The sequence below is a fragment of the bacterium genome, from assembly GCA_035295165.1.
Classification (GTDB): Bacteria; Sysuimicrobiota; Sysuimicrobiia; order Sysuimicrobiales; family Segetimicrobiaceae; genus JAJPIA01.
On the sequence record DATGJN010000115.1, the window covers coordinates 1 to 57,671 of the forward strand.

At 68.2% G+C, this 57,671-nt stretch carries 51 protein-coding genes, 2 tRNA genes and 2 pseudogenes (1 of these 55 running past the window's edge); 44 read left to right on the forward strand and 11 right to left on the reverse strand.

Translation table 11 applies throughout. The features are described from left to right. Positions 1-176: 176 nt before the first annotated feature. Positions 177-773: a hypothetical protein gene (locus VKZ50_20305; protein ID HLJ62073.1), complete on the reverse strand. Its 597-nt coding sequence runs from the start codon at positions 771-773 to the stop codon at positions 177-179. Between the two features lie 390 nt (positions 774-1,163). Here VKZ50_20305 and VKZ50_20310 point away from each other — a divergent pair, with 390 nt between their 5' ends. From VKZ50_20310 to VKZ50_20340, 7 genes are all read left to right on the forward strand, one after another. Then, positions 1,164-2,240: a VOC family protein gene (locus VKZ50_20310; GenBank protein ID HLJ62074.1), complete on the forward strand. Its 1,077-nt coding sequence runs from the start codon at positions 1,164-1,166 to the stop codon at positions 2,238-2,240. Between the two features lie 51 nt (positions 2,241-2,291). After that, entirely contained in the window at positions 2,292-2,906 is a 615-nt protein-coding gene (locus tag VKZ50_20315; protein ID HLJ62075.1) for a phospholipase, read from the forward strand. Between the two features lie 245 nt (positions 2,907-3,151). After that, positions 3,152-3,227: transfer RNA gene (locus tag VKZ50_20320), tRNA-Arg, on the forward strand. An 803-nt stretch (positions 3,228-4,030) separates the two neighbouring features. After that, a complete protein-coding gene (locus tag VKZ50_20325; GenBank protein ID HLJ62076.1) occupies positions 4,031-4,426 on the forward strand; it encodes an STAS domain-containing protein in 396 nt (131 codons plus the stop codon). A gap of 5 nt (positions 4,427-4,431) precedes the next feature. Next, positions 4,432-4,680: a winged helix-turn-helix domain-containing protein gene (locus VKZ50_20330; protein HLJ62077.1), complete on the forward strand. Its 249-nt coding sequence runs from the start codon at positions 4,432-4,434 to the stop codon at positions 4,678-4,680. Positions 4,681-4,889: 209 nt separating this feature from the next. Next, a complete protein-coding gene (locus tag VKZ50_20335; GenBank protein HLJ62078.1) occupies positions 4,890-5,528 on the forward strand; it encodes an anti-sigma factor antagonist in 639 nt (212 codons plus the stop codon). A gap of 500 nt (positions 5,529-6,028) precedes the next feature. After that, entirely contained in the window at positions 6,029-6,319 is a 291-nt protein-coding gene (locus VKZ50_20340) for a hypothetical protein (GenBank protein HLJ62079.1), read from the forward strand. Between the two features lie 837 nt (positions 6,320-7,156). Here the strand turns inward: VKZ50_20340 and mgtA are convergent. Further along, on the reverse strand, positions 7,157-9,823 hold the full coding sequence (gene mgtA, locus VKZ50_20345) for a magnesium-translocating P-type ATPase (protein HLJ62080.1): 2,667 nt from the start codon (positions 9,821-9,823) through the stop codon (positions 7,157-7,159). A 187-nt stretch (positions 9,824-10,010) separates the two neighbouring features. On the opposite strand from mgtA, the gene VKZ50_20350 reads away from it, so the two are divergent. The 4 genes from VKZ50_20350 to VKZ50_20365 all read left to right on the forward strand — a co-directional run bounded on the left by VKZ50_20350 (position 10,011) and on the right by VKZ50_20365 (position 13,150). Continuing rightward, positions 10,011-10,445, forward strand: coding sequence for a universal stress protein (locus tag VKZ50_20350; protein ID HLJ62081.1), 435 nt, complete (start codon positions 10,011-10,013; stop codon positions 10,443-10,445). Positions 10,446-11,272: 827 nt separating this feature from the next. Next, on the forward strand, positions 11,273-11,956 hold the full coding sequence (locus tag VKZ50_20355) for a class I SAM-dependent methyltransferase (protein HLJ62082.1): 684 nt from the start codon (positions 11,273-11,275) through the stop codon (positions 11,954-11,956). A 163-nt stretch (positions 11,957-12,119) separates the two neighbouring features. Further along, a complete protein-coding gene (locus VKZ50_20360) occupies positions 12,120-12,551 on the forward strand; it encodes an NUDIX domain-containing protein (GenBank protein HLJ62083.1) in 432 nt (143 codons plus the stop codon). Positions 12,552-12,742: 191 nt separating this feature from the next. Next, the gene (locus VKZ50_20365; GenBank protein ID HLJ62084.1) at positions 12,743-13,150 is read left to right on the forward strand and encodes a DUF1801 domain-containing protein; all 408 of its coding nucleotides are present in this window, start codon (positions 12,743-12,745) and stop codon (positions 13,148-13,150) included. Between the two features lie 290 nt (positions 13,151-13,440). On the opposite strand, the gene VKZ50_20370 is transcribed toward VKZ50_20365, so the two are convergent. Next, positions 13,441-13,740, reverse strand: a complete 300-nt coding sequence (locus tag VKZ50_20370) for a hypothetical protein (protein HLJ62085.1) — start codon at positions 13,738-13,740, stop codon at positions 13,441-13,443. A 356-nt stretch (positions 13,741-14,096) separates the two neighbouring features. On the opposite strand from VKZ50_20370, the gene VKZ50_20375 reads away from it, so the two are divergent. Further along, entirely contained in the window at positions 14,097-15,137 is a 1,041-nt protein-coding gene (locus tag VKZ50_20375; protein ID HLJ62086.1) for a rod shape-determining protein, read from the forward strand. A gap of 384 nt (positions 15,138-15,521) precedes the next feature. Further along, positions 15,522-16,019, forward strand: coding sequence for an ImmA/IrrE family metallo-endopeptidase (locus tag VKZ50_20380; GenBank protein HLJ62087.1), 498 nt, complete (start codon positions 15,522-15,524; stop codon positions 16,017-16,019). A gap of 54 nt (positions 16,020-16,073) precedes the next feature. Here VKZ50_20380 and VKZ50_20385 read toward each other — a convergent pair whose 3' ends face one another. Then, on the reverse strand, positions 16,074-17,327 hold the full coding sequence (locus tag VKZ50_20385) for an RNA polymerase sigma factor (GenBank protein HLJ62088.1): 1,254 nt from the start codon (positions 17,325-17,327) through the stop codon (positions 16,074-16,076). A 16-nt stretch (positions 17,328-17,343) separates the two neighbouring features. Then, on the reverse strand, positions 17,344-17,700 hold the full coding sequence (locus tag VKZ50_20390; GenBank protein HLJ62089.1) for a YciI family protein: 357 nt from the start codon (positions 17,698-17,700) through the stop codon (positions 17,344-17,346). 484 nt (positions 17,701-18,184) lie between these two features. Here VKZ50_20390 and VKZ50_20395 point away from each other — a divergent pair. The 12 genes and pseudogenes from VKZ50_20395 to VKZ50_20450 all read left to right on the forward strand — a co-directional run bounded on the left by VKZ50_20395 (position 18,185) and on the right by VKZ50_20450 (position 27,939). Next, a pseudogene (locus VKZ50_20395) lies at positions 18,185-18,587 on the forward strand (VOC family protein). A 1-nt stretch (position 18,588) separates the two neighbouring features. Then, positions 18,589-19,076, forward strand: a pseudogene (locus VKZ50_20400) (VOC family protein). Positions 19,077-19,192: 116 nt separating this feature from the next. Further along, positions 19,193-19,621 (forward strand): YciI family protein, encoded by a 429-nt coding sequence (locus tag VKZ50_20405; GenBank protein ID HLJ62090.1) that lies wholly within the window; start codon positions 19,193-19,195, stop codon positions 19,619-19,621. A gap of 132 nt (positions 19,622-19,753) precedes the next feature. Further along, positions 19,754-20,869: an exo-alpha-sialidase gene (locus VKZ50_20410; GenBank protein HLJ62091.1), complete on the forward strand. Its 1,116-nt coding sequence runs from the start codon at positions 19,754-19,756 to the stop codon at positions 20,867-20,869. Then, positions 20,866-21,162 (forward strand): MoaD/ThiS family protein, encoded by a 297-nt coding sequence (locus VKZ50_20415; GenBank protein HLJ62092.1) that lies wholly within the window; start codon positions 20,866-20,868, stop codon positions 21,160-21,162. The genes VKZ50_20410 and VKZ50_20415 overlap by 4 nt, the downstream gene beginning before the upstream one ends. Before the next feature lie 23 nt (positions 21,163-21,185). Next, positions 21,186-21,542, forward strand: coding sequence for a YciI family protein (locus tag VKZ50_20420; protein ID HLJ62093.1), 357 nt, complete (start codon positions 21,186-21,188; stop codon positions 21,540-21,542). 264 nt (positions 21,543-21,806) lie between these two features. Further along, a complete protein-coding gene (locus VKZ50_20425) occupies positions 21,807-23,507 on the forward strand; it encodes a LuxR C-terminal-related transcriptional regulator (protein HLJ62094.1) in 1,701 nt (566 codons plus the stop codon). Positions 23,508-23,689: 182 nt separating this feature from the next. Then, entirely contained in the window at positions 23,690-23,839 is a 150-nt protein-coding gene (locus VKZ50_20430) for a DUF1059 domain-containing protein (GenBank protein HLJ62095.1), read from the forward strand. Positions 23,840-23,843: 4 nt separating this feature from the next. Then, positions 23,844-24,647: a class I SAM-dependent methyltransferase gene (locus VKZ50_20435; protein ID HLJ62096.1), complete on the forward strand. Its 804-nt coding sequence runs from the start codon at positions 23,844-23,846 to the stop codon at positions 24,645-24,647. Positions 24,648-24,766: 119 nt separating this feature from the next. Further along, positions 24,767-25,786 carry a GNAT family N-acetyltransferase gene (locus VKZ50_20440; GenBank protein HLJ62097.1) on the forward strand — a complete coding sequence of 340 codons (1,020 nt, stop codon included), beginning with the start codon at positions 24,767-24,769 and terminating at the stop codon, positions 25,784-25,786. Positions 25,787-25,970: 184 nt separating this feature from the next. After that, positions 25,971-27,335, forward strand: coding sequence for an FAD-binding oxidoreductase (locus VKZ50_20445; GenBank protein HLJ62098.1), 1,365 nt, complete (start codon positions 25,971-25,973; stop codon positions 27,333-27,335). Positions 27,336-27,639: 304 nt separating this feature from the next. Next, positions 27,640-27,939 (forward strand): helix-turn-helix transcriptional regulator, encoded by a 300-nt coding sequence (locus tag VKZ50_20450; protein ID HLJ62099.1) that lies wholly within the window; start codon positions 27,640-27,642, stop codon positions 27,937-27,939. A 981-nt stretch (positions 27,940-28,920) separates the two neighbouring features. On the opposite strand, the gene VKZ50_20455 is transcribed toward VKZ50_20450, so the two are convergent. Beyond that, the gene (locus VKZ50_20455) at positions 28,921-30,282 is read right to left on the reverse strand and encodes a hypothetical protein (GenBank protein HLJ62100.1); all 1,362 of its coding nucleotides are present in this window, start codon (positions 30,280-30,282) and stop codon (positions 28,921-28,923) included. Between the two features lie 101 nt (positions 30,283-30,383). Between VKZ50_20455 and VKZ50_20460 the strand changes: the two genes are divergently transcribed. From VKZ50_20460 to VKZ50_20475, 4 genes are all read left to right on the forward strand, one after another. Next, on the forward strand, positions 30,384-31,076 hold the full coding sequence (locus tag VKZ50_20460) for a hypothetical protein (GenBank protein ID HLJ62101.1): 693 nt from the start codon (positions 30,384-30,386) through the stop codon (positions 31,074-31,076). A gap of 355 nt (positions 31,077-31,431) precedes the next feature. Then, a complete protein-coding gene (locus VKZ50_20465; protein HLJ62102.1) occupies positions 31,432-32,343 on the forward strand; it encodes an ROK family protein in 912 nt (303 codons plus the stop codon). 144 nt (positions 32,344-32,487) lie between these two features. Beyond that, a complete protein-coding gene (locus VKZ50_20470) occupies positions 32,488-32,835 on the forward strand; it encodes a hypothetical protein (protein HLJ62103.1) in 348 nt (115 codons plus the stop codon). 209 nt (positions 32,836-33,044) lie between these two features. Further along, positions 33,045-34,187: a Xaa-Pro peptidase family protein gene (locus VKZ50_20475; GenBank protein ID HLJ62104.1), complete on the forward strand. Its 1,143-nt coding sequence runs from the start codon at positions 33,045-33,047 to the stop codon at positions 34,185-34,187. A gap of 170 nt (positions 34,188-34,357) precedes the next feature. On the opposite strand, the gene VKZ50_20480 is transcribed toward VKZ50_20475, so the two are convergent. Continuing rightward, positions 34,358-35,608 carry a four-carbon acid sugar kinase family protein gene (locus VKZ50_20480; protein HLJ62105.1) on the reverse strand — a complete coding sequence of 417 codons (1,251 nt, stop codon included), beginning with the start codon at positions 35,606-35,608 and terminating at the stop codon, positions 34,358-34,360. Between the two features lie 117 nt (positions 35,609-35,725). On the opposite strand from VKZ50_20480, the gene VKZ50_20485 reads away from it, so the two are divergent. Further along, positions 35,726-35,998 (forward strand): hypothetical protein, encoded by a 273-nt coding sequence (locus VKZ50_20485; GenBank protein ID HLJ62106.1) that lies wholly within the window; start codon positions 35,726-35,728, stop codon positions 35,996-35,998. An 11-nt stretch (positions 35,999-36,009) separates the two neighbouring features. On the opposite strand, the gene VKZ50_20490 is transcribed toward VKZ50_20485, so the two are convergent. Next, on the reverse strand, positions 36,010-37,014 hold the full coding sequence (locus VKZ50_20490) for a Gfo/Idh/MocA family oxidoreductase (protein HLJ62107.1): 1,005 nt from the start codon (positions 37,012-37,014) through the stop codon (positions 36,010-36,012). Positions 37,015-37,096: 82 nt separating this feature from the next. Between VKZ50_20490 and VKZ50_20495 the strand changes: the two genes are divergently transcribed. From VKZ50_20495 to tcuB, 4 genes are all read left to right on the forward strand, one after another. Then, entirely contained in the window at positions 37,097-38,233 is a 1,137-nt protein-coding gene (locus tag VKZ50_20495; protein ID HLJ62108.1) for a GGDEF domain-containing protein, read from the forward strand. 176 nt (positions 38,234-38,409) lie between these two features. Further along, a complete protein-coding gene (locus tag VKZ50_20500; protein HLJ62109.1) occupies positions 38,410-38,838 on the forward strand; it encodes a cupin domain-containing protein in 429 nt (142 codons plus the stop codon). A gap of 123 nt (positions 38,839-38,961) precedes the next feature. After that, positions 38,962-40,389 carry an FAD-dependent tricarballylate dehydrogenase TcuA gene (tcuA, locus tag VKZ50_20505; GenBank protein ID HLJ62110.1) on the forward strand — a complete coding sequence of 476 codons (1,428 nt, stop codon included), beginning with the start codon at positions 38,962-38,964 and terminating at the stop codon, positions 40,387-40,389. Continuing rightward, positions 40,376-41,473, forward strand: coding sequence for a tricarballylate utilization 4Fe-4S protein TcuB (gene tcuB / locus VKZ50_20510; protein HLJ62111.1), 1,098 nt, complete (start codon positions 40,376-40,378; stop codon positions 41,471-41,473). The genes tcuA and tcuB overlap by 14 nt, the downstream gene beginning before the upstream one ends. A 64-nt stretch (positions 41,474-41,537) precedes the next feature. Here the strand turns inward: tcuB and VKZ50_20515 are convergent, their stop codons facing one another. Together VKZ50_20515 and VKZ50_20520 are read right to left on the reverse strand one after the other, a co-directional pair. Beyond that, positions 41,538-41,888 (reverse strand): hypothetical protein, encoded by a 351-nt coding sequence (locus VKZ50_20515; GenBank protein ID HLJ62112.1) that lies wholly within the window; start codon positions 41,886-41,888, stop codon positions 41,538-41,540. Between the two features lie 431 nt (positions 41,889-42,319). Beyond that, entirely contained in the window at positions 42,320-42,661 is a 342-nt protein-coding gene (locus tag VKZ50_20520; protein ID HLJ62113.1) for a 4a-hydroxytetrahydrobiopterin dehydratase, read from the reverse strand. Between the two features lie 321 nt (positions 42,662-42,982). Here VKZ50_20520 and VKZ50_20525 point away from each other — a divergent pair, with 321 nt between their 5' ends. From VKZ50_20525 to VKZ50_20550, 6 genes are all read left to right on the forward strand, one after another. Continuing rightward, positions 42,983-43,936 carry a VOC family protein gene (locus tag VKZ50_20525; GenBank protein HLJ62114.1) on the forward strand — a complete coding sequence of 318 codons (954 nt, stop codon included), beginning with the start codon at positions 42,983-42,985 and terminating at the stop codon, positions 43,934-43,936. Positions 43,937-44,307: 371 nt separating this feature from the next. Then, positions 44,308-47,238 (forward strand): FAD-linked oxidase C-terminal domain-containing protein, encoded by a 2,931-nt coding sequence (locus VKZ50_20530; protein HLJ62115.1) that lies wholly within the window; start codon positions 44,308-44,310, stop codon positions 47,236-47,238. 73 nt (positions 47,239-47,311) lie between these two features. Then, positions 47,312-49,051 carry a gamma-glutamyltransferase family protein gene (locus VKZ50_20535; GenBank protein ID HLJ62116.1) on the forward strand — a complete coding sequence of 580 codons (1,740 nt, stop codon included), beginning with the start codon at positions 47,312-47,314 and terminating at the stop codon, positions 49,049-49,051. A 10-nt stretch (positions 49,052-49,061) separates the two neighbouring features. Next, the gene (locus tag VKZ50_20540) at positions 49,062-50,270 is read left to right on the forward strand and encodes an FAD-binding oxidoreductase (protein ID HLJ62117.1); all 1,209 of its coding nucleotides are present in this window, start codon (positions 49,062-49,064) and stop codon (positions 50,268-50,270) included. Between the two features lie 106 nt (positions 50,271-50,376). Then, a complete protein-coding gene (locus VKZ50_20545; GenBank protein HLJ62118.1) occupies positions 50,377-52,059 on the forward strand; it encodes a thiamine pyrophosphate-binding protein in 1,683 nt (560 codons plus the stop codon). Positions 52,060-52,148: 89 nt separating this feature from the next. Beyond that, a tRNA-His gene (locus VKZ50_20550) sits at positions 52,149-52,223 on the forward strand. Between the two features lie 101 nt (positions 52,224-52,324). On the opposite strand, the gene VKZ50_20555 is transcribed toward VKZ50_20550, so the two are convergent. Further along, positions 52,325-53,194 (reverse strand): EamA family transporter, encoded by an 870-nt coding sequence (locus VKZ50_20555; protein ID HLJ62119.1) that lies wholly within the window; start codon positions 53,192-53,194, stop codon positions 52,325-52,327. Positions 53,195-53,737: 543 nt separating this feature from the next. On the opposite strand from VKZ50_20555, the gene VKZ50_20560 reads away from it, so the two are divergent. The 4 genes in view from VKZ50_20560 to larC are tightly spaced (each overlapping or abutting the next) and all read left to right on the forward strand, a layout consistent with a single transcriptional unit that may run on beyond the window. Beyond that, positions 53,738-55,084, forward strand: a complete 1,347-nt coding sequence (locus VKZ50_20560) for a hypothetical protein (protein ID HLJ62120.1) — start codon at positions 53,738-53,740, stop codon at positions 55,082-55,084. Further along, entirely contained in the window at positions 55,074-56,036 is a 963-nt protein-coding gene (gene larE, locus VKZ50_20565; GenBank protein ID HLJ62121.1) for an ATP-dependent sacrificial sulfur transferase LarE, read from the forward strand. Before VKZ50_20560 ends, larE begins: the two co-directional genes overlap by 11 nt. Further along, positions 56,033-56,821 (forward strand): nickel pincer cofactor biosynthesis protein LarB, encoded by a 789-nt coding sequence (gene larB, locus VKZ50_20570; GenBank protein HLJ62122.1) that lies wholly within the window; start codon positions 56,033-56,035, stop codon positions 56,819-56,821. Before larE ends, larB begins: the two co-directional genes overlap by 4 nt. Next, on the forward strand, positions 56,802-57,671 hold the 5' portion of the coding sequence (gene larC, locus VKZ50_20575; protein HLJ62123.1) for a nickel pincer cofactor biosynthesis protein LarC. Its footprint extends 381 nt past the window's final position; 870 of the gene's 1,251 nt are visible here — the first part of the coding sequence; the start codon lies at positions 56,802-56,804; its stop codon lies beyond the right edge, outside the window. Before larB ends, larC begins: the two co-directional genes overlap by 20 nt.

The window sequence follows — 57,671 nt, forward strand, 5'->3', positions numbered from 1 at the left end:
GCGTTGCATGAGCATGAGCCGATGATGGCGAACGCTGTCCTCGAGGGTCACGTCCGTCTCCCTCCTTCCGAAACCCGCCAGGTCTCGGTTGGAGTATTCGGAGGTTGGACTGTGACCCTCTTGCTGTCACGGGAGGTACCCCTCCAAGTGTCAACACTACATCCAATCAGTACAGTCTAGTGACCTCGGACGAGCCTCGTCTTGACCTGCTCAAACTCCGCGTCCGTCAACACGCCCTCGTCTCGGACCCGTGCGAGCTCGGCGAGCTGCGCCGCAAGGTCGCCGGGCGGCTCGGGACCCGGCGCGACCTGGGTACCACGTACCTTGTCCACGATGATCGCCGCGACGCGCTGCATGTAGGGCTTCCGCCGTGGGCCGAAGCTGACCCCGTTCTCGTCGTTGTTGAACTTGAACGATGTCGCATCGGCGGGACGCGGCAGTCCGGTGGTGACCACCTTGAGGTGCCCGCCGAGCAACGCGAGCCGCAGGTCCACGGCCGCGATGCGCGAGTACGGGATCGACCGCGCGCGCACGCCGAACAGTCCGGCGCCGGTGACGAACCCGGCTTTGAGGATGAGGACGCGGCGGTCGGTTACGACCAGGGCCTCCCCCGTGGACGTGCGGGCGGCCGTCTCGACGAGCTCGCCGTCCTGAAGGGTGCCCGCAAGCCCCTTGCCGAGATTGCCTGGCAGCGGTTCGACGAGCTCATCCGGCGGGTGCTCGGCGGGCACGGTCGCGGCGCGCTCGGATCCCTGCTGGTCGTCCGCGGACATCGACGCGATGCACCTCGTATGGTCGAAGACGGTCGAGATACAAACGGCGACACACTCTGGCACTGGGGGGCATTCGACGCGACACCAAGGGGTCCTACGATCGGGAAACGACGGCGGCTGCCGTCGGTCCGGAGGTCGAGCGCCGCGCCTTGTTTTGCGAACGCTTCCACGCTATCATGGCCACAACGCGTCCGAGGCACGCTTCCTCTCGGGCCTGCGTTGCTGGGGCTGGCGCGTTGGCCGCAGCGTCCGTGCCGCGGGCGATCCCCGGTCGAGACCGAATCACCGGGTTCACCGAGGGAGCCGCGCTCGGGGCGACCCCGCACACGCAGGACGACGCTCGGCCACCCCGTACCGGCGTCGAGGCACTCACTCGGGGAGGATGCGACGATGAGCATTGAGGGCCTGCACCACATCACGCTCATTTGTTCCGACGCCCAGCGCACCGTGGATTTCTACACCCGGGTGCTCGGGCTCCGCTTCATCAAGAAGACGGTGAATTTCGATGATCCGCGGAGCTACCATCTGTATTTCGGCGATGGACGGGGGCGGCCGGGCTCTGTCGTGACGTTCTTTGTATGGCAGGGAGCCTCCAGGGGGGCTCCGGGGATTGGAGGAACGCATCACTTCGCGCTCACGGTTGCGGACTATGACGGCTTGTTGCGATGGAAGCGGCGGTTGACCGATCTCGGGCTCTCGGTCAAGGGCCCACTCGACCGTCGGTATTTCACATCGATCTATTTCAACGACCCGGACGGAACGATCATTGAGATCGCCACCCTCGGGCCCGGCTGGACCGTGGACGAGGCAGCAGATCGCCTCGGGACCGACCATCGTGACCCACCGGCGGAGCTCATCGCAAGCAACCGGGACGCCGCGCGCATCCTGGCCGAAACCTGGGCCGAGCCCGTGCCCGAGATCACGGCGGACATGGCGCTTCGGCGAGGCATGCATCATATCACCGCGATCGGCACGAACATCGAGCGCACCCACGCGTTCTTTGGCGAACAGCTCGGAATGCGGCGCGTCAAGATGACGGCGAACTTCGACGATCCTCGCTCGGCCCACTGGTACTGGGGAGTCGGAGACGGTCGGCCGGGCACTGTGGTCACCTATTTTGAGCGAGACCCGCGCCTCGAACGACGGGCGCAGATGGGGGCCGGCCAGACTCACCACTTTGCGCTCACCGTCGCCGACGACGCGACCCAAGCCGCGTGGCGCGAGACACTCATCGGGGCGGGGTTGCGTGTCTCGCCCGTAATGGATCGGATTTACTTCAAGAGCATCTACACGAACGACCCAGACGGGCACATCGTCGAGCTCGCGACAGCCGGTCCCGGGTTCGAGGTCGACGAAGCGCCGGCCGATCTGGGGCACCGGCTGACGCTGCCACCATGGCTGGAGGCGAATCGACGGGAGCTCGAGCGGACGCTGGCCCCGCTTACGACCCCTCGATGGGACGGTTGACGAGTGTCGAATTCACCGAGGCGGCCTCAGGACCCTCACCACAGGTCTCCGGTGTTCGCTGCCGGTGAATCACTCAGCGCCGCGCGGGCGGCCATGGTGATGGTGCACGGGCGGGGCGCGACGGCGGAGAGCATCCTCACGCTCGCCGATGCCCTCAACCAGGACGGGTTTGCCTACATGGCGCCGCAGGCAGCCGGGGGGACGTGGTACCCCAACAGTTTCCTCGCCCCCATCGCGAGCAACGAGCCGTGGCTCACCTCGGCGCTGGCGGTGGTGGGGAACGTGTGTGATCGCGTCACCGCATCCGGTCTAACGCCGGAGCGCACGATCCTCTTGGGCTTCTCGCAGGGCGCCTGCCTTGTGCTGGAGTTCGCGGCGCGCCGCGCGCGACGGTACGGCGGGGTCGTTGGGTTGAGCGGTGGACTGATCGGCCCCGACGGCACACCGCGTGACTATCCGGGTTCGCTCGATGGCACCCCGGTGTTTCTCGGGTGCAGCGATGCCGATGCTCACATTCCCAAAGCGCGGGTCCTGCACACTGCCGCCGTCCTTCGGCGACTCGGAGGGAGCGTGGCGGACAGACTCTACCCAGGGATGGGGCACACCGTGAACGAGGATGAGCTCGAGGTTGCTCGCGGAATGATGAGGGCGCTGCGCGTCACGTAGGGGACGTCATCCACGGTTCGTCGTTCAAACACCAGCACGCCGCGCCTCATCTTGCCTCCCACGTGATCGCCTCTTCGACGAAGCGTCGGCGGCGTTGCACTGCCGACGCGGCGGTTCGGGAGTCGTCGCCCTTGGACAAGGGGAGGGTCTGTGGTACATTCTGCTATGGGAACCTGCGGGGTATGTTGACGCCAGGTAAGGAACCTACGCTGGCCCCAGGACCGTTCACTTCGGCGATTTTTTGCGCGCCCGTAGCTCAGGGGATAGAGCGGCTGCCTTCTAAGCAGCGGGTCGGGAGTTCAAATCTCCCCGGGCGCTCCAAACCTTATACAGTAAGCCCTAGCGATGAGGCGAGGGTGATGAGAGAGGCGGAAAAAGCAGCCGGACTCAGTATCGTAGTCAGCCGAAGTCGAATGGCTCCTCCGATTACGCGGCGGCACCGGCTACCACGTGATTCGCACCGTCGTGGAACTCGACGCGGTGTTTGCGGAATCCGCCGCGCCGTCCTCAGTGTCCCTGTACGTGAGAGAAGACCTTCTCGATGAAACGCGGCATCGCTGGGAGGCGATGACACACAAGCGCAAGCACTAGTTCGCGCTGAAGAGATGCGATGACCAGTTATCTGATGGGGCGCCCGCGCCGGACTCCTTGGGCTCGCTTCGCAAACGCCCCGCCAGAGAGATGGATGCGCTTTAGCCGCGCCACCTCCCTGCGCAACGCACTCTCTGCAAAGTCTGATAGCATCAGTCTATCTGGCGGTCCCGACAGCGCAACGACCACGTCTCGCACTTCGTTGATCAGTTCTGCCGAAAGATGAAAGGTCACTCTGACTTTCTGCCCACGGCGCTCATCTGATGGTATGAGTCGCCCGGATGCCGTGACTACTTCCTTGGTGTTCGCCGTACGCTTCCTACCCCGGGCCAAGAAGTATCACCACCCCGACGCCTCTGTTCCGTACATATCCCCAAATCTATAACATAGAGCCCCCTTGACAAAAATCGGGTCACGAAGGTATTCTTTATTTGCTTTATTTGCTTTATTTGCTTTATTTGCTTTACTTGCTTTCGGCTGCACGCCGAAGCGGGTCACCTCGCTAGGGGGGAGAACTCTAGGGGGGGAGGCCGATGAGTCCGGGGCAAGAGGCCACGGGCGACAACAATACAGATGCGCGCAATATCCTCGATTGCCGCCTCGAAGAACGCCACGGCGCAACAGTCGTGCATGTCTCCGGTGAGGCCGACCTGGGCGCACACGATGTCCTGGGTGACGCGTTGGCCGTTGCCTTTGACTTGGGCAAGCCCGTTATCCTACACTTCCACGACTTAACCTACGTCGACAGTAAGGGCATCAGCCTCTTGCTTCGGTGCCAACAACGCGCCGTCACGGCGAGCCTCCGTTTGGTCATCGCGAATCCGTCACGCATCGTGCGTCGCGTTCTGGACACCCTAGAACTCGATGAGGTGCTCCCCGTCTTTTCGAGTGTCGAAGTTGCGTTGCAAGTGGTGGACGGGAGGCGCTGAATACTATGGGGCCGACCAAGGGTGCGCCCGCTGCATCGCCAGAGACAATGACCGTGCATGCCATCGGCGCGGCGGCGGGCAAGATTTGGCACGTTCTGCACCAGCACGGCGGGCACGTTCGTCTGACGAACGTGCGGCGTGAGGTAGCGATGCCCGAATCTCTTGTCTATATGGCTCTAGGTTGGCTCGCGCGAGAAGGAAAGTTGGACCTGCGGCAGCAGGGCCGCGTGATCTACGTCGGACTCAAACCGTAGACGCTTCGAGATCGGAAGAAGGTGCGCGATGGTCCGAATGCTCCTTGAGAACTGGGACCGGTTTGGGAGGAACGCCAGATGGATTGACCCGGACACGGGACAGCGGTACGTGCGCCTCCACATTGGCAATAGCGAGACGTGGGAAGAGGTGGAAATCATCCGGCCTGACCGGCGCGTTGCGTTGCCACCTTCACTCGGGGAGGTGAACCGTGGGCTACGCACTCTATCGTAAGGGACGGATCGTCGAGGAGCATGAGGCCTGTACGCGCTGCAAGGGCGTTGGCGCGGTACGCGGCGGCACCGGCCCGGCGGGAGTGATGCTTTGTCCACAATGCGGCGGCACCGGCATGGAACCCGCCCCGCTGATGGATTCGGCCCTGTGGCCCCAGGAGGATACGATGGCGGTCCGGGCCGATGATCGTCTCGACGGCAAGTCCGACGCGTTCCTTCAATGCCGATACACTCGACGCAACGGGGCGAGCATCGTCCGAGCATCCGGAGAGATCGACCTGAATAACGTTCACCTCGTCGAAGAGATGCTGGGCCGCGCTCTCAGCGATAGCCGGACCGTCGTCGTGGACCTTGCGGAGACCTCCTACATGGACAGCACCGGCCTCAACATGCTAGTGCGGGTACACGAACAGGCGGCGCGGCGTCACACGACGATGGCCGTGGTCGTTACGTCGCGGAGCTTGTCGCGAATTTTCTCAGTCTTGTCCCTGCAAAACGTGTTTCGCATCTTCCAGTCAGTAGATGCGGCGTTGCAGGCATTGTCGCACCCGGCTGGCCCGACGCGTTCATCCCCTCGTGGACCGGAGGCCGACATCTCCATCGGGGGCCGAGACTAGACCTTGTAGCGGTTCGGAGCCTACCCTCCTTTGCGAACGAGGCGAGTCCGCGGCAAGGGGGGGATCGTGACACAGACTAGGGACTACCCCGCATGAAAGGTGCGTTTTGCACGCCTGCGTGCGCCCCTTCGTAACAGGGCCGTACCCCCGGTCTTGTGGAGACTTGCTGACAACACGGGAGTGACAGGACCAGGGAAGAGGCGACACGGTGAATCGGGGCCAAGATCACCTGCCCCTCCGGGTGAACTCACGCCGCGAGCAGGATAGGTTATTCGCCCGATGGCGGAGGAAGAGTCTCGCAGGTTATCATTAATTTTAAGATAAATTTCCGGCAGCTTCAGTATCACCTTCGGGAGACGAAGCGGAGCTGCTCTGCTAGGCAAGGCCGGGCCATCGCGACGCGTACCCGGTGAGTGTAGCGCAGAAACGGGCTGGTTTGGCATGGGAAACGACTTCGCCGGACCGACCCAGATGACGGGCGTGGTTGGTAGGTGATGGCCATGGCTACGTTGGTGCCGCATCAAGTGCTTCGGGAAGTGACATTCACGCTGGACCGGCGGCACGCCGACAATGTTAGGTCGGTTGTGCTCGTTGGATCGTTCAACCGCTGGGACTCGTCGGTGCATCGGTTGCGACGCGACCCCGACGGTGCATGGAGTATCTCCGTGGCCCTCGCGCAGGGGCGATACCGGTACGTTTTTGTCGTCGATGGCATCCCGCGCAACGATCCTACGGAGGATGATCGGGAACTAGCCGACGGAGAATCGTATTCCGTGCGCATTGTCCGGTAATGGAAGACCCGGGGTTTGCATCGGGACGCCGCCATCTCACAAGCCTAAAACCGAAGCCGGGAAGATGGCGGGCGGCTTCGGCAGTATCGCGTTCATCGGTGCCCGCGTTTACTATCTGCAACGTGCAACGCGATCTCGGTCGGGGTAATTGGATTCTTCAAAGCACTGTTGTGGTGTGCAATGGTGATGTACTGGATGCTTGACCTTCTGAAGATGTGACAAGAGAGGCTCCACCAACTGCTAGTGCGGCGGCTGAAACAGCGAACCCGGGAGTCGCGTCGGTCCTGAAGCATGAACTCTAAGACGCCAGAGTGAATGTTGCTGGCCTTGCCGTGCGCGGATACCGACGACTCCGGTATCTAGGCCCCTGCGACTGTAGCATCATTGACCCAAGGCATAGTAGCAAGACGAGGTTTGTGTTTGTGAAGTGTAGCCGCGTCGCGATAAGTGAGTACCAAAGCAAGCTCCTATGCAAGCGTCATAAAGAGGCCTTGCAACGGTGCCGCCCGGCACCCTGCCCGGCGCTCACACTCCGGGCGGCCCTCATGCCGGCCGCGGCTAAGTAATCCGGGCTCCTTCGCGCAGGGCCCTTGAGGCCGCAATGGCTGGGATGATGAACAGTGCTGATCGCTCAACGATCACTCAGCGCCCCGAGAGGTAGTCAGCGTCTTCTGTCTCTTCGTCCGTGGTCGTAAACGGACCCACTTCCTACTTCCCCGGGAAGCGTGTCGCCCGACCGGTAGGGGACAATCGGTCTATCTTACTCCCAGAGGACCGGAAGCAACTGTCCGCGTCGGAGTCATCCCGTCGGCTTGGGCGCCGATACCCTCGCGGCGTTCAGCGAAGGGGGATTATCCCTACGGCCCGATAGGGATGGCGCCAACGTGCCAGCACGCGCCGCACCCGCCGGTGCTCGCGAGGGGGAGCGACCGGTCCGGTCGTGGGGCGTGGCTCGATTGTACGAAAGAACCATGTCTTCGCAGCGTCGACGAGCACGATGTAGACGATCATCAACCCGGCGAGCACGCCGAAAAACGCCGGGGGCAACGGAGCAAACCCTAGTGGCACGCCAATCGGCAGGAACGGCAGGCCGGCGCCGACGATCGCGACCCCGATCGTCGTGACCGCCAGTTGCCAGCTGGGCCGGCTGCGAAGGAACGGCACCCGGCGCGTGCGGAGCGCGAAGATGATCAGCGTCTGCGTGACGAAGGTTTCGACGAAGTACCCGGATCGGAACAGCGTCGGGCCGGCGTGAAACACGAGCAGCATGACGGCGAAGATCAAGTAGTCGAAGAGGGAGTTGATGGGACCGAACACCGACATGAAGCGCCGGATCAGCCGCATGTCCCAATGGGCGGGTCGGCGCAGCTGTTCCTCATCGACGTTATCGGTCGGGATCGTCATCTCACTTCCGTCGTAGAGCAAGTTACCTAGCAACACCTGCGACGGCAGCAGCGGCAGAAACGGCAGGAACAGCGAGCCGCCGGCCGTGCTGAGCATGTTGCCGAAGTTCGAGGACGTCCCCATCACGAGGTACTTGATCGTGTTGGCGAAGATGCGCCGGCCCTCGGCGACGCCGTCGGCGAGCAGCCCGAGATCCTTCGTCACCAGGACGATGTCCGCGGCATCCTTGGCCACGTCCGTCGCGGATTCCACGGAGATCCCGACGTCCGCGTCATGGAGGGCGACCGCGTCGTTGACGCCGTCGCCGAGGAATCCCACGTCGACACCGGTCTTGCGCTGTAGGCGGATGAGCTTCGCCTTCTGCTCGGGGGAGACACGTGCAAAGATGGATGTCGTCGCCAGCGCGGCGGTGAGTTGCAGATCGCTCATCTGCGCCAGCGCCGTCCCGGTCAGGGTTCCGCCAATCGCGATCCCCAGGTCGTCGCAGATCTTTTTGGCGACGAGCTCGTTGTCGCCCGTGACGATCTTGACCGTGATGCCGAGCCGTTGGAGGCGGTCGATCGACGCGGCGGCATCCGTTTTCGGCGGGTCGGCGAACACGAGGAGGCCTGCCGGGGTCAGATCGCGTTCGTCGGCCGGGGTGATCGCTTGGAGCTCAGGAGCCTCGCGGGTCGCGACCGCGACGACGCGCGCACCGGCGGCGAACTGCGCCGTGAGCAGCGCCTCGAGCGCGGGCGGCCGCTCGGCACACCGCGTGAGCACCGACTCCGGCGCGCCCTTCGTAATGAGCCGGCGACGGGTCCCGTCGTCCACCAACACGGACATAAGGCGGCGCTCGTAGTCGAACGGTGCGTCGGCGATGCGCCGCCACCGGCCGAAGTCCAGATCCCGGGCCGCCGGTGACGCCCAGAGCGCCGCGTCGAGCACGCTGGTCGCGCCACCCGCCACGACGCCATCCCCGGCCGCGGACGCGGTGGAGCAGAGCAACCCCAGCCGCAGCACTTCGGGGGACGGAGCGCCGCTGGGGTCGAGGGCCGCCGCGAATGTCGTGTGGCCCTCGGTCAGGGTCCCCGTCTTGTCGGTGAACAGTACCACCATATTGCCGAGATCCTCGATGCTCACGAGGCGCTTGACGAGGACCGAGCGCGCAGCCATGCGGCGCGCCCCGGTCGCCAGGCTCACGGTGACGATCGCCGGCAGCAGTTGGGGCGTCAGACTGACCGCGATGGCCAACGCAAACAGGATTGACTCGACCACCGAATGATGCACGAGCGCGTTGACGACGAAAACGACGCTTGTCACGACCGTGGTGATCCAAACCAACAATCCCGAGAAGGTACGCAAGCCGTGTTGAAACGCAGTCTCCGGCACCTGCTCGCCGAGGCGCGTCGCAATCTGGCCGAGCTGGGTCGCGGGTCCGGTCCGCACCACGACGCCGCGGCCGGTCCCGGCACGGATCACCGTTCCCATCAGCGCGCACGATGACGGACTGAACGATGCACCAACCGCGGCGGCTGTCGCCGTCTTTTCGACCGGCCCCGACTCACCCGTCAGCACCGCCTCATCGCACTCCAAGACCTGCGTGTCGAGCAATCGCAGGTCCGCAGGAACGATGTCACCGACGTCGAGCACGACGACGTCACCCGGGACCAGCATCCTCACATCGAGGGCGGTCAGGCGGCCGTCACGCCAGGTTCGCGCCGTGTGGAGCACCCGTGCGTGGAGATCTGCGATCGCCCGAACGGATCGGTACTCGCTGACAAACCCGAGCCCCACGCTCAGAACGACGATCCCCAGGATGATGAGCGCATCAGTCTGGTCCTTGAGAACCAGTGAGGTTACGGCGGTCGCAGCGAGCAGCAGCAAGAAGGGGTTCTTCAGCTGGCTGCCCAGCACGCCGAGAGGCCCGACGACGTGGCCGCGCAGAGCGTTCGGGCCAACCAGCGCCAGCCGGCGCACGGCCTCGCTCGATGTCAGACCGATTCGCGCCGTACTCAGGCCTGCGAGAACGTCCTCGGCCGGGAGGCGGGCCACCGCGGCAAGGTCAGGGCTCCCCCCGCTGGGCGACCAGTCCGCGGATATCTTCCCGACGGTCGGCATCACCCTAGATGTTGCTCCTCATCAGGGTGGTTGTCCAGTGTAGTGGTCTGACAGGTACCAAGGTCAGAGGCGTAAAGGGTGATCGACGTTCGGATGGGGAAAAGGGGTAGCCGATCCGAGTTCCGTGGACCGCCGCCGGCGCCGCCGTCTGATGCGCCCGCAGCGGGATACAAGGAGGAGGAGACCTATGAAACTTGTCGTCGCAACGGACGGCTCGCCGCACGCGATTCTTGCCGCCGCATACGCTGTCCGCCTCGCGCGGGAGATCCGGAAGGCTGAGATCACGATCGTCAACGTAGGGCACATCCCGACGGTCGCGCTGGGCGGCCCTGGGACCGGTGCGATGGTGAACTTCGGGGAGCTGGAGCAGGCGCTCGAGCAGGCCGGCCAGGCCATCCTGGAGCAGACGAAGCGGCAGTTCGAAAGCGGCAACGCACCGGTCGCCGCCGTGTACCGCACGGGCGACCCGGCGGCTGAGATTATCAAAGTCGCGCAAGAGACCAAGGCCGATCTGATCATCATCGGTAGCCGCGGGCTCGGCCAGATCGGCGGGCTCATCCTCGGGAGCGTCAGCGAGCGCGTCTTGCACGCGGCGCCCGTGCCCGTCTTGGTCGTGCGGTGACGCGGTGCCAGGCGCGTCCCTCGCTGGGAGCTGCTCAGCCGGTTGCAGGCGCAGGGCAGTCAATGGCCCCGGGGAGGATCAGGCGCCCGCCTGATAGCCTGGCATGGCGCTCACAGTTATCTTGGCGGTGTATCGCGCATTCGTATCGTGGTTGGGGCTGCGGTCCACTGATGTTTTGGGGGGTGGGTGAAGTGGCCACGAACGTGACGCAGCGGCAGGAGTCGCTTCGCCGACGCCTGCGACAAGCGCGAGCGCGCTTGCAAACGGATCTCCGATTCGCCGTCGAGGCGTCGAGCGATTGGGGACAGACAGCTCGCAACGAGCCAGAACGCGAAGAGAATGGGGCGCTGTCGTACGAGCGTGACACCAGCCTGGCAGTGGCCAGTCAGGTCCGAGGTGAGTTGGCAGATATCGAGGCGGCGCTGGCGCGCTTAGACGCCGGTACCTTTGGCATCTGCGAGCGGTGCAGGCGCCCGATCGAGGCAGAGCGGCTGCAGGCAATACCGGAGGCCCTCTACTGCTTGCCGTGCGCTCGCGACCTCGCGTTGTTCCTTCGTGTTGGCCGACGCCGCTAGCACCGCACCGGCAGGCGTTGGACGGGGCGAGGGATGGGTCCCGGGTGCCGGCGACAGCGAGTATCTGGTAGCTGGGGGAGTTCCTCCGATGGCGAAGCGGAAGCGACGGGTAGAGTGCACCATCGAGCCACAGAGCCGACCGGGTTCGACAGATGACATAGCGGCGTGCCGCAACATCTGCCGCACCAGGTCAAGGTTGCCCGTGCCGTGTGTAGACTAAACGATCCGGGATATGTTCGCGAGGAGTATCGCGTGGAGACGGGGCTCGCCGCGCGCGCGGCGATCTACCGCTATGTCGAGCCGGGCGCATTGGACCCGCGTCGGGTTGCTTTTCACGCCGTGACCGCCGTCGCGCCACAGCGAGTCCTCGACGTAGGTTGCGGTACCGGCGAGTTCGCGGGCTGGCTCGCGCACGAGACTTCCAGCAACGTGGTCGGGCTCGACCTCTCCGAACGGATGGTCGAACTTACACGGCAGCGGGACGTCGATGCGGTGGTAGGCGACGTGCAGTATCTACCGTTCCACAACGGCGCGTTCGACTGTGTGACCGCGTTGTGGATGCTCTTCCATGTGCCCGATCTGAATCGCGCCCTTGTTGAGATCGCACGCGCGCTGCGGCCAGGCGGTTCGTTGGTGGCCGTCACGAACGGAGTAGAACATCTCCACGAACTATTCCGTCTCCTCGACGTGGAACCCGGCGAACCGCCATTCAGTCGCGAGAATGGGGAGAGAGCGCTAAGGCAGTATTTCTCGCGTGTCGAACGGCGCGACATCAACGATTGGCTCATCTTCCCGGACCGCGAGTCGGTGATGGCCTACACTGGCGCATCACTGAGACTGCGTCACATCGCGTATAAGATGCCAGCGGACTTGCCGCTGCCATTTCGGGCTCGGCGCGCCGTCTCGATCTTCACTGCGGAGACCTCGCCTGCCTAGGCGCGCGGATTTGGAGCGCTGCGGCGACTTGATCTTCCAGTTCTTCGCCCCATTTGCACGAGAGGTAGCGGCGGGTGCGCGATGCTACGTCTGTCTTGTGAGAAGATCGCAGTGGACTACGTTCACGTTGTGCCGATGATGCGGTTACGTGGATGAGCGGAGTATGCGTGCCGACGTGAGAATGACCTGCATCATGCGCCAAGAAGTACAGGTACTCTTTTACCGATGCGGTGCCGACGGGTACGACGTGTTGGCGTTTCGTCGCGCGCCTCGTCACGGAGGATATTGGCATACTGTGGCGGGTGTCGTTGAGCACGGCGAAACGGCGGTGCAAGCGGCGATTCGAGAAGTGCGGGAAGAGACGGGACTTGATGCACATGGCGGGCTTGTCGCCCTTGAGCACAGGTACGAATACCCTGTGGAGTCGGTGTTCGTGGAATCCTTCGCGATCGAAGTGCCGTGGGAGTGGAAGCCGTACCTGAATGAAGAACCCGATGCCTATGAATGGTGGCAGGTTGAAGGAGCCGGGCGTGGGTTGTATTGGGAAGGAACTCGGGAGGCCGTCGAGGTCCTGTTACGTTGCCTGAAATCATAGGCTCGGGTATACTGACCCTCCGCTAGAAGCCCGTCAGAGCCCCTGGATTGCCCCGTACGGCTGGTGTGTGAACCGATTCCACCGAGGAGGGGGCAGGCGACAAACGGGATATCTCAGTGGTTTGGCAACAAGGTCGATTTCAGGCCGGTTCGTTCGACTAGGTAGTGAAGTCGAGCGAAAGGAGTGAAACGATGCGCACCAAGCGAGAGCACGTTGCCACGACCGAGTTCAAGTCCGTGAACAAGTACATTGCGGCGCAACCCGAGGCCGTGCGGGCCATACTCAGGCGCGTGCGGAGCACAATCCGTACGGCCGTGCCGGGAGCCGAGGAAGTGATCTTGTACAAAATCCCCGCGTACAAACTGCACAGTGACCCGGTGCTCTATTTCGCTGCGTGGAAGCGGCACTACTCACTCTACCCCGCGAGCGCGAGGGTCGTCGCGGTGTTCAAGGACGAGCTTGCATCGTACGAGGTCAACAAGGGCACAATCCGCTTCTTGTTCTCCCAGCCTGTGCCCGTGAAGTTGATCGGACGCATCGCGAAGTTCCGCGCGAAGGAAGTCGCGGAGCGCAAGAAAGCCAAGGCGGCGTTCAAATGAGCAATTCGCGGCACGACCGCGAACAAGCGAATGCGACCCCGAGCGTATGGCCAACGAGCGTAACGAAACCGGCGCAGCGCGCGCTTGCGGACGTGGGCTATTGGCGCCCATAGCAACGCGCTCAGGCGACCGAGGTCGGCCCCCGCCCTCTATGGGATGGAATCGAATGCGCTCACAAGTTTGCGCGCCGCGCTCAACGCGGCGCGACGAGGAGTCGAGGGAACGTGATTTGGTCGCGCCGCGCGCGAGGTGCGTCTCGCGCGAGCCGCCGAGGCGGCCCGATCCCGGCATCACACCTTGTGCAAGCGGAGCGGTTTGGTTTTCTCTCTCGCAATGATCGCTTTCGCCTCCAGATCCAGTTGCACGGTCTTCATCCACCAGCCGGCCTTCGCGCCTTCCGGAAAGAGCGCCTCGGGTAGATGGGCCATCACTCGTTCTTGAATCTCAGCGACCGTTAGCCCTGGCCTTGCCTTCGGCAGAATCTTCAGGATGGCCCGTTTCATCGCTTCGTGCGCGGCCGCGTCGCCGCGCGTGACGCGCCCGGGATGGTTCACATTTTCTATCTCGACCTGCGCACTCTTGTTCGCCATGTCGCTTCTCCTCTTCACGTCTTAGTGCATAGTCGAACGCAGTCGCCGGAGATCGACACATTCCAGGTTGGGGCTTCTGGCCATGCGATGCCGTGCCGGCGTTTCATGCAGCGACACCAATGCGGATGGCCTCCGGTGTAGGCGAAAGGGACTGACGAGACATTCGTGTTCTCCTGAGACCCCCTAAGCCTCGCGGGAACGCCACGCATGGGCAGCCCCCCGCGCGCCGCGGCCCTCGCTCGCCGGGCATGGGGGATGGCGCGTCAGCGGGTCGAATATGGGGTACCGGGGGTGTCTGGGAGGAACGACCAGTGTCTACGCAAGGGAAACCCCGACTCCATGCACCTACGCGCGTGATGGCCACCGTCCGGGGGGTTCTCGCGCGTCTGACCCGGGAATTGGGCATCGATCTCGGCACCGCCAACACCCTCGTCTACCTGCGTGGAGAAGGTATCGTCGTGCGCGAGCCGTCCGTGATCGCGCACCGTACGGACCGCCGGGGCGTGCTGGCCGTCGGGGACGAGGCGAAGCGGATGATCGGCCGCACGCCGGCTGAGATCGTCGCGACGCGGCCGCTCAGGCACGGCGTCATCGCCGATTTCGAGATCACCGCCTCCATGCTCTCGTACTTCATCCGGCGTGGGCTCACGGGGCGGTCATCCCGACGGCCTCGAGTGATCGTCGGCGTCCCTCACGGGGTGACGGAGGTCGAGAAGCGTGCCGTGCTCGACGCGACCCTACACGCCGGCGCGCGGGAAGCGTACCTGATCGAGCAACCGCTCGCGGCGGCGATCGGAGCGGGCGCGCCGATCTCAGACCCGGTTGGGAGCATGATCGTGGACATTGGCGGCGGAACGACCGAGGTCGCGACCATCGCCCTTGGCGGGATCGTCACCGCCCGCAGCATCCGCGTGGCGGGTGATGAGATGGACGAGGCAATCATTCAGTACGTCCGACGGGCGTACAATCTCCTGATTGGCGAGCGCACGGCAGAGGAGATCAAGATCGCGATTGGGTCCGCCTACCCCGAGCACGAGGAGCAGACGATTAAGGCGCGGGGGCGCGATCTCGTGTCGGGGTTACCGCGGACGCTTGTACTCACGAGCGGGGAGATCCGCGACGCGATCGCGCAGCCGGTGCAAACGATCCTCGAGACCGTTCGTACGACGCTGGAGCGAACCCCGCCCGAGCTTGCCGCCGACATCATGGAACGCGGGGTGTTGCTCACCGGCGGCGGTTCGCTCCTCCGCGGCCTTGCCACGTTGCTCGCCGACCATCTGGAGATCCCCGTCCGGCCGACGCGCGATCCGCTGAGCGACGTGGTCGTCGGGACCGGCAAGGCGCTCGAACAGATGGAGACGCTCCGAAGGGTGCTCGTGACGAGCAAAGAGCTCTGACATGGGCGGCCCGGCGGTCGCCCTCTTTCGCACTCGGCCTTGCCTTGACGGGGTCTTGCGTGCGGGGCTGCGTCAAGAAGGTTTACGCTCACGCGCATCGGAGGGAGTTCCTCGGCATCATCGGCCTCGCGCGCCCAGCAGGGACGCGCCGTGGCGATCAGGAATGCGACAGAGGACGTCATTCGACCACACACCGAAGCTCGGGCGGAGTCGCATGCTCCCCCAATCGACGCTGACTGGATGCCAACGTTCTTGGCCGTCAGGGACATCGTCGTGGCGGGGAGGGTTTGCGTGCACACGTCTACGGCACCAGGAAGGCCTCGGTATGTGCTTGCCCGCAATCGTGCCGGCGTGTTGCTGGCGCTCACCGGGCGGCGCCCGCCCGTGAACATCGCCGCGTTGATCGAGCGCACTGGCATCGCGGTCGTCGACCGAGTGCTACCCGACGGCGTCCGAGGCACGATCGGCGACATCGCGGGCCGGCGCGCCATCATTCTGAATCGGCACTGGCGCTTCGCTTCGGAGAACGAGAGGCGGTGGGTGCTGGCGGAGGAGCTCGGCCACATCCTCCTCGAGCATCAGCTCGTCGCAAGTACCCAGCCCGGAGTGCCCGAGCCCGGGCTCTTTGAAGCACGTCGTCTCATTGATGAACGAGAAGCTCGGGCCTTTGCCGCCGAGCTGCTGATGCCGCTGGTCGAGGTGCGCGCCCGCTGGTGCGCGGCCGTGAACCGGCGGTTCGGGCCATCGAGAGAGGCATCCACCGACGACCTTGTTCGCGCCCTGGCCCAGGAATTTGGGGTGACGCCGGGCGCGATGCGAATCCGGCTTCAAGAGTTGCGCCTCGTCGGGCGTGCGGCGTCAGTCATGCCTTCCGGACGCTGACGCGATGCGCTCAACACCCGATGCAGGCCCGCGGTGACGGCAGCGCTGGCCGCTTCAGGCTGGTAGCGCGCCCAACCGTCGCTCGAGAAACCGTCGCTCCTGCTCCTGCCGCGCGAGGCCGAGGGCCCGCGTGTAGGAGACACGGGCTTCCGCGGTTCTCCCCAGTCGCCGGCACAGGTCCGCCCGCGCCGAGTGCGCCAGATGGTAGTCTTCCAGGTCCCCACGCGCGAGGATGGCGTCAATGAGCGCCAGCCCCGCCGCCGGGCCGTCGCGCATCGCCACCGCCACAGCGCGATTGAGTTCGACGACAGGCGACGGTTCCGACCGCATCAGGACGTCGTACAGTCCGACGATCTGGGCCCAGTCCGTTGCGCCGGCGGTGGGCGCCGAGGCGTGCACTGCGGCGATCGCCGCTTGGAGCGTGTAGGGGCCGATCCGACGCGACGACAGCGCTCGTTCCACCAGTGCCGATCCCTCCGCGATCTGGTCGCGGTTCCACAGCGAGCGGTCCTGGTCGTCCAGCAGGACCAACTCGCCGGCCGGGGACGTGCGCGCCGCGCGCCGCGATTCTTGCAGCAACATCAGCGCCAGGAGTCCCAGCGCCTCGGGCTCTGACAGCAACTCGATGAGCAGCCGCCCCAGGCGGATCGCCTCGCCGGACAGATCGGCCCGTGTCAGGGAGGTGCCCGATGACGCGGCATACCCTTCGTTGAACACCAGGTAGACCACGCGGAGCACCGTATCCAGCCGGTCCGCAAGATCGGCCCGCGACGGCACGCGATACGGAATGCGCGCGTCGCGGATCTTCCGCTTCGCGCGCACGATCCGCTGAGCCACCGTGGGCGCCGCGGTGAGGAAGGCACGCGCGATCTCCTCGGTTGTGAGGCCGCATACCTCGCGTAAGGTCAGCGCCACCTGAGCGTCGGGCGGCAAGGCGGGGTGGCAGCAGGTGAAGACCAGCCGCAGCCGGTCGTCCTCGATGCCCTCGGTGTTCCCTTCCGCGGCATCACTGGTGTTGGCATCGAGTTGCTCGGCGAGTTCTGCCAGGGACGCGTCGAACCGGGCGCGCCGGCGCATGGTGTCGATGGCCTTGAAGCGACCGGTCGACACGAGCCAGGCCCGAGGGTTGCCAGGCACGCCATCCCGCGGCCATTGCTCAATCGCCGCGGCGAAGGCGTCGTGCAGCGCCTCCTCCGCGAGGTCGAAGTCGCCGAGCAGGCGAATCAGGGTGGCCAGGACGCGGCGCGACTCGGAACGGTAGGCGGCGTCCACCGCGTCGCGCACCTGTTGCCCGGTGTTGTCGCTCATCAGCGTCGGGCCTCTCTTACTGGTGCTCGGGCTCCCGGATCGGCCGCACTTCGATGCTCCCGAGACGCGCTCCTGGGTTCTTCGCGGCCACCTGGATGGCCTCGTTCAGGTCCTTCGCGTTGATCAGGTAGAATCCGCCTAACTGCTCCTTGGTCTCGGCGAAGGGACCGTCGGTCGTGGATAGCGTGCCGCTGCGGACCCGCACGATCGTGGCCGCCCGAGCGGATTGGAGGGCCTCCGCGAGAACAAAGTAGCCTCTCTTCCTGAGCTCCCCCTCGTAGGCGAGGACTTCGCTTTCCAACGTGTCCCACTCGCTCTTGGACATTGCGCCGAGTTTCGTCTCCTCAGTATAGATCAGGCATAGGTACCTCATTGGTTCCTCCTCAATGGTGACGGGCCCGACCCACCCAAGAGGTAGTCGACGGCGGAGGCCCAGAATCGACAAGGGGCGTATCTGTAACGAACATTCAGGCGTCTTCGCCGCCCGGTCCGGCCAAAGGCCCAGGCGGCCCCACACGCGATCAGCGCGCGGCAACGCCACTCGGCGAAACGCGTCCGGCCTGACCGAAGGTCAACGGGGGTGGCGTCACGTGCCGGCGGGACGACAGGGTGGGGCTCCCGTTCGCGCCGGCGCCGTCGCTTCCGCACCCCTGGACGCCGGTCCCGACTTCTTGTTCGCCGGCCATGTCGATGTCGGGCCACTCCGTTCGACTAGATAGCGAGACGGGGAACACCGATCTCCCGCGCACGGCGAACGGCGGGCGACGACCGAGACCGACACGGAGGCGACGCGAGGGGGTCGAACGCTCTCGCGCGAACCGGACTTCTCAGTCACGACGTGGCAAAGGAGGCGCACCGTGCAACTGAATCCTTACCTGTTGTTCAGCGGCCAATGCGAGGCGGCATTCAAGTTCTATGAACGATGTCTGGGCGGCAAGATCGTCGCGATGATGACCCATGAAGGTACGCCGGCGGCGGAACATGTGCCGGCTGAGTGGCGCAAGACGATCCTGCACGGCCGCCTCGTTGTGGGCGACGGGGTGTTGATGGGGTCTGACGCTCCGCCTGATCGCTATGAGGTACCCAAAGGCTTCTCCGTCTCCCTGCAGATCAACGACCCGGCAGATGCCGAACGCGTATTTCACGCGTTCGGCGGAGAACGGGACGGTGCGGATGCCGATCCAAAAGACATTTTGGGCCGCCCGTTTCGGCATGCTTGTCGACCAATTCGACATCCCGTGGATGGTGAACTGTGAGTAGGCTGACGCACAACTCCACGCAAAAGATCACGCCGGTCTTGTGGTTCGACGGCAACGCGGAGGAGGCGGCGACTTTCTACGTTTCGATCTTTCAGAATTCAAAGGTGCTGAGCGTCACTCGATATGGCGAGGCGGGGCCGGGGCCGAAGGGAACCGTCATGATCGCGGTCTTCCAACTCGATGGGCAAAGATTCTTTGCCCTCAACGGCGGCCCCCAGTTCACCTTTTCGCCGGCTATCTCGTTCCTGGTGAACTGTGAGACGCAGGAAGAAGTCGATGAATTGTGGGAGAAGCTGTCTGAAGGCGGGGAAAAGAATCAACGCGGCTGGCTAAAAGACAAATATGGGCTGTCATGGCAAATCGTTCCCTCGATCCTTGGCAAGCTGATGCAAGACAACGACGCCGAGAAATCCAAACGCGTCATGAAGGCCATGCGCAAATGGACAAACTTGACATACAGCGCCTCAAGCAGGCTTACGATCACGGATAGCTCGGCCGCACGGGTCGTCTGATCTCGCGTGGTTGCGGTACGGGATCGCGGGGTTCGCGCCGATCGAGGGTCGGACGCGCCGCTCCGAACCCGGAACTCACAAGGAGGTATGACGAATGCGGTTCATGATGCTGATGATCCCGAAGGGGTACGAGAAGGCCGAGCCGGGTGCCACGCCCGACGCCAAGGCTGTGGCGGTCATGATGAAGTACAACGAATCTCTCCAGAAGGCCGGGGTGCTGCTCGCGCTCGATGGGCTCCATCCCCCGTCGGCGGGTGCGCGCGTCTCGTTCTCGGGCGGGAAGCCGATCGTCACCGACGGGCCCTTCACCGAGACGAAAGAGGCACTCGGCGGATACTGGATGATTCAAGTGAAGTCGAAGCAAGAGGCGATCGAATGGGCATCGCGGTGCCCCGCGTCGAACAACGAGGTCATCGAGGTTCGTCAGGTATTCGAGATGTCCGACTTCCCTGCCGATGTCCAGCAGGCCGCCGCCACGTTTCCCGAGGTGCAGGCACGCTCCGAACAGCGCAGAGGATCGTAATACCGAAGTCGCGCACCTCCGCGGCGGCGGAGTGGGTCAGGTGGTCGATCTGACAGGCTCGTTCGACACGGCTCCTGGTGGACGCGAGGTTCGCGGGTGGGTATCGCTCGAAGCGCAGAAGGGGGTAGAACGATGAGCGGGGTACGGGTCCTGGTCGGTACACGCAAGGGCGCGTTCATCCTGACGGCCGATGGAAAGCGAGACCGGTGGAGCGTGAGCGGTCCGCATTTCGCGGGTTGGGAGATCTACCACGTCAAGGGCTCGCCGGTGAACCCCAACCTGCTGTATGCGTCGCAGTCGAGCGGGTGGTTCGGGCAGCTGATCCAGCGCTCGAACGACGGCGGCAAGACGTGGGAGCCGGTGGGCAACGAGTTCGCATACGATGGGATCCCCGGTTCGCACCAATGGTACGACGGCACGCAGCACCCTTGGAAGTTTGCGCGCGTCTGGCATCTCGAGCCCTCGCTGACCGATCCGGACACCGTTTGCGCCGGGGTGGAGGACGCCGCTTTGTTCCGTTCGGTGGACGCCGGCCGGACGTGGCAGGAACTCCCCGGGCTGCGCGGGCACGGCTCCGGGCCGTCCTGGCAGCCGGGCGCCGGCGGGATGTGCCTGCACACGATCGTGCAGGACCCGAGCGACCCCAAGCGGATCTTCGTCGCCATCTCGGCCGCGGGCGCGTTCCGGACCGACGACGGCGGTACGACTTGGCGTCCGGTGAACCGCGGCCTGCGGTCCGAAGGCATTCCCGACCCGAACGCGGAGGTCGGCCACTGCGTCCACCGCATCGCGATGCACCCGTCGCGTCCGGGCGTCCTGTTCATGCAGAAGCATTGGGACGTGATGCGCAGCGACAACGCCGGGGACTCGTGGCAAGAGGTGAGCGGCAATCTGCCGACCGACTTCGGATTCCCGATCGACGTGCACGCGCACGAGCCGAATACCATCTACGTCGTTCCGATCAAGAGCGACTCCGAGCATTTCCCGCCCGACGGGAAGCTGCGAGTCTACCGCAGCCGCACGGGCGGCAACGAATGGGAGGCACTCACGAAGGGGCTGCCGCAGCGGGACTGCTACGTGAACGTGCTGCGCGATGCGATGGCCGTCGACGCGCTCGATGCGTGCGGCGTGTACTTCGGCACCACCGGCGGGCAGGTGTACGGGTCGGCCGACGCCGGGGATAGCTGGTCGCCCATCGTCCGCGATCTTCCGGCCGTGCTGTCCGTCGAGGTCCAAACGCTCGGATGATCAGGGTCGGGCTGCCGGTGCATCTGAGGACGCTCGCGCACGTCGACGGCGAGGTGACGCTCCACGTCGAGGGTCGGGCCACGCAACGCTCGGTGCTCGACGCGCTCGAAGCCTCCTATCCGATGCTGCGCGGGACGATCCGCGACCACGTCACGCAACAGCGCAGACCGTTCGTGCGGTTCTTCGCGTGCGAGCAGGATCTCTCCCACGAACCGCCCGACGCTCCGCTACCGGACGCGGTCGCGGTGGGGGCGGAGCCCTTTCTTGTCGTCGGGGCCATGGCCGGCGGTTAACCAGGGCGAACTGGAGGTGCCAGATGAGATACATGCTGCTGGTCTACGGTGATGAGCAGGCCTCGGATGAGGCCGAGAAGGAGCAGTGTCGCGACGAGTCCGCGCAGCTGGTGCACCAGATGAGGTCGCAGGGGCAGCATCTCGCCGCCGCGCCGCTGCAACCGGTTTCGACGGCGACCAGCGTCCGGGTACGCGATGGCAAGCGGTTCGTCACCGACGGTCCGTTCGCGGAGACGCGTGAGCAACTCGGTGGCTACTTCCTGGTGGATGCTAAGGATCTCGACGAGGCGATCGACATCGCGGGACGGATTCCCGGCGCGCGCTTGGGGACCGTCGAAATCCGGCCGCTCATCGAGATCGTTGGCCTCCCTGCGTACTAGCGCGGCCAAGCACTAGCCGGCGACACGGATGGTGGGTCGACACAGCCCTCCACGCACTCAGGAGGGACACTCGTCCGTGACATGCAGTGGCGACGGGGACCTCGCGACTCGATGTCAACGGCGGTGCCCGACGCGACGACAGCTGCGGAACGCCGCGGAGCGCAGAGATCGGCCAATCGAGGACTGTGCAGGGCGCGTAGGAACGGCTGGTCCGCCCCTGGAACCTTCACTGCAGCCTTGACCACCAGGAGCTTTGCCGGCCGGATGGACCGCAACGAGCAAGCCCTCGCATCGCTGAAGCCTGACGGCCCGCTGTCCGACGGTGTCGCCGAGGGTTGGAACGCGCTGAACCGCGGGGAGTGGGCGGACGCCCGCGCCCGATTCGAGACGGCGTTGGCCGCCGAGGAGACGGGCGAGGGCTGGGAAGGCCTCGCGTGGGCGGCCTGGTGGCTCGACGACACCACCGTGATGATGGACGCCCGCGAACGGGCGTACCGGCTCTACCGCGAGCGGGGCGACGCTCGTGGGGCCGCGCGCAGCGCGATGTGGCTCGCCATCGACTACGTGGACCTCCGCAACGATACGGCCGTCGCGAACGGCTGGATGCAGCGTGCGCACCGCTTGCTGGAACAGCACACGCAATCTCCCGAGTACGCGTGGCTGGCCGCGTGCGACGCGCACCATGCGCTCATGGCCGACAAGAATCCGGTGACGGCCCAGCGGTTGGCCACGGAGGCGGTGAGCGTCAGCGAAGCGCTCGGCATCATCGACGTGGAAATGGTGGGGCGGGCTCTGGAAGGACTCGCGCTGGTCAGCCAGGGTCAGGTGCGCGACGGGATGCAGCGCCTGGACGAGGCTGCGGCCGCCGCCGTGGCCGGGGAGTTGGCGGACCGCCAGGCGATCAGCCTGACGTGCTGCTACATGATCTTCGCGTGCGAGCGGGTACGCGACTATCCGCGCGCCGCGCAGTGGTGCGACCGGGTGAAAGAGTTCTGCCGCCGGTGGCGGTTCAACATGTTGTTCGCCGTGTGCCGGACGCAGTACGCGGGCGTGTTGATCTGGCGGGGCGAGTGGGCGCAGGCCGAAACGGAGCTCACCGCTGCGGCCAGGGAGTTGACCGTGATCCGCCCGGCATTCGCGTTCTCGGCGATGTTCCGGCTGGCGGAGCTCCGTCGCCGCCAGGGGCGTTGGGACGAAGCCGCGGCCCTGTTCCAACGGGCGGAGACATCGACCGCGGCCCTGCTCGGTCGTGCCGAACTGGCGCTCGATCAGGGGAGTCCCGCCGTCGCGGTCGAATGCGCGGAGCGCTACTTGCGCCGCTACGCACCCGAGAGCCGCACCGAGCGGGCCCCCGGCCTGGAGGTGTTGGCGCGGGCGTTCGCCGCGCTCGGAGATCTCGAGCGAGGGCGTGCCGTGCTCGCCGAGCTCGAGGCGACGACGCAGGCCGTCGCGGCCGAGCCCCTGAAGGCGTTCGCCTGCGTCGCGCGGGGGACACTGGCGACGTGCGCAGGGGACTACGCGCAGGCCCGGACGGCGTTTGAGGATGCCGCCGACCTGTTCGCCAGGTTTGGGGCGCCGTTCGAACTCGGGCGCGCCCGGATGGAGCTCGGGCGCGCGCTGGCCGCGCTGGACCGTCGGGACGCGGCCGCTGCAGAGCTCCGAACCGCCGTCGCGGTGCTGCAACACCTCGGAGCGGCTCACGAGGCCGAGCGTGCCGCGTCGCTGCTCCGCGATGTCACCGCCAAGTCGACGAAGCGAACGGCCGGTTCGCCCGTCCGGCTGACCGGCAAGGAGCTTGAGGTCCTCCGCCTGGCCGCCCAAGGCTTGACCGATAAGGAGATCGCGGCCCGGTTGCGTCGCAGCGAGCACACGATCCACCGCCACGTCGCGAACATCCTGGTCAAGCTCGATCTGCCGTCCCGCACCGCCGCGGTCGCCTACGCCGTGCGCGAAGGGTTGCTGTAGGCCGCTCGCCACCGCTTCCCGATCTTGTTCCCGATGGCCGGTTCCGGCCATGCCTCGACCCATCCCGACAATAGCGCGAAAAAGCGAAGCTCCGACACCCGCGCGGGTGTAGACTGACCCCGCAGGCTCGGGCATCGCGACGGAGTCGCCCCGGGCCCAGCACGATCGCGGGAGGGATCTCGATGAAGAAAGTCGTCTGCCCACCGTGCGGCACGGAGATCAGCGCCCAGACCGATGACGACCTCGTGCGGAAGGTTCAGGAGCACGCAAAGAAAGAACACGGGCAAGACCTCACGCGCGAGCACATCCTGGCGGTCGCGAAGGAGGCGTAAGGTCGTGGCTTCCGCGCAGTCCGCATGCGGATCGGCCTCCGTCCACGGGGCGCTGTGGGGAGCCCGGGGGCGCGACTGGGCCGAGGTGCAGGAGCGTTTCTCGCGCCCGCTCCACGAGGCGGTCTTCGCGAAGACCCGCGTGGGGGTCGGGACGGCCGTGCTCGACATCGGGTGCGGGGCGGGGCTCTTTTGCGCGATGGCCTCGGAGCGGGGCGCTCGGGTCTGCGGGCTCGATGCCTCCGATGCGCTGGTCGCGATCGCGCGGAGACGGGTTCCGCTGGCAGCGTTTCAGGTCGGGGAGATGGAGACGCTGCCGCACGCGGACCGCACCTTCGACGTGGTAACCGGGTTGAACGCGTTCCAGTTCGGCGTCCGCCCGGTGGCCGCGCTGGCCGAGGCACGCCGTGTGGCGCGGCCACACGCCCGCGTCGTGGTCGCGACCTGGGGGAAGCCCGAGCGCGTCGAGGCCGCTCAGTATCTGGCTGCCGTGTGCTCCCTGTTGCCGCCGGCGCCGCCGAGAGCGCCTGGTCCGTTTGCACTGTCGGCCGATGGGGCGCTGGAAGCGTTCGCTAAGGACGCCGGGCTGACCCCCCGGAGCGTCGATGAGGTCGAGTGTCCGTTCGAGTACCCGGACCTCGACACGGCGCTTCGGGGGCTCCTCTCTGAGGGTCCGGCGATCCGCGCGATGCAGGAGTCCGGAGAGGATCGGGTTCGGCGCGCCGTCGAGCCGGCGCTCGCGCCATATCGCCTCATGTCTGGCGGCTACCGGCTCGAGAACAGCGTGCTGGTGATGGTCGCCACCGCGTAGCCCGGACGCGTACCACATCTGGGACGACCAGACAGGTGGTGGTCGCGGTAGGGATCGCGGCACGCGTCGCGCGCGGCGGCCCCGACGCGACCACATCAACGACAGGGGAGGCAACGCGGATGACGCATGCGGGTAACGCTGGCAGCGGGTCCCAATCGCGAACTCCGACGCGCGACAGACACCCGCAGCCCGGCATCACGGGGCTTGTGATTCGTCCGCTCCACGAGCACGATCTGTCGGCGGCGGACCGTATCCTGCGCCTCGCGTTCGGCACCTTTGTTGGCCATCCCGATCCGCCGAAGCTCTGGCCGGGCAAGGACTACATTCGCACGCGATGGCTCGCCGATCCCTCGGCGGCGTTTGGGGCCGAACTCGATGGCGAGCTGGTTGGGTCTAACTTTGCGGCCCGATGGGGCAGCGTCGGATCCTTCGGGCCGTTGACCGTGCACCCCGACCGGTGGGATCAGGGCGTTGCCAGGCGCCTCCTCGACCCCGTCGTCGCGCTGTTTGCCAGATGGGGAACCGCGCACGCGGGTCTCTTCACCTTTCCCCACAGCCCGAAACACATCCATCTCTACCAGAAGTTCGACTTCTGGCCTCGGTACCTTACCGCGATCATGTCGAAGTCGGTGACGCGTCTCGCGCCCGTTCGCGGATCGGTGCGATATTCTGAACTCTCGGAGCACGAGCGGGGAGGGCAGCTCGCTGCCTGTCGCGAACTGGCGGACGCGATCTACCCGGGGCTCGACCTGGAGCGAGAGATCTGCGCGGTGCAGGCTCAAGGGCTCGGCGACACGCTGCTGGCCCGTGACGACGCGGGGCTGCTGGGGTTTGCGGTCTGCCACTGCGGGGTCGGCACTGAGGCTGGGGACGGTGCCTGCTATGTCAAGTTCGCGGCGACGCGGCCGGGGCCGACCGCTGCGCAACGCTTCGACGGGCTGCTCGAGGCGTGTGAGACGTTCGCTGCCGCGCGGAACCTGACGCGACTCGTGGGCGGCGTCAATCTCGCCCGTCACGAGGCGTATCGTCGGATGATCGCCCGCGGGTTCCGTACGGATTTCCAGGGCGTGACGATGCACCTGCCCAACGATCCTGGGTACGATCGACCGGACGTGTTCCTGATCGACGATTGGCGCTAGCTCGACCGCGGCACGCGGAATCGGGGAGGCCTGTCGCCCGATCGGTGCCCGGCCGCGCCCGGTGCGGCGGCGTGTGCTGCGCCACGGCGTCACCACACATTGGGGGGATCATATGACAGACACATCCAAGCCGAACGTTGCCGCATCCGTGGGAGAGGCTGCTCTTCAGGAATTAAGGGGGCAGATGCGCGGCGAGGTAATCGCCCCGGGGGACAGCGCGTACGACGCCGCCCGCTCGGTGTGGAACGGCATGATCGACAAGCGTCCGGCGGCCGTTGCTCGATGCATGGGCGTGTCCGACGTGCTTGCCGCTGTCCGGTTTGCGCGGGCCCGCGACGTCCTGACCGCGGTGCGCGGCGGGGGACACAACGTTGCCGGGTTCGGCACGTGCGACGGCGGGTTGGTCATCGACCTGTCTGCGCTGAAGGGCGTCCGGGTGGACCCGGTGGCGCACACGGCTCGCGCGCAGCCCGGTCTCACCTGGGGCGAGTTCGATCGCGAGACTCAGGCGTTCGGCCTCGCCACGACGGGGGGCTTGGTCACGACGACCGGGATCGCCGGGTTCACGCTCGGGGGCGGCATCGGGTGGCTGATGCGAAAGCACGGCCTCACGATCGATAATCTTGTGTCGGCCGACGTGGTCACGGCCGACGGGACGCTCGTTACCGCGAGCCCCGCCAGTCACCCCGATCTGTTTTGGGGGCTCCGCGGGGGCGGAGGAAACTTCGGGATCGTGACCTCGTTCGAGTACCGCCTCCATCCGGTCGGGCCCGTCGTGCTTGGCGGCGCCGTCCTGCACCCGGCCGAGAACGCGCGGGAACTGCTGCGATTCTACAACCGGTGGGTCACCACACTGCCGGACGAGATGACGTCCATGGTCGCCTTCATCACGGCGCCGCCGCTGCCGTTCATTCCTCAGTCGCTGCACGGAACGCCGATGGTCGCGGTGGCCGTGTGCTACGCTGGGGCGGTGACCGACGGGGAGCGCGTGGTGCAACCGCTGACGTCGTTCGGGCCGCCCGCGGTCGCGCACGTCGGGCCGGTCCCGTACACGGTCCTCCAGGGGATGTTTGACGCGAGCGCGCCGCGCGGGATTCACAGCTACTGGAAGACCCACTACGTGCCGGACTTCTCCGACGCCGCCATTGACGCACTCGTCGCGCAGACGGCGCGCATGCGAGCGCTGTCCCCGTTCACGACGTTGCACCTCCACCATTTGGAGGGCGCGGTCAGCCGCGTGGATCCGGAGGCGACCGCGTTCCGGCATCGAACGCCGCGTTACGCCATGAACATCGTGGGGCTTTGGACGGCCGCGGAACAGCCCGACCCTCACATCGCTTGGGTGCGCCGGACGTACGACGCGATGCATCCGTTTTCGACGGGGGCGCCGTACCTCAACTTCCTCGGCGACGAAGGCGGCGATCGGGTCAGGGCGGCCTACGGGGCCGCCACATACGACCGGCTGGTCGAGGTGAAGACCCGATATGATCCGACGAACTTCTTCCGGGTCAATCAGAACATCCGTCCCGCTGGGAAGGAGGACGCGTAAGAGCGACCGGTGCCGGGGTGGGACTCCCTCCGTCGCGCCGGGTCCGAGTGCCACGTGAGGGCAGGGACGTCCCGTCTCGTTGACGACGCACGGCTTTCGGCATGGGCCCGGTGGCCCGAGGCGTGTAGGATAGGCGCCTCGGGCCCTTCCCTGTCTTGCGACGTCTTGCGACCGAAGCTGCGCATCTTTATGCCCTATTTTCTCACGGTCTTCGGAACTCCCTAACGTTGCGAAAACGCTCCTATTATTCGCGACCTCCAGAATAGACGCGCGGGTGGGAATGAGGGAGCGGAGGCTGTTGAGCATGGCTGAGCGTCACGCGGCGGCGCGGGCTGCTAGGGGCCTTGCCGGGATGGATACGAAACCGACCGTACCGGTCCTGTCCCCAGGCGCGGCGCCCGGCGCAGGGGCCCAGCAGTCATCTCTGTTCGGGCTTCGAACATCGGTGAGGGCGTGGTGCGCCGAGCAGCGTGTGAGCCAGTCGGCGTTGGCAATGAGGGCGGGCATCAGCGCGTCGCATCTGAACCAGATCATCCGGGGTCGTTCGCGTCCGAGTCCGGCGCTGGCGCAGCGCATTCGCGGGTTGATCGGGGGCGCCCCCTAGCCGGTTCGCCACGGGCGCGAGTGTGCCAGCGAAGTTCGGCCATCGACGCCGCCTGCGGTAGGACGAGCGGTCCACCTACACACGCGGCTTGTTCCAGCGAGGCGCTCAATGTCGAGTGCCGGGACCTGTCGCCGTACGTCGTCTCGTCGACGGGTCTCACACCGTATCGGCCCGCGCCGAAGCACCGGGCCGCGCTCATCGCTGCCCTGAACGGAAGGAAACGCAGCCGATCGGTTCCTTCCTGCAGGCCAAACGGGCTGCCCCGATCGCACGACACCCCAAGAGTCCTCTCTTTGGATGAGATAAGCGGACACGAAGCGCGGGTACATCGTATCGACAGCGACGGTGTCTCATCTCCGTTGACCGCCTGCCGTCATGATGGGCCCGGGTTCTTGATCGCCAGGGCGGCCCGTACGCGTACCGGAGAGTTCGCCGGGCTGGGGAGGGCTGAACCGTGGCCAAACGAACGGTCCTGTGGGTCGTCGCGCTCGCTAGCGTCGTCGGGATATTCAGCACGTTGGCCTCGTCCGGGGCAACGCAGTGGCCAAGTACACGATCCCTGCCTGCGGTGTCAGCGTCCACCGTCGGCACGTCACACGCCAGATTCTTACCGCCCGTGTCTCCGGGCGACCGCAGCGCGCGGTCCGTGTTGATCACACCGGATGCGGTCCCCGCGACGGTGCTCGCGTACCAATCGCTGTCGTACACCAACGATCGTGCGCCAGCGCCTCGGTCCTACCTGGCACAACGGGTTCCTTCGATCGTCCCGCAAACGGTGCCGCGCGACGGGTTGCCACGGCCGAAGTCGGTGCCGCCGGTAGCGCCTCAATGGGGTCCCGAGAATGTGACCCAACCCGCCGTCCCCGCAGAGCCGACGCTATCAGCGGGTCTCCTCCAATCCGTGGATTGCCGGCTCGGGCGTGTGGTCGTCCGCGAGAAGCACGGAGCCATGGCGTTTTCCGCGAGCCGTGGCACCGCGATCTATGCCGGGGCGGAGACGCTCACGGAGGTCTGCGCGCTGACCCACTTTGTGGGAGCGCAGGCGGTCGTCTGGTGGACCGCGAGCGGTCCAGAGCGGGTCGCGAGCCGGATCGACGTGGTGGCGCTGTCCACCCGGACGCCGGCCACGTCCGGTCCTGACCACCAGGGCGCCGACGCCGCGCGGGGCGAGACCCCCGTGCCGCTCACCGCGCCGACCATGAGCGGCGATCCGCCAACGGTCGCCGCTGATCCCCCGGGCGATCCGCAGGGATCGGCCCCGGTCGCGACCGATGCGACCCTCGACGGCGTCGTCACGGCCCGCACATCGAAGGCGCTGCTCGTGGACACGAACGCGGGAGCCCGGCCCGTCGTGTTTGGTCCGGGCGTCGGCGTGAGCGGCATCCGAACCACGCCGAACGCGATCGCCCCCTTGGACGTGGTAGCCGTCCGCGGGGTCGCGACGACCGCCGGGACGCTCGTCGCAACTCGGATCGACGTCGTGGGCAGAGTTAGCAAAGAGGTGACGGGGTACGTGACCGCCATCGGACGCGGGGTCATCGTGCTGAACGGTTCGCTCGTAATTCCGATCCGCAACGCAATCGTGATCAACAACGGATTGGTGCCGTTCTCGTCGGTGACTGTAGGACAGACCGTGGCGATCGGGCTGAGGACGGGTAGTGTTGCGGCGGGCGCGGCCGGTCCGGCGGACGACGGGACGAGTGTCGGAGCGTCTGGCGCAGCCGCGCCCTCGAGTGCGGGTGTGTCCGGGGGCGCGACTGTGTCCGGCAACGCGGTCGGCGTTTCCGGTAACGCGGGCGTGGGGGCGAACGCCAACGCCTCGGGAGGAGGCGCCGTCTCAGGCAACATCGGTGCGGCGGCAAACGTCGGTTCGTCGGGGAACGGGAGTGCAGCGGGCAGCGCGTCGGCGAACGCCGGCGCGGCGGCAAACGTCGGTTCATCGGGGAACAGTAGTACAGCGGGCAGCGCGAACGCGTCGGCGAACGCCGGCGCGGGGGCAAACGTCGGTTCGTCGGGGAACGGGAGCGCAGCGGGCAGCGCGTCGGCGAACGCCGGCGCGGCGGCAAACGTCGGTTCGTCAGGGAACGGTAGCGCAGCGGGCAACGCAAACGCGTCGGTGAATGCGAGCGCCTCGGGGAGCGCGACGGCTGGGTCGGCGAACGCGAGCGCCTCGGCCGGCGCCAGCACGTCGGCAAGCACGGGTGCCCGCGGCGGCGCGTCGGTGGGCGCGGGGGCTTCGACCAGCGTCGGTACGGGAAGCGGTGGCCCGTCGCTCAATCTCGGTGTGACAGGGAGCGTCGGCGTCTCAGGAGGAGGCGTATCCGGAAACGCGGGGGCTTCCATCGGTCACGATCCGAGCACCCAAAAGTGAGATGGGGACGCACGCAAGCGCACCGGTCAGGACATCGACGACGCGGCGTTGGTGTCAACGATGGGCCGCGGCCGTGCTGTTTGCGTGCCTGATCGCCGCAGGCGCACCGCAGGCGAACGCGGTGCCCGGCGTCTCTGTGACGTATCTGCTCCGCGCCATCACGACGCAGCTGACGTTTCGAAATCGCGACAGCGGTGCGTCCACCCGCTGCCTCGGTTTCGTCGTGACGGTGAGGGGCCCCGATGCGTACGTAGCGGCGGCGAGATCCTGTCTCGAGCCCCTTCTGAGTACTCGGTTTGCGACCGGCGTGTCCTTTGCAAAGTTGGGTGTCGACATCACCGTCGTGTACGCGGACGGGAGCGAGGGCACGGTCGGGGATCTCGCCTGGATGGACGATATCCTCTCCCTCGTCGCGTCGTTCGTGACGCGGCCGGAGTCGTACAACAAACTGTGTCCGTCCTGCTCCATGTACGAGGATTTTGGCTCTGAGCAGACGATCCCCGTCGCCTTTGCACCGGACGTGCCGACGCGCGCGACCGTGTCGCACGGCACGGTGGTCTCGGACGTCCACGGGAACTACGGGTTCCGGCTCGCCGGTGCGTCGGTTCTCCGCGGTTCCGCAGTCATCGACTCGCGTAACGGCGATTTGGTCGGGGTGCTGACGGCTCTCGGCCCAGGCGACGCCGGTCAAGAAGAAGGGCGCCTGGTGGCCGGCAAGGCCGTCAACGACCTTACGGGCTACACAGTGGCGATGTTCGAGCGGTAACGCGCCCGCCCGAGCCCCGAACGCCGCTCCGTGTGCGCGGGCCCGCGGCGCCGCGTCCTGCCAACGTTCCGCAACCGCCCGGGCCGAGTCGGTGCCCGTTGCTGGGTGCATCTCGCGGTGCCGCTGACTCGTGCGTCGGTCGGAGGGATTGGTGGACAGCGCGCGAACTGCGCTCGTGGACTGACCGAATGCACCATCGAGCGTTCGACCACCGGGAGGCACGGGCCGTCGCCGGGTCGACGATTTCGTTTCCGATTCCCGCCTTCGTGTCGCGCATGCGCCACCACCGTCTGCGAGGCCTCGCGGGCCCACCCAGCGGGATACACGCATCTCCCGTCACCAGGAGGGCGCGTCGTTGAACATCGTCGGCATCGACATCGGTGCCTCCAACCTGCGCATCGTCCTGTCCGACCGAAGCGGCAGGCTCCGAGAGGTTTCCTCGGAGAAGACGAACGCCGCGGAGCTCATGGAGCAGATCTTCGCTGGGCTGCGCCGGCTCTCCGGCTTCGACGCGATCGGCATCGCCGCGGTGGGACCGCTCGACGTGAAAGAGGGCGTCATCCTGAACCCGCCCAACGTCCGGGTCAGGAACCTCGAGATCGTGCGGCTGGTTCGAACGCGATTCAAGCGGCCGTGCTACCTCGTGAACGACTGCGTCGCCGCCGTGCTCGGGGAGAAAATGTTCGGGGCGGGGCGAGGTGTCCCGAACCTCGTCTACGTCACGTTGAGCACCGGCGTCGGGTGCGGGGTGATCGTGGATGGTCGCGTGCTGCAAGGCAAGGACGGCAACGCCCACGAGATAGGGCACTGCACCGTGGACGTCTCGGGCGCGCTCCGATGCGGCTGTGGAAGCTATGGGCATTGGGAAGCGTACTGTGGCGGAGCGCACATTCCGGCGTTCGCACGACTCCTGCTTCGGACGGAGTACCGCCACGCGGCGAGCGCGCTGCGCGGGGCGCGACGGACGCTCAGTCCTGAAGCACTGTTCCGCGCGGCCCGGTCTGACCGGGTGGCCGCCCAGATCGTGGAACGGATCGGCATGTTCAACGGCGTGGGCGTCGCGAACGCGATCAACGCCTACGATCCCGAGCTGGTGACGATCGGCGGGCCGATCGCCCTGCGGCACGCCCGGGAGGTGATGACGCCAATTCGGCGCCACGCGCGGCGGTATGCGATCAATCGGGTGCCGCGCATCGTACTGACCCCGTTGAAGGACCTGGTCGTCGTGTACGGCGCCGTGGCCAGCGTGCTCTCCCGCCACGCCTGACACGAGCTCGGCGCACCGAGGGGCTCCCGTAGCCGCGCGCGTCTTGGCTCGGAACGTCCTGGGTATGGTGAAGGCAGTGGATCACAGCGCGGCGCATCCGGCCGCGCGACGCCTTCAACATGCAGGGCGAGGGAGGGAGGAGCGGTGAAGCAGCTCGCGATCGGCGTGGCGATCGGACTCGTCTTGGGCCTGACGGTATCGGCGGTGGCCACCAATGCGTTCGAGACCGGCAAGTCCTGGCAGGAGTCTGGGTCAGACTACCAGCTCGGGTTCACGGTCGGCGCGGCGGACATGATCCTCAACCTCGAAGGGCCTTCCGATGTCGACGACATCCAAGCGGCGGCGAGCTGCCTGAAGCGGCACTCGGCCGATTGGAACGCGGGCAATCTTCGAACCGTCGTCAACGACTATCTGAGCGCGCACCAGGAGATGCTCCAGTACACGATGGCGAGCGACGTCCTCGGGGCCATCAACGCGGCATGCGCTAAATAGACGATCGGCTGCGTGCGCGGCGCTCGACGCGTCTGGTCCCGAGGAACAGCGCACGCTGGAATCCTGCGCCGCAGCGATCCGGCCGTTCTGGAGCGAGTCGCCGCCATAGATCGGCCCCGCGAGGGGGGGACGTCGGGCGCCACGAACTGGTCCGATGGCACGCGCACCGACCGTGCCGAAAGGCGAGACGTCTGACGACGGGGCGGCCCATGGAACCGTTTGACGGCGAGAGACTGCGGCGTGCGATGGCCGCGCGCGGCGTGCACGTGATCGTCGCCACGAGCCGTCACAACGTCGAGTACCTGACTGGTGGCTACTACAACCCGTTCTTCGCCTGGGGCCCCCGGTTTGGGACCGGCCAGTATCTCTCGGCCGTGGCCGTTCCGGCGGCGCGATTGGAGTCCGCGTTCTACGTCGCTCGGGAAAACGAGCAAGACTTTCTCCAGGCGTTCGGCCCGCTGTGGATCACCGACGTCCACTGGGCGCCCCGGCGGCCGAACATCGCCGTGGAGGTCGCGGCCAAGACGGCCGAGATACTCCGCGCGCAGGGCATGGCCGGTGGGACGATCGGGGTCGAATGCCCGTTTCTGCCGGTGGACGCGTTCGAGGCCCTTCGCCGTGATCTGCCGGAAGCCATGTTCGTCGACGCGAGCCCGATCCTCGCGGCGCTGCGGGCGATCAAGCGACCGACGGAACTCGAGCGGCTTGAGGTCGTGCACCGGATCACGTCCGAGGCGATCCGGGCCACGATTGCGGCCGGCCGAAGCGAGCACAGCATGCGGGACCTCGCCGAGGCGGTGCAGCGGCAGGTTGAACAGCGCGGCGGCCGGTATCTGTACGCGCTCACCAACGTCGGGCCGGGGCTGGTCCGGGCGGCCACATCCGAACCGTGGGGCCGCGGGCGGCCCCTGCATGTCGACGCGGGTGCCGAACTTGCCGGCTACCGGTCGGACGTGGCGCGCATGGGATCCATCGGCCCGGCGCCGGCGCGCGCCCTGGACCTGTTCGATGCCTGCGTCCGGGCCCAGGCCCGCATCCGCGCGCGCATCGGTCCCGCCATCTCCGCCCGCGAGTTGTGGAAGATCGGGACCGACGCGGTCGCCGCCGGGCCGTGGGGTCGGTTCGGGAAGTTCCAGGCGCACGGGCTCGGGATGGTGAGCCACGAACTGCCCGAAGTGACGCCGGATGCGGACGGCGCCCTGGAGGCCGGGATGGTGATCTCCGTCGAGACCGACTGTCTCGACCCCGACACCGGTCACATCAAGTTGGAGGACACGGTGGTCGTCACCGCAACCGGGTGCGCCGGGCTCGGTGACGCGCACCGCGACTGGTGCGTCGCCTCGGGGGCGTAGACGCGGCCGCCGTCCTGACAGCGGGAGCGATGCCGTGAGATCCAACGGACACGCAAGCAGGCCCGATCGACTGTGCGTCGCCGTCGTGCGAAGTTGGCCGCGACGCCAACCCGATTCGGGTTGGCGTCTTGATTCTGCCCTGCGACATCGCGGCGTCGAAACCTCGGCGGCTACCGCTTCGCCGCCGGTGACCGGTTGTCTCCGAGCAGGGCGTCGACGCACCGCATCAGGGTGTCTGACGTGCCCACCAACCCGCCCTTGGTCACGACCGGTCGCCGCGCGTGCGGGCCGGTGACCAGGTACCCGGCCGCGCAGAACGGGGAGACCTCATGGGCGATCTCGAGGCTACCGACAGCCAGCCGGTCGCACACCGCCGCGGCGACGTCGCCGCCGCAGATGATGACGCCGGCGTCGCACCGGTCGAGGACCGCCTGCGTGATCTCGGCGAGCGCGGTCGCGACGGCGCGGTCCCGTCGGGCGAGCGTTCGACCGACGACCTTGACGCCCGCGACGCGGTGGGCGCCCAGGTGGTCGCACAGCACGCGCGTCACCTCCGTGAGGTGTGCCGGACGTTGGGCCTCTTCGGCGCTGAGGACGGCACACACGCACGTCCGCGTCCGCTCGAGCGTCTCGACCTGTAACGCGGTGAGGGCGGTGGGGCTGCCCGCCAGCACAAGGACGCGGTCGGCGTGGGGGCACCGCGTCGGCCGGCCGGGGCCGGGGAATCGCCGCGCGGTCAGCGCGGCCGTAAACGGGCCCGGATCCACGGGCAACACCGGGAGGTCGGCGAGACCGGCGGCGATCGCCGCGATGTCGGCGTCGGTCTCGGCATCAAACGTCACGATCCGGGCGGCGCGCATCAGGAACGCGTCGCGCACGGCGCCGGGTCCTCGGCGGACGACCGGCAAAGCCACGTGTTCGACACGGAGGCCGGTCTGATGTTCCATCAGCGCGAGTACGCTCGAGCTCTCGGGCGGCGGAATCGCATCGTCACCCGCTTCGGTGGTCGCGACGAGGCGCCCGTCGACATAGTGCCGGCCTTCTACCGTGGTGCGCCCCAGCATCGGGACCGCCGCCACCACCGCCGCCCGGAAGGGCCGCGCGTCCAGGAACGCGCGGACGGCGATGCCGATGTGGCCGCGCAGCGTCGAGTCGATGCGGACGGCGACCAGGCCGGGGCGGCATGCGAGCAGATCCCGCGCCGCGTCCCGACAGTGTGTCCGCGCCTCGTCGGGAGCACACGTCCGGGTGTTGGTCGAGACGACGCGCATGTCGGTCGGCCACGCGGCGGCGGCCGGCGAGACCTGCACGGCCACCCGCCCCAGGCGGGCGAGCAGCGCGCCGGTTGCGCAGGCGCCGGTGAGATCGTCGGCGGCGACGCCGAGCTTCAAGGTCGACGGTGCCGTGTCGCTGGAGGGCATCTTGCGGTTCACGCTTCGCGGAGCGTTGGCTCCGGCCTGCCCGTCTAGGAGCAGTCTCCGCGGGGCATCGGTGTGCATAGAGGCCACCGTGACGTCGACAGGGGAGGTTCCCGCGGAATGGTCAGGAGAGACTGTCCCGAGCCCGCGCCCGCGTCCCAAGGACGGTACGTGTACGCCATCGCGATCACGCGGACGGGTCCTGCCGGGGGATACGAGTGGAAGGTCATGCGACGGCTAGAGGCCGCGGCGCTCCGTCGTGGGGCCGCGGTCGAGCCCGCCCTCCCGGCGTGTCGAGGCACGGCGCGCACCTGTGACGAAGCGCAACGGAAGGCGCAGGCGGCACGGAAGACGATCATGGAGCAACACCGCACGGCGGACGCCCCGCGGTAGCACCGCGCCGGTCACGCGACCGGTTCCCGACGCCCGCTTCGCAGCGACGCGTGGAGCGCCGACAGCACGCGGATGTTGCCGACGGCGTCCTGCGGCGACAGGGCGAGCGTCGCGCCCGATAGGACGTCGCCGAAATGCTCGACCATCCGCTGGTACTGGTCGACCCCGGGAAACCGCGTCACCTCTCGCTCGCGTCCCCGCTCGAGGACACACTCCGTCTCCGCGACGCCCGGGAGGAACGCGTCTGGTGCCGAAACGCGGAGGATGCCCTCCGTCCCGACGATCTCGTACTCCTGCCGCCGGGGCAGCGTCAGGCCGCAGTCGATCACCGCCAGGCGGCGGTCGTGGAAGCGGAGGACGCCGCCGGTTACCTCGTCGATGCCGCTTGGGCCGAGCGCGCCGAACGCCACGGCGTCCGTGGGTGCCCCCAGGACCGCGCGGCAGATGTTGACCGCGTAGCACCCCACGTCGAAGAGCGCGCCACCGCCGAGGCCCGGATCGAAGCGGATGTTGCCCCGAGGCGTCTGCACTTGGAACGTGAACGACGCCCGCACGAGCCGGAGGTCGCCGAGGGCCCCCGAGGCTGCGATCTCGAGGACCCGCTGCGTGCGCGGGTGGAACCGGTACATGAACGCCTCCATCAGCGTCACGCCGCGGCGCTGGCACCCGTCGACCATCGCCTCGCAGTCGGCTGCGGAAACGGCCAGCGGTTTCTCGCAGAGCACGTGCTTGCCCGCCTCCGCGCACCGCAGGGTCCACTCGCGGTGCAGCGTGTTGGGGAGGGGGATGTAGATCGCGTGCACCTCGCGATCGGCCAGCAACGCCTCGTACGATCCGTACGCGCGCGGCACGCCGAGGCGCTGCGCCGCCTCCTGCGCGCGGGAGAGCGTGCGGCTGGCGATGGCCACGAGGCGCGCGTTCCGCGCGCCTCGCAGCGCGGGGATCACCGCGATCGTGGCGATTCTCGCGACGCCTAGCACTCCCCAGTTGACGGTGTCCACCGACGGTCTCCTCACCCGGCGGCCTCCTGCGCGGACGGTGCCGGTTCAAGTCAAGCTACGTTGCGGTTGCGGTGATTCCTCCGCCGCAGGCTCGACCGTGCTCGGCGCGGCCGGCCCAGCCTCGCTCGCGGGGGAGGGTCTCCAGCGTACGCGGGCGCTGACGCATGTCGCAGGGTTCCGATTCCTCGACGACACGGACGGCGGCGCCCAAGCAGGAGCCTGTCCCCGTACTGCGAACCGAGTCAGCGTGCAGGAATCGCGCACCTTCTCTCAGGCCCTGAGCGCCGCCGCCGGCCGGATCTCCGGCGAGTGGGCCGACCGGTTGACCGCGATTCCCATCTTTGGAACCCGGTCGGGCGAGTCGCTCCGTGCCACATGCCTGACATATCTCCACTCGCTGGCCCGCTGGCTCGTCCAACGCGATGACGAAGAGTTGCGGCAGGCGGTGACGGGGCAGACGAAGGCGGATATCCAGGCGGGGCTGACCGCGGCGGACGCGGTGAAGGTGTACTTGGCGCTCCAGGACGTCCTCTGGGACGAGCTCGATCGCTGGGCGGTTGGGCGGCCTACGCTCGCCTCGTTCGAGGCCGTGGCGAAACACCTGGCGGCGGGCATGGGGCTGAGCGTCCAGGCGGCCATGGTGGAGTATCAGCGCGTCACTGCCACACAACTTGCGTTGCAGCGCGAAGAGCAGGAACGACTGGCGCTGAGCCTCGAGCGCGCGCAAGTCAACGACGCCCTCACCGGTCTGTACACGCGGGCTTACTGTTTGGAATACCTCGATCGCGAGGTCCGACGGGCGCACCGGTACGGCTATGCGGTGTCGCTGCTCGTGGTCGACGTGGACGGGTTCGACGCTGTCGTCGCCTCGCTGGACGCGACCGGCGGTGACGCGGTCATCCGCGGGATCGCCGAACAGCTCGCGTCGGCGGTCCGCGAGGTCGATCTCGTCTGCCGGCTCGGTACGGACGTGTTTGGCGTCGTGCTCCCGCACATTCGGGCCCGCCCCGCGTCCGTGGTGGCGGAACGCCTGCGGACGATCGTGGAGAACTGGATGCCCGCGGTGTCGAACATCCAACTCGATCGGCAGGTCACGGTTTCGGTGGGCGTAGCCGGCCTTCCCGACGACGCGTCGACCGCCGACGAGTTGCTCCTTCGGGCGGAGGCCGCGCGCACACACGCCAAACGCATCGGCAAGAACGTGGTGGTCGCCGCCGCGGACCTCCCGACGTAATCGGCAGTCGGCCCGGTCACGCCAGACGCGCGTGCACTGCGCACCGAGCGACCGGATCGCTGGGCGCGGATCACGTACCCACCGTTCGCACGTGCGCCGGGCGCTGCCCCCGCGCAGGAGGTTCCCGCGGTCCGGGTCAATTACCGAGGGACACTCTACGCTGAGAGGAGATTCCCATGGCACCCGTCGATGAGGACTTGAAACAGTTTGTGGACGGCGGGGACGGCATCCTGACCGTTCGTGGGAGCAAGTTGCACCGGGCGTGGAACAACATCCAGTACAAGACGGGGCTGTCCGCAAAGAACGTGGGGGCCACGAAGCTCTCCATGAATGTGGCCACGATTCCGCCTGGCGGGGTCGCCTACGCCCACATCCACGTTGATTTCGAAGTGATGCTCTACATCTTGCAAGGACGGGTCCGGCACGAGTACGGCCCCAACTGCTCCCTCAGTGTCGACAACGACGCGGGCGACTTCATTTTCATCGAGCCGGGCATACCGCACGAGGTCCGCAACCTCAGCGAGATCGAGCCCGTCGTGGCGGTGGTCGCGAGGTCCGACGCGTCCGAGTGGGAACACATTATCGCGTACGACCGGCGGAAGTAACCGCGGGTCGACTGGCGACTGCACCACGGCCTGGGGGGACGGCGCACGTCGCGCGGGCTGGGCTCGGCGGGTCGCCGGCGACGGGAAGGATGATGCCGGTACGATGAAGATCCGGCGAAGCGCATGAGCGTCGCGTCCGACGGCCCCGATCCGCGTGACGCCGGCGCGTCCTACGACGTGATCGTGGTCGGCGGCGGCCACGCGGCGCTCAGCGCGGCGCTGTCGGCTCGGCGCACCGCGGCGCGGGTGCTGATTCTGGAGCGGGCGCCCCGTCACATGCGCGGCGGAAACAGCCGGCACACCCGGAACGTCCGCTGCGCCCACGACCCGGGCGACGCCTACCTCACCGGCGAGTACGGCGAGGACGAATTTCTCGACGACCTGCGCAACGTCGGCGGCGGGCAACTCGACGCGGCGCTGGCCCGCTTCGCCGTTCGAGAGTCCAAGCTCCTCCCCGCGTGGATGACGGCACACGGCGTCGGGTGGCAGCGGGCGCTGCGGGGCACGCTGTCGCTGAGCCGGACGAACCGGTTCTTCCTCGGCGGCGGGAAGGCGCTCGTCAACACGTACTACGAAACGTGCCGACGCCTCGGGGTGGAGGTACGCTACGAGTCGAGCGTCGCGGACATTCGGATGGCGGGGCGCCGCGCCGAGGCGGTGGTCGTGGACTGCGGCGGGTCGCGCACGCTGGTGCGCGGGCACGCCGTGGTGGTCGCGGCCGGCGGGTTCGAGGCGAATCTCGATTGGCTCAGGCGCTACTGGGGAGACGCCGCGGACAACTTCGCCGTCCGCGGCACCCCCTACAACGACGGGACGATGCTCGCGGTGTTGCTGGACAAGGGCGCGATGCAGGTCGGGGACCCCAAGGGGTTCCATGCAATCGCCGTCGACGCCCGCGCGCCCAAGTACGACGGGGGCATCGCGACGCGTCTGGATTCGATCCCGTTCGGCATCGTCGTGAACCGGGTCGGCGAACGATTTTCCGACGAAGGCGAAGACCTGTGGCCGAAGCGGTACGCGACGTGGGGGGCCCGCGTGGCCGCGCAGCCGGGACAGATCGCCTACAGCATCGTCGATGCGAAGGCGATCGGGTGCTTTCTGCCGCCGCTGTACAAGCCGGTCCAGGCGGACTCCGTCGCGGCGCTGGCCGCGCGTCTTCAGATCGATGCTGGCGCGCTCGTGCGCACGGTGGACGACTACAACCGTGCCACCGTGGGGAACACGGCGTTTCGCGCGGACGTGCTGGACGGGCTTGCGACGCGCGGGCTCCGGCCCGCGAAGAGCAATTGGGCCCGTCCGCTCGATCGGCCGCCGTTCTCCGCCCTGCCGCTGCGCCCAGGCATCACCTTCACGTACATGGGAGTGGGCGTCGACGAGACGGCGCGCGTGGTCGACCGCCACGGGCAACCGTTCGTCAACCTCTACGCGGCAGGAGAGATCATGTCGGGAAACATCCTGGCAAGCGGCTACCTGGCCGGGTTCGGCATGACGATCGGCGGCGTCTTCGGGCGTCTGGCCGGCCGAGAGGCGGCGACGCATGCCGGGCACTGACCTGTTTCAGGAAGCCGAGCGCCAGTTGGTGGTCTGCAACGCGTGCCGGTACTGCGAAGGGTACTGCGCGGTCTTCCCCGCGATGGAGTTGCGGCAGGCGTTCACCCGGGGCGACATCACGTACCTGGCCAACCTGTGCCACGACTGCCGCGCGTGCTACTACGCGTGCATGTACTCGCCGCCGCACGAGTTCGGCGTGAACATCCCGCAGGTGCTCTCCGAGGTGCGGCGGGACGGCTACCGGCGGTACGGGTGGCCGCGGGCGTTCGCGCGCGCGCTGCACGGTGCGCGGGCGACGTGGGCGGTCGCCGCGGCGGCGATCGTCGTGGTGCTGGGGCTCGCCGTGCTGCTGGCCGGTCCCGGTCGGTTGCTCGGCGCGTACTTGGGGCCCGGCGCATTCTATCAGGTCGTCGCCTATTGGGCGATCGTGCTGCCGGGCGTCGCCGCGCTCTGCTACTGGCTCGGCGTCTGGACGGCCGGCGGCCTGTGGTTTTGGCGTGAGATCGGGGTGGGGCGCCCCGAGGCGCTGACGCTCCGCGCGGTGGGCGGCGCGGTGTGGGAAGCGCTGACCCTGCGCTGGCTCCGCGGCGGCGGGCCGGGATGTCCGTATCCCGAGGAACGAGCCTCGCCCCTGCGCGGCACCCTCCACGCGCTCGTATTCTACGGGTTTCTCGCGGCGCTCGCCTCGACGACCCTCGCCGCGATCGACCAAGATCTGTTGGGTCGAATGCCCCCATATCCGCTCGCCAGCGCGCCGGTCGTGCTCGGCACGTTTGGCGGGCTCGCGATCATCGTCGGCACCGCGGGGATGCTCGTTGCGAAGGCGCGGAGCGACCGGAGGCCGGCCGGCGGCGAGGCGCTCGCCATCGACTACGCGTTCGTGATCACGCTCGGGCTCGCGTCACTGACCGGCATGCTCACGCTGGCGCTCCGGGCGACCCACGTCATGGGCCTGACCCTCGTGATCCATCTGGGGATCGTCGCGGCGCTGTTCGTGACCGCACCCTACGGGAAGTTCGTGCACCTCGTCTACCGGGTCCTCGCGTTGGTGCGGAACCGGCTCGAGCGCGGCGCGGAACGATGAACGGACGAGAGGCGGGGGCCCGTGCGGCCGGCGCCATCCCCGGCGGGCCTCGCGAGACGGCGGTCTAGCGGGACCGGCGCGCGCCGACCAGGGTGCCGCGGCGCCACAAGGTGCCCGCCGACCTCGCCGCGCTCAGGTCGACGTTCGTGACGGTGAGTTCGACCCGCCTCGCGTAGGGATCGTGATGCCTCAGCAGGACCGTGACGTTCACGTCCCGGCGCGGCTCTGTGGCGCTCGCTTCGGTCCCGACCACGATGGCGAGCGTTGTGCCGCGGGCGATGTCCTTCGCCAGCCAGCGTCGGTAGTCGAAGTAAGTGTGGCACTCCCGGCACCAGATCGGCTTGGCGTCGAGTGAATGCGCAATCGCAAGCGTGATGATGGGCTTGGCCGTGGAACCGCACTCGGGACACGTCATGGTCGCGACCCTCTCGGTGTAAGGCGTTAATTCTTCTCACCCTCAGGGTCGCGCCGAATGGGTTGAGGTTCAGCCGTTCATGGGGATGATTCCGGGCCGTCGTCGGAATATGGCGGTTCCCTCGCCCGAGGGCCCACCCGCGCGGCCGACGGAAGCGGGTGATTGGGCGCGTGGCGTCAATGGGAGGCGGGTACGCGTTTATCGCAGCGGGGCTGCGCGGCCGCGCGCGCTCGGGCGGGGGCGGACGTCGCCGTGCAGGCCGTCGTGTTCGTCGCAAGACGGGGACGCGGCGGCCGGAATGTGACGCTTCGAGGCGACCAGGTGATCACCGAGGCGGTGTTGGGGGGTGTGGTTCGGGCGCGGCACGCTTCGGGCCGGGACGCGCCGCGGCGTCCCGGCCCGGCGTCACGCGGTCAGGTGCCGGCGACGTCCTACGTCCGCTCCGCCGCCGCGCGATCGATCTTGGCCGCCATGAAGAAATCGCTCTCGGTCAACCCGTCGATCTTGTGCGTCCACAGGTAGACGCGCACCTCGCCCCAGCGGACATACAGATCCGGATGGTGACCCTCGCGCTCGGCGACCGGCGTGACGGCGTTGACGAAGTCGACGGCCTGCACGAAGTTCTTGAACCGGTATGATTTGATGAGCTTCTTGTTCGCCTCGACCTGCCAGCCGTCGAGTTGGGCGAGGAGCGGGGCGATCTGATCCGCTGTCAGCGGTGGTGTTCCGCCCAAACATGGAACGCACGTGCGATCGGCGAGTTCGTCGGCCATCACGGATCCCTCCGGCGCATGGACGTGCTGTGGGACTATTATACGGCGTGGGCTTCGCGATCGTGGCGGCGAGCGGTCGCGGAAATGCGGCGAGGTACCGCGCGCGGGCGCGCCCGTCGTGCCGGACCACGGCGGCGCGACGCTACTCGTCCTCCGGATCGACCCACTCCTCTTCGTCGGGCACGAAGGAACGCCGGCATTGCGGACAGTCGACTGTTTGCTCCTCCTCCGTCGGGACGAGGAGCAACACCGGAGAGGAACAGTAGGGGCATACGACCCGGATCACGCCCCCTATGATACCATGGCGGGGAGGTGATCCCGATGTCGGATGTGGCCATCAACCCGCGCGCGTCGGTCGGGCACGTTCGTCTCGGTGTGGCCGACCTGGGCGCGATGCTGGAATTCTACCGCGGCGTGCTTGGGCTCCGCCATGCGCTCACCGAGCGCGACGGCACCGTGCACCTCTCGGCCGATGGTCGGTACCCGTTTCTGTTCGGGCTGACCCCCGTGCCCGGCGCGTCGCGCCCGCCGAGGCGGGCGACGGGGCTGTATCATACGGCAATCCTGGTGCCCAGCCGGGCGTGGCTTGGGCGGGTGCTGCGGCACCTCATCGCCAGGGGGATCGGCCTGGACGGCGCGTCCGACCACCTCGTCAGCGAGGCGTTGTACCTACGCGACCCCGAAGGGAACGGCGTCGAACTGTACGCCGACCGGCCGCGCGAGGCGTGGCCGCACGTCGACGGGCAGGTGATGATGACCTCGGAGCCACTCGACCTGGATGCGCTCATCGCCGAGGGGCGCGACGGTGACGCGCCGTGGGACGGGGTACCGCCGGACACGCGGGTGGGTCACGTGCACCTCAGAGTCTCCGCGCTCGATCGGGCGGAGGCTTTCTACCGCGGCGTGCTCGGGTTCGACGTGACGCTGCGGAGATACCCGGGAGCCCTGTTCTTTTCCGCGGGCGGCTATCATCACCATTTGGGGACGAACGTCTGGGGCAGCGCGGGCGCGGCTCCGCCGCCTCCCAACGCGACGGGGCTGCGGTCGTTCGCCGTGCATTGTCCCGATGCGGCGGAGCTCGCGCGGATCGTTCGGAACGCGGAACGGGCGCACGTCCAGGTCGAGGGAGCGGTCGACCACGGAGTCAGCCAGGTCGTGACGCTCCGGGACGGGGACGGGATCGCGGTCGACCTCACCGTCGACCGCCCCGGCGCCGGCGACCCAGGCGGGTGGACGCAGAGGCCGGTGGGGCTCGCCGCGGTGGTCGACACGTAGCGACGCGCCCGGCTTGCTCCCGCCGCCGGCGCGCGTCGCGCCGCGCGTGAAGGAGCCGGCATCCCGCACGCAGAAGAGCGCGACGAACAGCAGTGGGCACCCGCACCCTGAGACGCACTCACGGTCGCACTCTCATCGCAGCACACGGAGGTGGGAACGATGTTGCTGGCCTTCATGCTGGTCGCGCTCGGCATCTTGTACGCCACGGGGCACATGGTTCTGCGCTAACCTGACCACCGCCGATTCTGTACCATTGACGACGCAGGGACGGCGGGCGTCGAGGTCTCGCGGTACGCCTCCCGACCACCGGGACGGCGGACGGTGTTTGCGCCCGAGGACCGATCACGCCGGGCACGGAGGCAGTGTCACCCATGGCTGATCGGACGCTGGGGCGAGACCTCGCCCACGACCTGCGGCAACGAATCCGCGGCGAGGTCCGGTTCGACGCGGTTTCCCGGGTGCTCTACAGCACCGACGCCAGCATCTACGAGATCGAACCCCTCGGCGCGGTGCTCCCGCGCGACGCCGACGACGTGCAGGCGGTTCTGGAAGTGACCCGCGCCGCGCAGGTGCCGGTGCTGCCGCGGGGGGGCGGGACGAGCCTCGCCGGACAGACCGTTGGGCGCGCGGTGGTGCTCGATTTCTCCAAGTACATGAACCGCGTCGTCGAAGTGGACGCGGAGGCCGGGTGGGCCAAGGTCGAGCCCGGCGTCGTCCGGAACGAGCTGTTGGCGGCCCTGGCGCCGGTCGGGCTCATCTTCGGACCCGAGACGTCCACGAGCAGCCGCGCGACGATCGGCGGCATGATCGGGAACAACTCCTCGGGATCGCGCTCGATCGTGTACGGAAAGACGATCGACACGGTCCTCGAGTTGCGGGCGATGCTCGCCGGCGGCACGGCGGTCACGTTCGGGCGGGTCGAGGCCGCCGAGGCGGCCTCGCGCGCTCACGCGAGCGACGCGGAGGGCCGGATCTACCGCGCGGTGGGCCGGATCGTCGAGGCGACGCGCGACGAGGTGGCCCGGCGGTTCCCCAAGATTCAGCGCCGCGTGGGCGGTTACAATCTGGACGAGTTCCCGGCTGGGGGAGCCGTCAACCTCGCGAAACTGCTCGTGGGATCCGAAGGCACGCTCGGCGTCGTGACGGAAGCGACGCTTCGCTTGGCGCGGCGGCCTCCCGCGACGGTGCTGGCGGTGTTCCAGTTCGACGACATCGTGCCGGCGCTCGAGTATACGTCCGAGATCCTCGACACCGAGCCCACCGCAGTCGAACTGACCGACAAGTTCATTCTGGACATGGCGCGTCAGGCGCGTGAGCACCGGCACCGGCTGACCTTCGTCGACGGCGACCCTGGTGCGATTCTCGCGGTGGAGTATGCCGGCGAGAGCCGGGAGGCGCTCGTCCCGAAGCTCGATGCGCTCGAGGCGCGGATGCACCGTGCGGGATTCCGCGGCCCTATGCGCCGGATCGTCGACCCCGGCGCCCAGGCGAACCTGTGGGCGGTGCGGGAGGCGGGCGTGGGCCTCCTGCTCGGCATGAAGACCGCCCGCAAGCCGGTCGCGTTTGTGGAGGACAGCGCGGTGCGGCCGGACCGGATCGCGGAGTACACACGGCGGTTCCGCGACATCGTCCGGCGGCACGGGACGGAGGCGTCGTTCTACGGGCACGCCAGCGTCGGGCTGCTCCACACGCGCCCGATTTTGGACCTCAAACAGGCTCGGGACGTTCAGGAGATGCGTGAGATCGCCGAGGAGATCAGCGATCTGGTGCTGGAGTTCGGCGGCGCGCTGAGCGGGGAACACGGGGACGGCCTCTCGCGCGGCGCGTTCATGACGAAGATGTTCGGGCCGGTGCTGTACCAAGCGTTCCGGGAGGTCAAGGCGGCGTTCGACCCCGACGGACTGATGAACCCCGGCAAGATCGTGGATGTCGCGCCGATGACGGAGTCCCTCCGCTACGGGCCTGCGTACCACGCCGTCGAGCCCGCAACGATCCAGGACTTCAGCCGAGACGGTGGATTCGCGAACGCGGTTGAGCTGTGCAGCGGCGTCGGGGCGTGTCGCAAGCAGCGCGGCGGGACGATGTGCCCGTCCTACATGGTGACGCTGGAGGAGGCGCACAGCACTCGCGGTCGCGCCGATGCGCTGCGCGCGGCGATCTCCGGCCGGTTGCCCGCGGATGCGCTCACGGGCCGGGAGCTCTACGACGTCATGGATCTCTGCATCGCCTGCAAAGCCTGCAAGGCCGAGTGTCCCAGCAACGTGGATATGGCCAAGCTGAAGCACGAGGTCCTCGCCCACTACTATGACGTGCACGGGCTGCCGCTCCGTGCGCGTGTGTTCGGCTCGGTCGCGGCGATGGGCCCGCTCGGGTGCGCGACGGCCCCGGTCTCGAACTGGCTGCTCCGGAGCGCCCCGGTGCGCTGGGCCCTCGACCGCGGGCTCGGGATCGACGCCCGCCGCCGCCTGCCGGCGTTCGCCCGCCACCGCTTCAGCCAATGGTTCGCGGCTCACCGGCGCGCCTCGGGCGCGCGGAAGACAGCGGAACGCGCAGGCTCGGGGGCACCCGCCGCGGGCCGCCGCGTGCTGCTGCTCGTGGACACCTTCACCGAGTTCTACTACCCTGCGATCGGTCGGGGTGCGGTGCGGTTGCTCGAGGCGGCCGGCTGTCGCGTCGAACTCGCGCCGACCCGGTGCTGTGGGCGGCCCATGATCTCGAACGGGATGCTCCGGGAGGCGCGGGCGCTCGCCGACGCCAACGTCGCGCGCCTGAGGCCGTACGCGGACGAGGGCGTCCCGATCGTGGGGCTCGAGCCGTCATGCGCGGTGACGTTCAAGGACGAGTACCCAGACCTCGCGCCGGGTGCGGCCGCGGACGCGGTCGCCCGGCAGACCTACCTGTTCGAGGAGTTCCTCGCCGCCCTCCAAAGCGCGGGGACCCGCCTGCCGTACGCGCGGCAGGAGCGCCGCGTCCTGCTCCACGGCCACTGCCACCAGAAGGCCATGGTAGGGATCGGTCCCTCCGTGGCCGTGTTGACGTCGGTGCCGGGCTGGCGCGTCGAGCCGATCGACTCGGGATGCTGCGGCATGGCCGGATCGTTCGGGGTGGAGCGCGAACACTACGACGTGTCGCTCTCGATGGGAGAGCGCGTGCTGTTCAAGGCCCTGCGCGGCGCCCCCGCGGACGCCGTGGTCGTCGCCGCCGGGGCGTCGTGCCGCCAGCAGATCGCGCACGGCACCGGCCGGCGGGCGCTCCACCCGGCGGAAGCACTTGCCGGGGCGCTCGCCCAGACCGACGGGTGAGCCGGTCCCGGTCGCCGGCCTGGCCGGTCGCGCGTGTGAGCACCGTACGCATACGTACGAGGTGAGGTGACCGATGATGCCGGTGGAATTCGCTCCGTTCTCGACCTACCGCCCGCCGGTGCTGGGGACGCGCTGCATGGTGGCGTCGGGCCACTATCTCGCGAGCGCGGCGGCGGCGCGGATGCTCGACCGCGGCGGGAACGTCGTGGACGCCGGCGTCGCGGCGGGTCTCTGCATCAACGTTGTGCAGCCCGACATGACGAACCTCGGCGGCGTCGCGCCGATCATCCTGCACCAGGCCCGGACGGGGGAGACGGTCACGATCAGCGGCCTCGGGTGGTGGCCTCGGGCGGCGACGATCGAAGACCTCCGCCGCCGCGAGGCGACGACGTTTCGCGGCATCCTCACGTCCGTCATGCCCGCCGCGCTCGACGCCTGGGTGGAGGCGCTCGACCGCTACGGGACGATGGCGTTTGCCGATGTGGCGGCGCCCGCGATCGAGCTCGCCGAGCGAGGCGTCCCCGTGAACCGTCACCTCGCGGCGAACATCGTGGAGCACGCGCCGCAGATCGCCGCGTGGCCGTCGTCGCGGGAGATCTTCCTCGGCCGCGGCCGTCCGCCGCGCGTCGGGGAGCGTCTGGTGCAGGCGGATCTCGCCCGGACGCTGCACCGGCTGGTCGACGCCGAACGCGGCGCGCCGGGACGGCACGAGGGGCTCGAGCGCGTGCGCGATCTGTTCTACCGCGGCGACGTCGCCCGCGCGATGGCCGCGTTCTCGCAGGCGCAGGGCGGGTTCGTGACCACGGCGGACCTCGCGGGGTTTCGGGTGCGGCGGGAGCCGGCGTACTCGACGACGTACCGCGGGCACGAGGTGTACGCCTGCGGCCCATGGTGCCAGGGGCCGGTCGTGCTCGAAGCGCTGAACGTGCTCGAAGGCTACGACATCGCGTCGATGCCCCGGAACAGTGCGCCGGTGCTGCACCTCGTCGTCGAGGCGCTCAAGGCGGCGTTCGCCGACCGGCACGCGTACTACGGCGATCCGGAGTTCGTGCGCGTGCCGATGAAGGGCTTGCTGTCCAAGGCCTATGCGGCCGACTGGCGAGCCCGCATCGACGCCGACGCCGCCGCGCCTGGGCTGCCCGAGGCCGGCGACGCGTGGCGTCACGAGGCCGGCGGGATCGAGGCCGGACGCGCGCCGCATCCTGTGCCGGTGCGGGGACCGGCGCCTCCCGACACGAGCTACGTCTGTGTGATGGACGCCGACGGCAATGCGTTCTCCGCCACCCCGAGCGATCCGGTGTTCGGCGCGCCGGTGGTGCCGGGGCTTGGACTGATCATCTCGCCGCGCGGTTCGCAGTCGTGGGATGATGTCCGGCATCCGAGCTGCCTCGCGCCCGGCAAACGCCCGCGCCTCACACCGAACCCCGGACTCGTGCTGCGGGATGGACACGTCGTGATGGCCTATGGCACCCCGGGCCTCGACGTGCAGCCGCAGGCGATGGTGCAGTTTCTCTTGAACGTGCTGGACTACGGGCTTGACGTGCAGCAAGCGATCGAGGCGCCGCGGCTGGCGACGTACAGCTTTCCCTTGAGTAGCCACCCGCACGCCTACGAACCCGGTAAGTTGTGCGTGGAGGGGCGGGTGCCCGCCGACGCCGTGCACGGTCTCGCGCGGCGCGGGCACCGTGTCACGGGGTGGCCCGAGTGGACCCCGCAGGCCGGCTCGGTGTGCGGGATCGTCCGCGACCCGGCCGAGGGCGTCCTCGCCGGCGGCGCGGATCCGCGCCGATTGTCGTACGCGATCGGGTGGTGAGGAGGCGCACATGACATCGACGGCGGACGTGGTTGTTGTCGGGGGAGGCGTGGTCGGCGCCAGCGTGGCGTTCCACCTCGCGGCGCGCGGCGTCACGCGCGTGGTGCTCTGCGAGCGTCGGTGGCCGGCCGCGGGCGCCACCGGCAAGTCGGGCGCGCTCGTGCGCATGCACTACACGAACGAGCCGGAGGCGCGGCTCGCGTTCGCGAGCCTGGAGTACTTTCAGCATTGGGGCGACGTCGTGGGCGCCGGGTCCGCGGGCTTCGCGAAAACCGGAATGGTGCGGTTCGTGGCCCCCGCCGACGACGCGAAGCTCCGCGCGAACGTCGCCATGCTGCGCGGGCTCGGCGTCGAGACGGCGCTCCTGGAGCGCGAGGATCTGCGCGCCATCGTGCCGTGGTGGTACGTGGACGATGTCGCGGCGGCCGCCTACGAGCCGGAGTCGGGGTGTGCCGATCCGGTCGCGACGACCCACGGGTTCCTGGCGCGGGCCCGCGAGCTGGGCGCGGACGTCCGGCTCGGCACTGAGGTGACGGCGGTGCGGACGTCCGGCGACCGCGTCGTGGGTGTGGACACGAGCGGTGGGGCGATCGCTGCGCCGGCGGCGGTGGTGGCCGGGGGCGCGTGGACGGTGCCGATGTTGCGCGGCCTCGGTGTTCGCGCGACGTTGCAGCCGATGCGTACCCAGGTGGCCGTGTTCCGCCGACCGCCGGCCATTGAGACGCCGCACCCGGTGTGCATCGACGGCGCGTACGAGATGTGGCTACGGCCGGAAGGTCCGAACTTCTTCTCCACGCTCGTCGGTATCTCGCAGCGGCAGGAGATCAGCGACCTCGATGGGTGGAGCGAGGGGGTGGACGGCGACTACACGTGGCGGGCCCGCGGGCGCATGATCCGGCGCATCCCCGGGATGGCCGACGCCCCGATGCGGGGCGGCTGGGCCGGCGCCATCACGCTGACCGAGGACGGCAAGCCGGTGATCGACCGTCACCCGCGCCTCGCGGGGTTGTGGTTCTGTACCGGAGACAACGGATCGTCGTTCAAGACCGCGCCGGCTGTGGGCCGGGCGGTCGCCGAGTGGATCACGGACGGGACGCCCCGCGTCGTCGACCTCCATCCGTTCCGCGCCAGCCGGTTCGACGAAGGCGCCCCGCTCGTCGGTGCACACGAGTATACGATCGGAGAACCCGATCGGCCGAAGGGCGTCATGCTCGGCTGAGACACGTGGGCCACGCCGGACGGGTGTCGACCGCGCGGGCCCGGCCGGAACGGGCGCCGTGGCGCGCGATCGGAATCGCGGAATCGGTGATGCCATGGGGTGGGCGATGAACCAGCCTCGTCCCCGTACTGCGGCCGATGCGTTTGTCGCGACCCTGCGGGACGCAGGTGTCCGCCACCTGTTCGGCCTTCCGGGGTCCACCGAGGCGAGTCTGTTGGACGCGCTCGCGCGCGACGGCCAGCTCCGCTACGTGATGGCGCTCCACGAGAGCGCCGCGGTCGGCATGGCGGACGGGTACGCGCGCGCGACCGGCCGGCCGGCGGTTGTGAGCCTCCACACGTCCGTCGGCGTCATGAACGGGATGGGGCACACGTACAACGCGTGGCGGGACCAATCGCCGGTCGTCGTCACCGCGGGGCACAAAGACCGCGACGTCCTGGCGCAGGACGGCTTCTGCGCGCTGCCGGACCTGCCCGGACTGCTGGCCTCGTTTACGAAGTGGACGTGGCAGAGCCTGAGCGCGTCCGCGGTGGCGAGCGATCTTCGTCGCGCGCTGCACGTCGCCTCGGTGCCGCCGCGGGGACCGGTGTTTCTCGCGATCCCCGAGGACATGCTCGGCGAGCCGGTCACCACGGGAACGCCAGCTCCGTCCCATCCGGAGGCGGACGGGCACGCGGATGCATCGCTGGCGCGGCGGCCGGACGCCGCCGCCGTGCGCCTCGCCGCAATCCGGTTGCTCCAGGCGCGGGCGCCCGTGCTCCTCCTGGGGAACGACGTGGCGCCGGCGGGCCCGGACGCCGTCGCGCTCGCGGAGGCGCTCGCGGTGCCCGTCCTCGTTTCCGATCCGACGGAACTCGCTGTGCTGCCGTTCCCGACCGGGCATCCCCACTATCTCGGCGTTTACGGCGGCGAGCCGGCGGTGCTGGACGGATGCGACGTGCTCGCGGCGATCGGAGGCCGCGTGTTCTTCCCGTTCTCGGGGCCGCGGGCTCCGCAGCTCCCGGCGGGGGCGACGCTGATCCACGTGCACCCGGATCCCCGGCAGGTCGGGTGGAGCGTCCGGCCGAGCGTGGGCATGGCGGCGGACGCGGGCCCGACGCTGCGCGACCTCGCCGCGGCCGCGGCGTCGCTCGGCGGTCTCGACCCAGCGGCGCGGACGGCGCGTGAGGCGCGCGTCGCGTCGCTTCGCCACGCCAGGCGCGCACGTCTCGCGCAGGAACGAGACGCGCGATGGGACGCCGTTCCGATCTCCGTGCCCCGCGTGATGACCGAGATCGGCCGCGTGCTGCCGAAGGGCACGGTGGTCGTGGATGAGGCGGTGCGCTCGACGAACGTCGCGTTGTCGCATCTCCCGCTGCCCTCCGAAGCGGCGTGGCACCATACGGGCGGCGGCGCGCTGGGGTGGGGCGTGCCGGTGTCGATCGGCATGCGACTCGCGCAGCCCGAGCGCGCCGTGGTCGCGCTCGTCGGGGATGGAGCGTTTCACTTCAGCGCCCAAGCGCTGTGGACCGCAGCCCGGGAAGGGGTGTCCGTCGTGACCGTTGTGCTCGACAACGGAGGGTACCTCGCCGTGAAGCGCGCGATCGAAGGGTTCGTGGGCGCGCCCGCCCAACTCGGGGCCTACCCGGGGACGATCATCTCGCACCTCGATCACTGCGCGGTGGCCCGCGGCTATGGCGCGCGGGCCACGCTCGTCATGCGGCCCGACGAGCTCGCTCCCGCGATCGAGGCCGCGATGGCCTCGACCGGTCCGGCCGTCGTCGTGGTGCGCGTGGAGGAGGTGCGATAGAGGCCGCGTGGCCGCGCGCGGGGCCGTCTGGAGCGGCTCCAGGTATTGCGCCGACCGCTCCCGGCGGGGTAAAGTGTTCTATGCGAGCGGTGGCCGTAGCTCAAGGGCAGAGCACCAGACTGTGGCTCTGGGGGTTGCGGGTTCAAGTCCCGTCGGCCACCCCATAGTTCACCCGACTGACCGCATCGCGTGGAATGCGGAATTCACATACTCGCCGAAGTGGTGTTCCGATCTCGACGAGCGTCGCAGGTCGGCCGCGCCTGCGCTACGCGAATGCCAACAGCATGAGTGCGGTGGTCGCGGCGCACAGGCCGGCGACCTTGCGTGCGGTCCACGCTTCATTGAAGAACACGACGAAGAACACGACGCCGAACACCGCGGCGACCACGAAGCCCATCCGGGCGATCGGAACGACAACGCTTGCGTCGCCGTGTTTCAGACCGTGCAGCAGGAACAGGAAGGCCGCGATGAGCACGACGGCGGCCGGGCCCGAATGGATGGCGAATCCACGCGGTGGCCGGAGCGTGCGATTCGTCGCATAGGTCATCGCGGTCACGAGACCAGAGAACACAACCGCCTGAGCAGCGAGGATGGTTTCCGGCGTCGCGCCGCCGACAAGGCCGAGCTTATAACAGAAATTCGCCGCGCCGGTCGCAACCGTAGCGACGAGCACCTGACTGAGTGAACGACGCACCGCCGCCGGATCGATGCTCTCGCGCTGCAACGGACCGCCCAGCAGCAGCCAGCCGGCCGCAAGGGCGAGGAGGAAGCCGGCAAACCTGTCGCGTGTCAGCGGTTCATGGAGCACGCCGATCGCTAGCGCCGCCGTCACGATGAAATTGAGCCGGAACACCGGCGCGATGACGCTGACCGCACCGGTCCGCAGGCTGCGAGCGTAGTTGTAGAAGCCGATGAGAATGACCAGACCCGCGACGCCGCCCCATATGGCAGGCGGGGTGAATTCGAGCGTGCCGGTAATCCACGCATAGACAACGATCGCCGGGCAGAAAAACCAGGCCTGCCCGGTGAGGAAATGGTCGGCCGCGAGGCCGGCGCTCGCGGCGCGTGTGTAGATGACGTCGCCGAGGCCATAACAGATCAGCGCGGCGAGGGCATACGCAATCTCGCTTGTCACTCTGTGGCTGCGCGCTCGAGTACCGCACGCGCTTGTGGGATCGTCGCGACGGTTTTGGTGCGCCGCGTGCGCCGGGCGTGGCAAGCGACCGGGATCGGGCCACCCTCGCAGGCAACGCGCGATCCTGGGAACTCCACCGTCAACGCCGCGTCACACATGCGCTGAAACGGCTGGGTTGCTCTCTCACCCATGACGTACCGGTCTCCACGCCATCATGCTCGCGCCCAAACACGCATCAACCAACGGTCTTCGACGCCTGCCCGAGGGTCTCGGTGCGCCCCTCGGAACCCGCCGCGTCGATGTGACGTGACTTACGATACCACACAGGTTCGTTCCGATGGGGTGTTAACGGTTGGACGGCGCGCGTCGGGTGCGCGGTCGGGGCTTCACGAGTCTCACACGTCATCGGGCTGCGCGGGCCCCGGCCAAGGAATGCAGGCCGCTGCGTCGAACCCTGAACCCCGCTGGCGCGCGCACGGCGCGCCGCGGCGACGTCCGGCAACTCGGTCGTCACGTGCACTCGCGGTCCTTCGAGGCGTCCCCATGACAGAGGCGCAAAGGCATCAGTCTAACGCAGTCGTGGTGCAAGGGATCCGGGCGCCCGGGACAGTCTCCCTGCCTCGGATGGTTCGCGTCCGTCAAGCGTTCCCGACGCCGGGCCGGTGCGACGTCGAGGCGGAGATTCACCGGCGGGTCGACGCGCCGGGGATCGCACGGCGCATCCCGCGCGGGCCGGTTGCGGTCGCGGTCGGTAGTCGAGGCGTCGCGGAGCTGCCGGCGATCACGAAGGCGGTCGTGGACGCGCTGCGTCGGCACGGGGCCGAGCCGTTTGTTGTCCCCGCGATGGGAAGCCACGGTGGGGCGACGGCAGAAGGCCAGCGGGAGGTGCTCGTCGGTCTTGGTGTGACCGAGGCGACGGTGGGTGCCCCCGTGATCTCGTCGATGGACGTCGTGGATCTCGGCCGGCTGGGCGACGGCTCGCACGTGTACTGGGATCGGGAGGCGCAACGGGCCGGCGCGGCAGTCGTGATCGGCCGCGTCAAACCGCATACGGCATTCCGCGGCGTCATCGAGAGTGGCCTCATCAAGATGGCCGTGATCGGCATCGGAAAGCAGCGGGGCGCGCAATCCCTGCACGCGCCCGGCTTCGGTGCGTTTGCCGAACGCCTTATCGAGGCGTGGGGGGTTGTCGCGCAGCGCGCGCCGCTGTTGTTCGGCGTGGCGGTGATCGAGGACGCGTACGACGCGCCGGTGGAACTGGACGTCGTGGTCCCGGAGGCGTTCCTCGACCGGGAACCTCAATTGCTGGATCGTGCGCGCGGTCTCATGGCGAAACTCCCGGTGACCGAGGCCGACGTGCTCGTCGTGCAGGAGATCGGCAAGAACATCAGCGGCGACGGGATGGACCCAAACATCACGGGCCGGTACCCGACACCGTTCGCGTCGGGCGGCCCCACGATTCGGAAGATCGCCGTGCTGGACTTGACTCTCGAGACCCAGGGTAACGCGAACGGCGTGGGCCTCGCCGACTTCATCGCGCAGCGGGTGCTCGAAAAGATGGATCTTCACGCAACCTACATGAACGCGCTGACGTCGACGGTCATCGACAGCGTGCGCCTGCCCATGCTGCTGGCGACCGACCGGGACGTGCTGGACGCCGCCGTGCTGACCGCGCCTGCGGCCGACGCCGCGGGCCCCCGCCTGGTGTATATCCGAAACACGCTCGCGCTGCGCGAGGTCGCCGTTTCGGAGGCACTCATCCCGCACTTGCTCTCGCACGCCGCGGCCGCCGGCCAACCCTTCACGTTGGGGTTCTCGGAGAACGGAGCGCTGCGGTCACCGCTCGTCGCCGACCGATCGGGCATGGGGGGCGCATCCGATGCCAGGTGAACGGCGCGGTCACCCCTCGTCGCCGGACTCGACGACGACGGACGGCGCGGTCCCCTTGACGCCCGGGGCATCGGTCACGGGCACGGCGGCGCCGTCGGTGGGTGAGCAGGAGGAGCTCGCCGCCAAACAGGAACGTCTTTCGGCATTGCTCCACGGGATCGGGAGCGCGGTGGTGGCGTTTTCCGGCGGCGTCGACAGCGCGTACCTGCTGGCCGTTACCCACGACGTGCTTCGGGACCGGTGCGTGGCGGCGACCGCGGTATCCGCGTCGTTGGCCGCGGATGAGCTGGCTGGCGCGGAGCGGGTAGCCGCCCGGCTGGGGGTGCGGCACCTGCGGGTGCACACCAGCGAGTTCGAAGACGCACGGTATCTGCGGAACGACGGGCAGCGGTGCTACTTCTGCAAGCATGCGCTGTTCACGGTTCTCACGCGGCTCGCTCGCGAGTTGGATTTCGCGGCGGTCGTCTACGGTGCCAACGCCGACGACCGCGGCGACTACCGTCCCGGCATGCGGGCGGCGTCGGAGTTTGCGGTGCGCGCACCCCTGCTCGAGGCGGGGCTCGGCAAGGCCGACATCCGCACGCTCGCGCGGCGCGCGGGGCTCGAGGTGTGGGACAAGCCGGCGGCACCGTGCCTGGCGTCGCGGCTCCCGTATGGATCGCCGGTCACGGTGGCGGCCCTCCGCCAGATCGAGGCAGCGGAGCGCGTCGTGCGGGACTTGGGATTCCGCGACGTCCGCGTGCGCCACCATGGGGTGGCGGCGAGCGTCGAGGTGCCGGAGCCCGAGATCGGACGGCTCACGGTGGTGTTCGATCGCGTCGCGGACGCGCTGCGCGAGATCGGGTTCAGCACGGTACGGATCGCTCCGGACGGATTGCGCTCCGGGCGGTTTTCGGCAGGGCTGGCGCTCGCGGGTGGGGGCGCGGCGGGGTCCGACGGGCGACGCGCGTGAACGGCGACGCGCTGGCGCGGCTCTTGGAGCAGGTGCGGTTGGGACGGGTGGCCGTGGCCGACGCGGTGGCGGAGCTGCGCTGGCTGCCGTACGCGGATTTGGGGTTTGCGAAGGCCGATACCCACCGGCCGCTGCGGCGCGGGGCGCCGGAGGCGGTGTACTGCCCTGGGAAATCGCTGGCGCAGATCGTGGATCTCGCGTCGGCGCTGCGGCAAGCAGGGGAGCCGGTGTTGCTGACGCGGGCGACCCCCGAGGTCGCGGCGGGAGTGTCGGGGGCGTGTCCCGATGCCCGGTACGTGCCCGAGGCGCGGCTGATGATCCTCGGTCAACTGCCGACCGTGGGCGTCGGCTGCGTCGGCGTGCTCACCGGCGGGACGGGGGATCTGCCCGTGGCGGAGGAAGCCGCCTGGACCGCCGCGGCCATGGGCGCCGACGTGACCCGCGTCTTCGACGTCGGCGTCAGCGGTTTGCACCGGTTGGGGCCCCAGCGCGAGCTCCTGGACCGCGCGCGGGCGTTGGTGGTGGTCGCCGGCATGGACGGGGCGCTGCCGGCCGTGGTGGCCGGGCTCACGCGCGCGCCGGTGATCGGGGTGCCGACGAGCGTGGGGTACGGCGCGCATTTCGGCGGCCTCGCGCCACTGCTGACGATGCTAAACGCGTGCGCACCGGGCGTCGCGGTCGTCAACATCGACAATGGGTTCGGCGCGGGCTATCTCGCCGCGCAGATCAACGCGGCCGCCTCGCCGGTGGCGCGCGAGGAGACGCATGCGCATCGGATACCTTGATTGCGCCAGCGGGGCGAGCGGCGACATGCTGCTCGGTGCGCTCCTCGGTGCGGGGTGGCCAGAAGCGGCGTTGCAGGAGGTAGTCTCGGCCCTGGGCGTGCCGGTGCGAGTGACTGTCAGCCGCACCGAGCGCCGGGGGGTGCCGGCGATGCGCGTGGAGGTCGCGGAGGACGACCCGCCCCACGCTCGCGCGTACCCGCGCCTCCAGGAACTGCTCGCCGGAAGCCGGGTCGAAGTGTCGGTGCGTGCGCGCGCAGGCGCGGTGCTGCGGCGTCTTGCCGAGGTCGAATCCCAGGTGCACGGCGTGCCACTCGAGCAGGTGCATCTGCACGAGCTCGGCGGCCTGGATACGCTGGTCGACGTGGTGGGCGTACTGGCTGGCGTGACCGCGCTGAACATAGGGCGCGTCGTCGCGTCCCCCGTGAACGTCGGGCGAGGCTGGGTGCCGATCCAACACGGCGTCGTGCCGGTACCGGCGCCGGCGACGCAGGTGTTTCTGGAAGGGATGCCTGTGTACGCGGGCGAGGTCGAGGGCGAGTTGCTGACGCCGACCGGTGCCGCGCTGCTGCGGGCCGTCGTGGCCGAGTGGGGCGTGCTGCCGCCGATGCGTGTGGAGCGGATCGGGACTGGGGCCGGCCGGGCAGACCCCGCGCGGGCGAACGTGCTCCGGCTGTTCGTCGGCGAGGCGCTCGACGCGCCCCGCGAGAATGATCTGCCCGCGGTGACGCAAGTCGCCGCCCCACTCGGCGCAGAGCGGTTGGTCGTATTGGAAACGTCCATCGACGACATGAACCCGCAGGTCTACCCACACGTCACGGCCCGGCTGTTCGAGGCCGGGGCGTTGGACGTC

Bases quoted from the DNA above. Each gene is read 5' to 3' on its own strand.
- VKZ50_20350 (HLJ62081.1), top strand. From the start codon at position 10,011: ATGAAACTTGTCGTCGCAACGGACGGCTCGCCGCACGCGATTCTTGCC.
- VKZ50_20375 (HLJ62086.1), top strand. From the start codon at position 14,097: ATGGCCACCGTCCGGGGGGTTCTCGCGCGTCTGACCCGGGAATTGGGC.
- VKZ50_20305 (HLJ62073.1), bottom strand. From the start codon at position 773: ATGTCCGCGGACGACCAGCAGGGATCCGAGCGCGCCGCGACCGTGCCC.
- VKZ50_20330 (HLJ62077.1), top strand. From the start codon at position 4,432: ATGGGGCCGACCAAGGGTGCGCCCGCTGCATCGCCAGAGACAATGACC.
- VKZ50_20500 (HLJ62109.1), top strand. From the start codon at position 38,410: ATGGCACCCGTCGATGAGGACTTGAAACAGTTTGTGGACGGCGGGGAC.
- VKZ50_20450 (HLJ62099.1), top strand. From the start codon at position 27,640: ATGGCTGAGCGTCACGCGGCGGCGCGGGCTGCTAGGGGCCTTGCCGGG.
- tcuB (HLJ62111.1), top strand. From the start codon at position 40,376: ATGCCGGGCACTGACCTGTTTCAGGAAGCCGAGCGCCAGTTGGTGGTC.
- VKZ50_20455 (HLJ62100.1), bottom strand. From the start codon at position 30,282: ATGGAAGCCCCCGCGTTTCCGGATACGCCTCCTCCTGAGACGCCGACG.
- VKZ50_20440 (HLJ62097.1), top strand. From the start codon at position 24,767: ATGACGCATGCGGGTAACGCTGGCAGCGGGTCCCAATCGCGAACTCCG.
- VKZ50_20385 (HLJ62088.1), bottom strand. From the start codon at position 17,327: ATGAGCGACAACACCGGGCAACAGGTGCGCGACGCGGTGGACGCCGCC.
- VKZ50_20480 (HLJ62105.1), bottom strand. From the start codon at position 35,608: ATGCCCTCCAGCGACACGGCACCGTCGACCTTGAAGCTCGGCGTCGCC.
- VKZ50_20535 (HLJ62116.1), top strand. From the start codon at position 47,312: ATGATGCCGGTGGAATTCGCTCCGTTCTCGACCTACCGCCCGCCGGTG.
- VKZ50_20390 (HLJ62089.1), bottom strand. From the start codon at position 17,700: ATGAGGTACCTATGCCTGATCTATACTGAGGAGACGAAACTCGGCGCA.
- VKZ50_20475 (HLJ62104.1), top strand. From the start codon at position 33,045: ATGGAACCGTTTGACGGCGAGAGACTGCGGCGTGCGATGGCCGCGCGC.
- VKZ50_20370 (HLJ62085.1), bottom strand. From the start codon at position 13,740: ATGGCGAACAAGAGTGCGCAGGTCGAGATAGAAAATGTGAACCATCCC.
- VKZ50_20405 (HLJ62090.1), top strand. From the start codon at position 19,193: ATGCGGTTCATGATGCTGATGATCCCGAAGGGGTACGAGAAGGCCGAG.
- VKZ50_20360 (HLJ62083.1), top strand. From the start codon at position 12,120: ATGCGTGCCGACGTGAGAATGACCTGCATCATGCGCCAAGAAGTACAG.
- VKZ50_20520 (HLJ62113.1), bottom strand. From the start codon at position 42,661: ATGGCCGACGAACTCGCCGATCGCACGTGCGTTCCATGTTTGGGCGGA.
- VKZ50_20415 (HLJ62092.1), top strand. From the start codon at position 20,866: ATGATCAGGGTCGGGCTGCCGGTGCATCTGAGGACGCTCGCGCACGTC.
- VKZ50_20530 (HLJ62115.1), top strand. From the start codon at position 44,308: ATGGCTGATCGGACGCTGGGGCGAGACCTCGCCCACGACCTGCGGCAA.
- VKZ50_20410 (HLJ62091.1), top strand. From the start codon at position 19,754: ATGAGCGGGGTACGGGTCCTGGTCGGTACACGCAAGGGCGCGTTCATC.
- VKZ50_20365 (HLJ62084.1), top strand. From the start codon at position 12,743: ATGCGCACCAAGCGAGAGCACGTTGCCACGACCGAGTTCAAGTCCGTG.
- VKZ50_20340 (HLJ62079.1), top strand. From the start codon at position 6,029: ATGGCTACGTTGGTGCCGCATCAAGTGCTTCGGGAAGTGACATTCACG.
- VKZ50_20485 (HLJ62106.1), top strand. From the start codon at position 35,726: ATGGTCAGGAGAGACTGTCCCGAGCCCGCGCCCGCGTCCCAAGGACGG.
- mgtA (HLJ62080.1), bottom strand. From the start codon at position 9,823: ATGCCGACCGTCGGGAAGATATCCGCGGACTGGTCGCCCAGCGGGGGG.
- VKZ50_20560 (HLJ62120.1), top strand. From the start codon at position 53,738: ATGACAGAGGCGCAAAGGCATCAGTCTAACGCAGTCGTGGTGCAAGGG.
- VKZ50_20515 (HLJ62112.1), bottom strand. From the start codon at position 41,888: ATGACGTGTCCCGAGTGCGGTTCCACGGCCAAGCCCATCATCACGCTT.
- VKZ50_20325 (HLJ62076.1), top strand. From the start codon at position 4,031: ATGAGTCCGGGGCAAGAGGCCACGGGCGACAACAATACAGATGCGCGC.
- VKZ50_20425 (HLJ62094.1), top strand. From the start codon at position 21,807: ATGGACCGCAACGAGCAAGCCCTCGCATCGCTGAAGCCTGACGGCCCG.
- VKZ50_20525 (HLJ62114.1), top strand. From the start codon at position 42,983: ATGTCGGATGTGGCCATCAACCCGCGCGCGTCGGTCGGGCACGTTCGT.
- VKZ50_20540 (HLJ62117.1), top strand. From the start codon at position 49,062: ATGACATCGACGGCGGACGTGGTTGTTGTCGGGGGAGGCGTGGTCGGC.
- VKZ50_20545 (HLJ62118.1), top strand. From the start codon at position 50,377: ATGAACCAGCCTCGTCCCCGTACTGCGGCCGATGCGTTTGTCGCGACC.
- larE (HLJ62121.1), top strand. From the start codon at position 55,074: ATGCCAGGTGAACGGCGCGGTCACCCCTCGTCGCCGGACTCGACGACG.
- VKZ50_20420 (HLJ62093.1), top strand. From the start codon at position 21,186: ATGAGATACATGCTGCTGGTCTACGGTGATGAGCAGGCCTCGGATGAG.
- VKZ50_20445 (HLJ62098.1), top strand. From the start codon at position 25,971: ATGCGCGGCGAGGTAATCGCCCCGGGGGACAGCGCGTACGACGCCGCC.
- tcuA (HLJ62110.1), top strand. From the start codon at position 38,962: ATGAGCGTCGCGTCCGACGGCCCCGATCCGCGTGACGCCGGCGCGTCC.
- VKZ50_20310 (HLJ62074.1), top strand. From the start codon at position 1,164: ATGAGCATTGAGGGCCTGCACCACATCACGCTCATTTGTTCCGACGCC.
- VKZ50_20430 (HLJ62095.1), top strand. From the start codon at position 23,690: ATGAAGAAAGTCGTCTGCCCACCGTGCGGCACGGAGATCAGCGCCCAG.